This is a genomic window from Vreelandella aquamarina, assembly GCF_020075495.1.
GTDB lineage: Bacteria > Pseudomonadota > Gammaproteobacteria > Pseudomonadales > Halomonadaceae > Vreelandella > Vreelandella aquamarina_A.
This window is the reverse complement of sequence record NZ_JABYQT010000001.1, coordinates 286,980-344,650: the sequence shown is the minus strand read 5'-3', so window position 1 is coordinate 344,650 and position 57,671 is coordinate 286,980. Positions and strand designations below refer to the sequence as shown.

At 57.1% G+C, this 57,671-nt stretch carries 51 protein-coding genes and 1 tRNA gene (1 of these 52 only partly in view); 18 read left to right on the top strand and 34 right to left on the bottom strand.

The features are described from left to right. Window positions 1–1,486, bottom strand: partial view of an SLC13 family permease gene (locus HW452_RS01560; protein ID WP_224104346.1) — the 5' portion only. The gene continues 284 nt to the left of window position 1, outside the view; only the first 1,486 of its 1,770 coding nucleotides appear in the window; it begins with the start codon at window positions 1,484–1,486; its stop codon lies off the left edge, out of view. A gap of 193 nt (window positions 1,487–1,679) precedes the next feature. After that, entirely contained in the window at window positions 1,680–1,886 is a 207-nt protein-coding gene (locus HW452_RS01555) for a cold-shock protein (protein WP_224104345.1), read from the bottom strand. A 591-nt stretch (window positions 1,887–2,477) separates the two neighbouring features. Here HW452_RS01555 and HW452_RS01550 point away from each other — a divergent pair. Then, a complete protein-coding gene (locus tag HW452_RS01550; RefSeq protein ID WP_224104344.1) occupies window positions 2,478–3,860 on the top strand; it encodes an NAD-dependent succinate-semialdehyde dehydrogenase in 1,383 nt (460 codons plus the stop codon). A gap of 99 nt (window positions 3,861–3,959) precedes the next feature. Here the strand turns inward: HW452_RS01550 and HW452_RS01545 are convergent, their stop codons facing one another. From HW452_RS01545 to HW452_RS01525, 5 genes are all read right to left on the bottom strand, one after another. After that, window positions 3,960–7,028 carry an AAA family ATPase gene (locus HW452_RS01545; protein WP_224104343.1) on the bottom strand — a complete coding sequence of 1,023 codons (3,069 nt, stop codon included), beginning with the start codon at window positions 7,026–7,028 and terminating at the stop codon, window positions 3,960–3,962. Next, window positions 7,025–8,173 (bottom strand): exonuclease SbcCD subunit D, encoded by a 1,149-nt coding sequence (locus HW452_RS01540; RefSeq protein WP_224104342.1) that lies wholly within the window; start codon window positions 8,171–8,173, stop codon window positions 7,025–7,027. Before HW452_RS01540 ends, HW452_RS01545 begins: the two co-directional genes overlap by 4 nt. A 79-nt stretch (window positions 8,174–8,252) precedes the next feature. Beyond that, window positions 8,253–9,077: an ammonia-dependent NAD(+) synthetase gene (gene nadE / locus HW452_RS01535; RefSeq protein ID WP_224104341.1), complete on the bottom strand. Its 825-nt coding sequence runs from the start codon at window positions 9,075–9,077 to the stop codon at window positions 8,253–8,255. Window positions 9,078–9,158: 81 nt separating this feature from the next. Then, on the bottom strand, window positions 9,159–9,668 hold the full coding sequence (locus tag HW452_RS01530; RefSeq protein WP_224104340.1) for a CinA family protein: 510 nt from the start codon (window positions 9,666–9,668) through the stop codon (window positions 9,159–9,161). Between the two features lie 180 nt (window positions 9,669–9,848). Further along, window positions 9,849–11,492, bottom strand: a complete 1,644-nt coding sequence (locus tag HW452_RS01525; protein ID WP_224104339.1) for a DASS family sodium-coupled anion symporter — start codon at window positions 11,490–11,492, stop codon at window positions 9,849–9,851. An 858-nt stretch (window positions 11,493–12,350) separates the two neighbouring features. Here HW452_RS01525 and HW452_RS01520 point away from each other — a divergent pair. Then, the gene (locus HW452_RS01520) at window positions 12,351–12,665 is read left to right on the top strand and encodes a hypothetical protein (RefSeq protein ID WP_224104338.1); all 315 of its coding nucleotides are present in this window, start codon (window positions 12,351–12,353) and stop codon (window positions 12,663–12,665) included. 68 nt (window positions 12,666–12,733) lie between these two features. Here the strand turns inward: HW452_RS01520 and HW452_RS01515 are convergent, their stop codons facing one another. Then, on the bottom strand, window positions 12,734–13,063 hold the full coding sequence (locus tag HW452_RS01515; RefSeq protein ID WP_224104337.1) for a hypothetical protein: 330 nt from the start codon (window positions 13,061–13,063) through the stop codon (window positions 12,734–12,736). A gap of 240 nt (window positions 13,064–13,303) precedes the next feature. Between HW452_RS01515 and sstT the strand changes: the two genes are divergently transcribed. The 5 genes from sstT to HW452_RS01490 all read left to right on the top strand — a co-directional run bounded on the left by sstT (window position 13,304) and on the right by HW452_RS01490 (window position 17,584). Continuing rightward, on the top strand, window positions 13,304–14,524 hold the full coding sequence (gene sstT, locus HW452_RS01510; RefSeq protein ID WP_224104336.1) for a serine/threonine transporter SstT: 1,221 nt from the start codon (window positions 13,304–13,306) through the stop codon (window positions 14,522–14,524). A gap of 89 nt (window positions 14,525–14,613) precedes the next feature. Further along, window positions 14,614–15,144, top strand: a complete 531-nt coding sequence (locus HW452_RS01505) for a helix-turn-helix domain-containing protein (protein ID WP_224104335.1) — start codon at window positions 14,614–14,616, stop codon at window positions 15,142–15,144. After that, entirely contained in the window at window positions 15,141–15,881 is a 741-nt protein-coding gene (locus HW452_RS01500; RefSeq protein WP_224104334.1) for an AzlC family ABC transporter permease, read from the top strand. Before HW452_RS01505 ends, HW452_RS01500 begins: the two co-directional genes overlap by 4 nt. Continuing rightward, window positions 15,878–16,216: an AzlD domain-containing protein gene (locus tag HW452_RS01495; RefSeq protein WP_224104333.1), complete on the top strand. Its 339-nt coding sequence runs from the start codon at window positions 15,878–15,880 to the stop codon at window positions 16,214–16,216. The genes HW452_RS01500 and HW452_RS01495 overlap by 4 nt, the downstream gene beginning before the upstream one ends. A 258-nt stretch (window positions 16,217–16,474) precedes the next feature. Then, a complete protein-coding gene (locus HW452_RS01490) occupies window positions 16,475–17,584 on the top strand; it encodes an ABC transporter substrate-binding protein (RefSeq protein ID WP_224104332.1) in 1,110 nt (369 codons plus the stop codon). Window positions 17,585–18,196: 612 nt separating this feature from the next. Here HW452_RS01490 and HW452_RS01485 read toward each other — a convergent pair. The 15 genes from HW452_RS01485 to HW452_RS01415 form a co-directional block, all read right to left on the bottom strand. After that, entirely contained in the window at window positions 18,197–18,940 is a 744-nt protein-coding gene (locus HW452_RS01485) for a PaeR7I family type II restriction endonuclease (RefSeq protein WP_224104331.1), read from the bottom strand. After that, window positions 18,930–20,660 carry an Eco57I restriction-modification methylase domain-containing protein gene (locus HW452_RS01480; protein ID WP_224104330.1) on the bottom strand — a complete coding sequence of 577 codons (1,731 nt, stop codon included), beginning with the start codon at window positions 20,658–20,660 and terminating at the stop codon, window positions 18,930–18,932. The genes HW452_RS01485 and HW452_RS01480 overlap by 11 nt, the downstream gene beginning before the upstream one ends. Before the next feature lie 564 nt (window positions 20,661–21,224). Further along, window positions 21,225–21,494: a hypothetical protein gene (locus HW452_RS01475; protein ID WP_224104329.1), complete on the bottom strand. Its 270-nt coding sequence runs from the start codon at window positions 21,492–21,494 to the stop codon at window positions 21,225–21,227. Window positions 21,495–21,504: 10 nt separating this feature from the next. Then, window positions 21,505–23,001 (bottom strand): P-type conjugative transfer protein TrbL, encoded by a 1,497-nt coding sequence (gene trbL / locus HW452_RS01470; RefSeq protein ID WP_224104328.1) that lies wholly within the window; start codon window positions 22,999–23,001, stop codon window positions 21,505–21,507. A gap of 13 nt (window positions 23,002–23,014) precedes the next feature. Continuing rightward, entirely contained in the window at window positions 23,015–23,245 is a 231-nt protein-coding gene (gene trbK, locus HW452_RS01465; RefSeq protein ID WP_224104327.1) for an entry exclusion lipoprotein TrbK, read from the bottom strand. A 10-nt stretch (window positions 23,246–23,255) separates the two neighbouring features. Continuing rightward, window positions 23,256–24,023, bottom strand: a complete 768-nt coding sequence (gene trbJ / locus HW452_RS01460) for a P-type conjugative transfer protein TrbJ (RefSeq protein ID WP_224104326.1) — start codon at window positions 24,021–24,023, stop codon at window positions 23,256–23,258. A gap of 286 nt (window positions 24,024–24,309) precedes the next feature. Next, window positions 24,310–26,091 (bottom strand): TraI/MobA(P) family conjugative relaxase, encoded by a 1,782-nt coding sequence (gene traI, locus HW452_RS01455; protein ID WP_224104325.1) that lies wholly within the window; start codon window positions 26,089–26,091, stop codon window positions 24,310–24,312. A gap of 34 nt (window positions 26,092–26,125) precedes the next feature. Continuing rightward, a complete protein-coding gene (gene traJ / locus HW452_RS01450) occupies window positions 26,126–26,497 on the bottom strand; it encodes a conjugal transfer transcriptional regulator TraJ (RefSeq protein ID WP_224104324.1) in 372 nt (123 codons plus the stop codon). 607 nt (window positions 26,498–27,104) lie between these two features. Further along, window positions 27,105–27,482, bottom strand: a complete 378-nt coding sequence (locus HW452_RS01445) for a hypothetical protein (protein WP_224104323.1) — start codon at window positions 27,480–27,482, stop codon at window positions 27,105–27,107. A gap of 11 nt (window positions 27,483–27,493) precedes the next feature. Further along, the gene (locus HW452_RS01440; protein WP_016416860.1) at window positions 27,494–27,706 is read right to left on the bottom strand and encodes a hypothetical protein; all 213 of its coding nucleotides are present in this window, start codon (window positions 27,704–27,706) and stop codon (window positions 27,494–27,496) included. 608 nt (window positions 27,707–28,314) lie between these two features. Beyond that, window positions 28,315–28,914, bottom strand: coding sequence for a hypothetical protein (locus tag HW452_RS01435; RefSeq protein ID WP_224104322.1), 600 nt, complete (start codon window positions 28,912–28,914; stop codon window positions 28,315–28,317). A gap of 53 nt (window positions 28,915–28,967) precedes the next feature. After that, on the bottom strand, window positions 28,968–29,375 hold the full coding sequence (locus HW452_RS01430) for a hypothetical protein (RefSeq protein ID WP_224104321.1): 408 nt from the start codon (window positions 29,373–29,375) through the stop codon (window positions 28,968–28,970). Further along, window positions 29,368–30,216, bottom strand: a complete 849-nt coding sequence (locus tag HW452_RS01425) for a ParA family protein (RefSeq protein WP_224104320.1) — start codon at window positions 30,214–30,216, stop codon at window positions 29,368–29,370. The genes HW452_RS01430 and HW452_RS01425 overlap by 8 nt, the downstream gene beginning before the upstream one ends. Before the next feature lie 239 nt (window positions 30,217–30,455). Further along, window positions 30,456–31,517 carry a site-specific integrase gene (locus tag HW452_RS01420; RefSeq protein WP_224104319.1) on the bottom strand — a complete coding sequence of 354 codons (1,062 nt, stop codon included), beginning with the start codon at window positions 31,515–31,517 and terminating at the stop codon, window positions 30,456–30,458. 97 nt (window positions 31,518–31,614) lie between these two features. Next, window positions 31,615–31,691: transfer RNA gene (locus HW452_RS01415), tRNA-Ile, on the bottom strand. 128 nt (window positions 31,692–31,819) lie between these two features. Between HW452_RS01415 and HW452_RS01410 the strand changes: the two genes are divergently transcribed. Then, window positions 31,820–32,395, top strand: a complete 576-nt coding sequence (locus HW452_RS01410) for a hypothetical protein (RefSeq protein WP_224104318.1) — start codon at window positions 31,820–31,822, stop codon at window positions 32,393–32,395. Between the two features lie 42 nt (window positions 32,396–32,437). Here the strand turns inward: HW452_RS01410 and HW452_RS01405 are convergent, their stop codons facing one another. From HW452_RS01405 to HW452_RS01390, 4 genes are all read right to left on the bottom strand, one after another. Next, complete coding sequence (locus HW452_RS01405; protein WP_224104317.1) at window positions 32,438–33,247, bottom strand: ABC transporter ATP-binding protein; 810 nt, start codon at window positions 33,245–33,247, stop codon at window positions 32,438–32,440. Then, window positions 33,244–34,308 carry a FecCD family ABC transporter permease gene (locus HW452_RS01400; RefSeq protein WP_425348079.1) on the bottom strand — a complete coding sequence of 355 codons (1,065 nt, stop codon included), beginning with the start codon at window positions 34,306–34,308 and terminating at the stop codon, window positions 33,244–33,246. Before HW452_RS01400 ends, HW452_RS01405 begins: the two co-directional genes overlap by 4 nt. Before the next feature lie 77 nt (window positions 34,309–34,385). Further along, on the bottom strand, window positions 34,386–35,399 hold the full coding sequence (locus HW452_RS01395) for a FecCD family ABC transporter permease (protein WP_224104315.1): 1,014 nt from the start codon (window positions 35,397–35,399) through the stop codon (window positions 34,386–34,388). Between the two features lie 53 nt (window positions 35,400–35,452). Beyond that, a complete protein-coding gene (locus tag HW452_RS01390; protein WP_224104314.1) occupies window positions 35,453–36,376 on the bottom strand; it encodes an ABC transporter substrate-binding protein in 924 nt (307 codons plus the stop codon). Between the two features lie 365 nt (window positions 36,377–36,741). Here HW452_RS01390 and HW452_RS01385 point away from each other — a divergent pair, with 365 nt between their 5' ends. Continuing rightward, window positions 36,742–38,961, top strand: a complete 2,220-nt coding sequence (locus tag HW452_RS01385) for a TonB-dependent receptor domain-containing protein (RefSeq protein ID WP_224104313.1) — start codon at window positions 36,742–36,744, stop codon at window positions 38,959–38,961. A gap of 170 nt (window positions 38,962–39,131) precedes the next feature. On the opposite strand, the gene HW452_RS01380 is transcribed toward HW452_RS01385, so the two are convergent. Further along, the gene (locus HW452_RS01380) at window positions 39,132–41,090 is read right to left on the bottom strand and encodes a ligand-gated channel protein (protein WP_224104312.1); all 1,959 of its coding nucleotides are present in this window, start codon (window positions 41,088–41,090) and stop codon (window positions 39,132–39,134) included. Between the two features lie 181 nt (window positions 41,091–41,271). Between HW452_RS01380 and HW452_RS01375 the strand changes: the two genes are divergently transcribed. From HW452_RS01375 to HW452_RS01355, 5 genes are all read left to right on the top strand, one after another. Then, complete coding sequence (locus HW452_RS01375; protein WP_224104311.1) at window positions 41,272–42,207, top strand: LysR family transcriptional regulator; 936 nt, start codon at window positions 41,272–41,274, stop codon at window positions 42,205–42,207. A 97-nt stretch (window positions 42,208–42,304) separates the two neighbouring features. Beyond that, on the top strand, window positions 42,305–43,180 hold the full coding sequence (locus tag HW452_RS01370) for an AEC family transporter (RefSeq protein ID WP_224104310.1): 876 nt from the start codon (window positions 42,305–42,307) through the stop codon (window positions 43,178–43,180). Window positions 43,181–43,272: 92 nt separating this feature from the next. Continuing rightward, window positions 43,273–44,436 carry a PQQ-dependent sugar dehydrogenase gene (locus HW452_RS01365; RefSeq protein ID WP_224104309.1) on the top strand — a complete coding sequence of 388 codons (1,164 nt, stop codon included), beginning with the start codon at window positions 43,273–43,275 and terminating at the stop codon, window positions 44,434–44,436. Between the two features lie 60 nt (window positions 44,437–44,496). Then, complete coding sequence (locus tag HW452_RS01360) at window positions 44,497–45,942, top strand: sensor histidine kinase (RefSeq protein ID WP_224104308.1); 1,446 nt, start codon at window positions 44,497–44,499, stop codon at window positions 45,940–45,942. Between the two features lie 11 nt (window positions 45,943–45,953). Further along, on the top strand, window positions 45,954–47,354 hold the full coding sequence (locus HW452_RS01355) for a sigma-54-dependent transcriptional regulator (protein ID WP_224104307.1): 1,401 nt from the start codon (window positions 45,954–45,956) through the stop codon (window positions 47,352–47,354). Window positions 47,355–47,429: 75 nt separating this feature from the next. On the opposite strand, the gene HW452_RS01350 is transcribed toward HW452_RS01355, so the two are convergent. Then, window positions 47,430–47,624: a DUF3742 family protein gene (locus HW452_RS01350; RefSeq protein WP_224104306.1), complete on the bottom strand. Its 195-nt coding sequence runs from the start codon at window positions 47,622–47,624 to the stop codon at window positions 47,430–47,432. A gap of 267 nt (window positions 47,625–47,891) precedes the next feature. After that, entirely contained in the window at window positions 47,892–48,287 is a 396-nt protein-coding gene (locus HW452_RS01345) for a hypothetical protein (RefSeq protein WP_224104305.1), read from the bottom strand. A 360-nt stretch (window positions 48,288–48,647) separates the two neighbouring features. On the opposite strand from HW452_RS01345, the gene HW452_RS01340 reads away from it, so the two are divergent. The 4 genes from HW452_RS01340 to HW452_RS01325 all read left to right on the top strand — a co-directional run bounded on the left by HW452_RS01340 (window position 48,648) and on the right by HW452_RS01325 (window position 53,459). Further along, on the top strand, window positions 48,648–49,850 hold the full coding sequence (locus tag HW452_RS01340; RefSeq protein WP_224104304.1) for a quaternary amine ABC transporter ATP-binding protein: 1,203 nt from the start codon (window positions 48,648–48,650) through the stop codon (window positions 49,848–49,850). After that, window positions 49,850–50,680: an ABC transporter permease gene (locus tag HW452_RS01335; RefSeq protein ID WP_224104303.1), complete on the top strand. Its 831-nt coding sequence runs from the start codon at window positions 49,850–49,852 to the stop codon at window positions 50,678–50,680. The genes HW452_RS01340 and HW452_RS01335 overlap by 1 nt, the downstream gene beginning before the upstream one ends. A 94-nt stretch (window positions 50,681–50,774) precedes the next feature. Continuing rightward, on the top strand, window positions 50,775–51,644 hold the full coding sequence (locus HW452_RS01330) for a glycine betaine ABC transporter substrate-binding protein (protein ID WP_224104302.1): 870 nt from the start codon (window positions 50,775–50,777) through the stop codon (window positions 51,642–51,644). Window positions 51,645–51,818: 174 nt separating this feature from the next. Beyond that, window positions 51,819–53,459, top strand: coding sequence for a BCCT family transporter (locus tag HW452_RS01325; protein WP_224104301.1), 1,641 nt, complete (start codon window positions 51,819–51,821; stop codon window positions 53,457–53,459). Between the two features lie 91 nt (window positions 53,460–53,550). Here HW452_RS01325 and HW452_RS01320 read toward each other — a convergent pair whose 3' ends face one another. The 4 genes from HW452_RS01320 to mtgA form a co-directional block, all read right to left on the bottom strand. Then, window positions 53,551–54,276: a 3'-5' exonuclease gene (locus HW452_RS01320; RefSeq protein ID WP_224104300.1), complete on the bottom strand. Its 726-nt coding sequence runs from the start codon at window positions 54,274–54,276 to the stop codon at window positions 53,551–53,553. A gap of 1 nt (window position 54,277) precedes the next feature. After that, a complete protein-coding gene (locus tag HW452_RS01315) occupies window positions 54,278–56,188 on the bottom strand; it encodes a DUF294 nucleotidyltransferase-like domain-containing protein (protein WP_224104299.1) in 1,911 nt (636 codons plus the stop codon). Between the two features lie 187 nt (window positions 56,189–56,375). Next, window positions 56,376–56,768 (bottom strand): DUF4168 domain-containing protein, encoded by a 393-nt coding sequence (locus HW452_RS01310; protein ID WP_224104298.1) that lies wholly within the window; start codon window positions 56,766–56,768, stop codon window positions 56,376–56,378. 182 nt (window positions 56,769–56,950) lie between these two features. After that, window positions 56,951–57,667 (bottom strand): monofunctional biosynthetic peptidoglycan transglycosylase, encoded by a 717-nt coding sequence (gene mtgA / locus HW452_RS01305; RefSeq protein WP_224104297.1) that lies wholly within the window; start codon window positions 57,665–57,667, stop codon window positions 56,951–56,953. Window positions 57,668–57,671: the final 4 nt, after the last annotated feature.

Below are 57,671 nucleotides of genomic sequence, written 5' to 3'. Positions count from 1 at the left end.
CCACCACGCAGTAGGTGCCCAGCAGCAGTAGCCAGGGGCTACCGCCCACGATATTCAACACGCCCCCCGCAATGGCGTCCGCCGCACCAGAGCTTTGCAGCGCCGCCCCTACCCCGAAAGATGCCGCGATGGTCAGCAATACCTGGCTATCCAGTCCACGCTTGGCGGCTTCGACCGAACAGCAGCCTGTCAGAAGCGCCAACGCTGCCCCGAGCATGGCGGCATTGAGCATGCTGACCACGCCAAGGGCCGCCAGCAGCACCGCCCCCAGCAAGATGCCCCAGGCCAGCGGCGCCTTTTCATGCACCGGCCGGGCCGAGCCGTTAAGCTCGCTGATCAGCAGAAAATCCTTTGACTGGCGGTGGCGCTCGATGAACGGCGGCCGGGCCTCCAGCAGCAGCACATCCGCCGACTGCAAACGCACCTGCCCCAGGTTGCCCTTGACCCGCTCGCCTCCCCGGCACACTGCCAGCACGGCGGCACCGTAAAGCGTGCGAAAACGTCCATCGCGAATACGCTGGCCGATGAACTGGCACTGACTGGACACCACTGCCTCGACCAGACGGCGCTCCTTGAACTCCTTTTCCAGGCTGGAGGCGCTTTCACGGGACGGCACCAATCCGCGGATCTGCTGCAGCTCGACGGCGGCATCGCTGGTGCCGGCAAACACCAGGCGGTCGCCGCCTTTCAACTGCTCGCCGGGGCCAACCACGCTGACCACGTTGCCGTCGCGCTCGATCTCGACGAGAAACAGCTCTTGAAGATGGCGCAGCCCCGCCTCCTCCACCGTGCGATTGACCAGCACACCATCGCGATCCACTTCCATCTCGATGGTGAACTCGCGCGGATTGGCAAACACGTTGGCAAGCCCTTCACGGGCAGGCAGCAGGCGAGGGCCAAGCAGGACCAGGTAAGCAAGCCCGGCCACGGCAACCGGAAGCCCCACCCAGGCAAGGTCAAAAAGCCCCATGGTCAGATTCGGATAACGATCAACCAGCAACCCGTGAACGACCAGATTGGTACTGGTACCAAACAGGGTAACGGTGCCGCCCAGAATCGAGGCAAAGCTCAACGGCATCAAAAGCCGCTGGGGCGAGCGCCGTAGTCGCCGGCTCCAGCTCATTACAGCGGGGATATAGGTGGCCACGACCGGCGTATTGTTCAAGAACCCGCTCAAGGAGGCAACCGGCAGCAGCAGGCGCAGCATGGCCCCACGTTCGGTTTTTGGCCGCCCCAGCACGTAGCGGATGATCAGATCGATACCGCCGGTTTCACGGATACTGGCCACCAGCACATACATGAACGCGACGGTGAACAAGCCGCTGTTGGAGAATCCGCCAAGCGCCTCGGCGGGCGCCAGTACGCCCAGCGTCATCAGTACGATCACCGCGCCCAGCAATATGATATCCGGCCCCAGGCGGGACACGGCCATTAACGGAAAAATGATGACGACCACAGCCACCGCGATCCAGGCATCCAGCGACATAACGCAGTATCCTTAACAATAAAAGCCTGCGCTATTGTGAAGCCTGCGGCATATTCTAAAAAGTTATTTTTAGAAACATTTAAATATCAAAATAGAATATAAGTTTTTACATGCACAAAAAAACCCCGCCTGATGAGCGGGGTTTTCAGCACACTGACGTCAAGCGTCAGCGGCGGACATCAAGTAGCGTGAATTAGTTCACGACCTTGATGTTGGAAGCCTGAAGGCCTTTCTTGCCCTGAGTGACGTCGAAGGAAACCTTCTGGCCGTCCTGCAGGGTCTTGAAGCCTTCAGCTTGAATTTCGGAGAAGTGCGCGAACAGGTCGTCGCCATTGTCGTCCGGAGAAATGAAGCCGAAACCTTTAGTGTCGTTAAACCACTTAACGGTACCAGTTGCCATGATCGAAATCCTCGATATATCTCTATGTAAAGCCGGGCAATACCCGAATTGCAGTGGGTAGGACAAGAAACTTTCACCAGACTTACGCATGGGCGTTCGGTACTGCTGACAACGTTCGACTTGCTAACCAACTGCATGAAGCATGCGCTTAACAAAAGCGCACGTCAACACTATGCTTGAAAAAAAACTTAATGCAATGAATTTTCTTTTAAAACACCAATTAGCGGCCTTTCGGGGTCATCAGGGCAGCCAGCAGCGTCGTGGCCCTAGTGACACGATACAGCTGGCGAATCTTGTCGTTAACCTGCTGGTTGTCGCTCACGCCCGGCATCTTTCAAACCGCCGTCAGCTTGCTCAACGCCCCCTGCCAGCCTGCACTGGAAAGTCGAAGCAGCACCGACCGCCTTTGCAGAAGGAACGTTTTAAAAACACATTTGTTACAGGATTAGACAGACAGACGGATTGTCTACTAAGGTGGATAACGAGCTTGATTAGACCAGTCGGTTTAAGCCGACATGGATCTTGAAGCGTTGATGCAGATTCAGGCACTGATCTAACACTTGAAGCGTTGATCTAAAGATAGGAGATCTTATGAGCAACAGCATCACTACCGTTAACCCGGCCACCGGCGATACGCTGAATACCTACACGCTGATGGATTCCAGCCAGGCCAAGCAAGTGGTCGAGGCGAGCCACCAGGCCTTTCTCGACTGGCGCCTGCAGTCACTCGACCAGCGCGCCAAGGTCGTCAAGGCCATCGGCAAAGCGCTGGGTGAGCACAAGGAAGAATTGGCCGAGCTCATGGTCAAGGAGATGGGCAAACCACCACAGCAGGCGCGCCAGGAAGTCGACCTGTGCGTGGGCATCTGTGACTACACCGCAGAGCAGGGCCCGAAAAAACTGGCCGATGAAGAGCGCAAGCCCGGTAACGGCGAGCGCGGCTTCATTACCTACTCTCCCATGGGTGTCATCTACGGCATCCAGCCGTGGAACTTCCCGGCCTATCAGGTCGTGCGCTACTCCATCGCCAACATCATGGCGGGTAACAGCGTACTGCTGAAGCACGCCGAAAATGTCACGGGCAGCGGGCTGCTGCTGGAGAAGATTTACCGTGAAGCGGGCCTGCCGGAAAACGTCTTCCGTACTCTGGTCATCTCCCACGAGGTATCGGATGAAGTGATTGCCCACAAGGCCGTGCGTGGTGTCACGCTGACCGGCAGTGACGGTGCCGGGCGCAAGGTGGCTGCCAAAGCGGCTGAAAACCTCAAGAAGACCGTGCTGGAGCTGGGTTCCAACGATGCCTTTTTGGTACTCGATGACGCCGACCTCGACGTTGCGGTGAACACCTGCGTGCAGGGCCGGGTCTTCAACGGCGGCCAGACGTGCGTGGCGGCCAAGCGTTTCGTGGTTACCGAGGCCAACTATGACGCCTTCAAGGAGCGCTTCGTCGAGAAGATGAAGTCGTTGAAAGTCGGCGACCCGAATGACAGCGATACCGACCTTGGCCCCATGGCGCGTGTCGACTTGCGCGATGCGCTGCACGAGCAGGTGGAAGAGAGTGTCAAAAACGGTGCCAAGGTGCTGTGCGGCGGTGAAAAACCCGAAGGCAAAGGTGCATTCTACCCGGTTACCGTGCTGGACAACGTCACCCCCGGCCAGCCCGCGTACGATGACGAGCTGTTCGGCCCGGTCGCGGCGCTGATTCGTGCCAAGGATGATGAAGACGCCATGCGCATTGCCAACGACAGCCGCTATGGCCTGGGCGGCGGCATCATTTCCAAGGACGTGAAGCGCGCCACGGAGCTTGCCAGCAAGTACTTCGATACCGGCATGGTCTTCATCAACGGCTTTGGTGTGGCCACACCGGAGATGCCGTTCGGCGGCGTCAAGGACTCAGGCTATGGCCGCGAGCATGGCGGCTTCGGCATGCATGAGTTCGTCAACGCCAAGGCGGTCATCGTGGTCAGCGAGTAACATCGCCTGGATGTGACGCTATCTGCGTCAAGAAGTGCGCCGCACGCCTGGCCAGGCGTGCGGCGCTTTTGTGTACTCACCCTGCCCCACCGGTATCGTTCAAGAAGCCCGCACGCCCTGCACCTCTATTGTGCTTCCCTGGCGGCTGGCGCGCACGTCTATACGAACCGGCATCTGCTCCTTGAGTTCGCTGACGTGAGAAATGATCCCGATCATCCGTCCGCCCATCTGCAGTTCGCTGAGCATGCTGATCGCCTGGTCCAGCGCATCCTGGTCCAGGCTGCCAAAGCCTTCATCGATGAACAGCGTGTCCAGGTGTATCCCGCCGGCATAAGCCTGCACCACGTCGGAAAGCCCGAGTGCCAGCGCCAGCGCCGCCATGAACGACTCCCCCCCGGAGAGCGTGGCCACCGGCCGGTTCTTGCCGGTGTAGGTATCGGCCACATCCAGTTCCAGGCCCGAGGCCTTGTTGCCTTTTGACGGATCTTCCCGGCGTACCAGCTGATAGCGCCCCCGGCTCATGCGCACCAGGCGCTCGGAGGCCTGAATCAGCACGTCATCGAGCAGCACGCCAAGCACGAACCGCTGCAGGCTGATGCGATGGCCGGTGCGGCCGTTGGCGATCTCGCTCAGCGTGCCCCAGAGGCGGTATTGCGCTTCAAGTTCGGCCTGTGCCGCGTGGGCGTCGGCCAGCGTGCGCCGAATGTTTTCCAGCGTGCCACGTCGGCCATCCAGCGCTCGCCACTCATCCAGCCGGGCCTGCTCTTCGGCCTGGGCCGCGTCACTCAGTGCGCCCAGCGCTGGCATATCCGGCGGGGTCTGCTCGCCAAGCTGAGCGTGATAACTCTGCAGTGCGCCCTCGAGTTCCGCCAGACGGCGCTGATACGCGTCTATCTGCGCGGTGAGCCGCTGGCTTTCGGCGTCGTCCAGCCGGGCGGCATCAAACGCCGCTTCGTCTTCGAACGGACTCTGGGTGAGAGCTGCCTGCCATTCGGCCTGCGCCTTCTCCACGGCCTGCTCACTGCGTTCCAGGCGCTGGCTAGCACCACTTAGCTGCTCTTCGGCCCGGGCCAGCCGGGTCTGGTTATCGGCCAGCGCTTGCTGGGCCTGCTCCCACTGCTTTTCACGCGTGGTGATCTGCTGTTCCAGGTCCGTCAGGGTTCGGCGCAGGATTTCCGGGTCGCGGGCATCGTCAGGCAGGGCCTGGCTGAGCTGGTCGCGCTGGCTTTCAAGGCGTAGCGCCTCTTCACGCGCTGTCTCTACCGCTGGCCGCTGGGCCTTGAGAGCTTTATCGAGCGCGCCCCACTCGCGCCGCAACCCCTGGCGCGCGGCATGCTGCTCGGCAATCTCACGCTCGACGTCCAGACGCCGCCGGGCCTGCTCACGAAGGCGGGCGCAGGCGTTATCCAACGCCGCCAGCGGCTGTTCGGCCCAGGTGCCTAGCTGCTCGAGCAGCCGCTGGCGCTGTTCATGGTGATAGCTGGACTGCTGGGCAAGCTGCGCCTGCTGGCGCTGGGCTTTTTCCAGTGCCTGGCGGGCGCTCTCCTGGGCGGCGCGCGCCGTTTCTACCTGTGCCTGGGTCACCACCTCATCGCCCTGGGCCGCCGGGGCCGGGTGCTCAAGACTGCCGCAGACCGGGCAAGGCGCTTGATACGCCAAGGTAAGTGCCAGCGCCGCGGCCTGCCCCTGGTGCCAACGCATCTCCTGCTCGGTGGCGTAACGTTCGGCCCGGGTGGCTTCATCTTGGCGCTGACCTAGCGCCTCACTTGCCCGCTGCCGCTGGGCGGCCAGCTCCTGACCCTGGCGGTCAAGCGTCGCCAGCTCCTGGCGCTGAGCGTGCAACTGCTCATGGCGCTCAAGCGCCGAAGGGGCACTGGCCAAGCGCTGGAACTCTTCCTGCAGCTGTTCAAGGCGCGTGCCGGTGGCCTCGCCTTGTTGTCGAATGCTTTCCAGCCGGGCTTCATCGCGCTTGAGCGCGTCACCGGCCTTCTGCCAGGCGTCTTGCGCATTAGCAAGGCGTGCCTGCAGCTCGCTCAACTGCTGGCCTTTATGGATGAACTCGCCCAACTGGCGATGCCGCTCGCGCAGGGCGGGCAGCTCTTCGCTGCGCTGGCGGGCGGCTTCCAGTGCCTGTTGCGCATGCTGGGCATGGGCTTGCTGGGCCGCGAGGGCGGCCCGGGCCTGATGCTGCTCGGCTTGAGCGCTGGCCTGGGCCTCCTTTGCCTGCAACAGCGCTGTACGCTGGGGACGCAGGGCCTGGGCGCGCATTGCCCGCATCAGGCGGTGCTGGGCCTGGGTAATGCTCCCTTGCTGTTCGAGATGGCGGGCCTTGTCTGCGGCCAGCGCGTCACGCGCCTCGAACTGACGTTGCAGCGCCTGGGCATCGTCGCGCTGCTTGTCGGCTTGGCGCCGGCGCTGCTGCGCGGTTTCAAAGGCCTGTAGCGCACTTGCCACCTGCGGAATCAGTGCCTGCCACTCCTGCTCCAGCGCGCTTTCGCTTTCCAGCGCTCCACCGGTCAGAATGCCGCGAATGTGCTGGCGGTGGTCGTTCACCGCGCGTTCGATCTGATTGGCCTGAGTGCGCAGGCGCTCCTCGATACGCTGGAAAATGTGCGTCTGAAACAGCTGGGAGAAGATCTTTTCGCGGTCCTTGGATTCCGCCAGCAGCAGCTCACGAAACTTGCCCTGCGGCAGCACCATTACCTGGCGAAACTGGCTGGCATCCAGGCCCAGCAGCGCCTGAACCTGAGCGTTGGCATCGTTGACGCTTCTGGCGACCAGACATTCATCCTCTTCACCCGCGCGGGTCAGCTTCCACAGCTGGGCTTCCGCGCTCTGGGTCGTGGTGCCCTCTCCCCGCGCCTTGGGGCGCTCCTGCTGGGGTACCCGGCGCACCCGGTAGGCGGTGCCGCGCAGATAAAAGTCCAGCGAGACTTCGGTCAGCAGCGAGGCGCCTGCCTGATCGCAGCGCATCTGTGTACCCGAGCGCTCGTCGCCGGTGGTCTGGCCGTAGAGCGCGAAACAGATGGCGTCCAGAATCGAGCTCTTGCCTGCGCCCGTCGGCCCGTTGATCAGAAAAAGCGGGCTCTTGCCCAGCTGTGCAAAATCGATGGTCTCGATGGCCGCGAAAGGCCCGAAAGCCTGCATGGTCAGCGCCAGCGGGGTCATGGGCTCTGCTCCTCGTTACGCTTGAGCTCGTCGATCAGCCTGCCCATGGCGTTTGCCTGATCGGTACTCATGGGCTCGCCGCTGGTCTGCTCGAAAAAGTCGCTGAACATGTCCAGTGCATCGAAGCGCAGCCGCTCACGGTCAAGCTGCTGGCGCTGCTGGCTGCCCAGCATGCCGGGCTTTTCCAGATGCAGCACGTTGGGGTACACCGCGCGCAGCTTGCCCATGGGGTCCAGGATGGCATGGCGATCGGTCAGCCGTACCAGCAGGTAGTCATCCTTTTTGGCGTCATGCTCTCCCTGGGCGAGCAGCGCTTCGAGTTCACCTTCGAGTACGCGCACGTCGCGGCGCGGCATAAGCGGGACATGTTCGGTCTGAACGCGGCCTGCTTCGTCGATATCCACCAGCGTCACGCCCTTGCGCTGGGTCGCCTCGGAAAAACTGTACTTGAGCAGCGAGCCGCTGTAGCGAATATGCTCACCGCCACGGTACTGCGGGCCGTGCAGGTGGCCAAGGGCGACATAGTTGAAGTGCTGCATGGGCTCCCAGGCAACGCTTTCTGCCCCGCCCAGGGTGAGCGGCCGTTCGGAGTCCGAGGCGCTGGCGCCGTCCACGAAGCAGTGGCTCATCAACAGGGTCGGTCGGGTGGGATGGCGCTGCTCATCGATACGCTCGACCAGGTAGCGGTGGGCGCTGTCGAAATCGCGCACCTCGACGCCAAACTGGCTGCGCACGTATTCCGGATCGGCGTAGGGCACGCCAAAGATATCCACCTCGCAACCGCCAAGCGACAGGGTTACCGGGGAGAAGCAGTTAGCGAGATCCGAAAGAATATGCAGCCCGGCCTGACGCAGGTGGCGGGCACCAAAGCGCAGCCGCTCGGCGCCGTCGTGATTGCCTGAGATGATCACCACCGGCAGCCCGCGGGTCTGGCAGAGCTCGCCCAGCACCTCATCGAGCAGCGTTACTGCCGCGGCAGGCGGCACCGAGCGGTCGAAGACATCGCCCGCGACAAGCACCGCATCGACGGCTTCGCGATCGACGACCTCGATCAGTTGGGCGAGAACGTGGCGCTGGTCATCCAGCAGGGAGACGTTGTGAAACAGCCGCCCCAGATGCCAATCGGCGGTATGCAGTAAACGCATGACAGGCTCAACAGCAGGTTAGGTTGTCGCATCATAACAACCTAACCGTGCGGCGTTTAGCCCAATCTGAAACAGGCGTTTACGGGGTGATGGGCAGCTGGCGCTTGTGCTCGGTGCGCGTGTAGGTCTTGATGATGGTGTCGTAAGCGTCGTCGCTTACGGATTCGCCCATGAGGAAAGCATCAATCTCGGCATAGGTAACGCCCAGCGCCTCCTCGTCAGCCAGCTGTGGCTTTAGCGTTTCGAGGTCGGCCGTGGGCTGCTTTTCCACCAGCGCGGCAGGCGCCCCTAGCGCAGCACCCACTTCACGCACCTGGCTCTTGGTAAGCCCAGTGAGTGGTGCGACATCGCAGGCCCCATCACCATACTTGGTGAAAAAGCCCATCAGCGCTTCCGCTGCCTGGTCGGTACCCACGACCAGACTACCCCGTGCGCCGGCAGCAGCATACTGCGCCACCATGCGCTGGCGCGCCTTGATGTTGCCCAGCACGAAGTCGCGCTTGTTGGCGTCTTCAAACGTCAGCCCGCCCTCTTCGAGCGCATCCAGCAGTGCATCGCTTGCCGGCTTGACGTCCACGGTGAGTACATGGTCGGGCTTGATGAAACCAAGCGCCTGCTGGGCATCGTCTTCATCATGCTGAGTGCCGTAAGGCAGGCGCATGGCATAGAAGTAAGCGTTTACTCCCTGTTCACGGGCGCGCTCGACGGCCAACTGGGCCAGTCGCCCCCCCACGGTGGAATCCACGCCGCCACTGATGCCCAGTACCAGGCCGTGCTGCCCGCTTTCATGCATCTTCCTGCACAAGAAATCCACTCGGGTTTCCACTTCCTGTGCCGGGTCGATACGTGGCTTGACCTGCAATACCTGCTGTATATGCGACTGTGTTTCCGGGCGATCGGTCATCTTGGCCTCCTTGCGGGGTCGTACCTGTATGGGTAGAAAATGCGTCTGCCTATTCAGGCTAGGTCACAAATGCCCAGGGTTCTACTCGTCGATGGGCAGGTTGCCTTCCAGCATCTGGCGGTGAAGCACGGGAATATTCTCGAGCGCGTAGTGGGCAGCGGCCAGGCGCACGTCGTTGCGCTCACCGGGGAAGCGGCGCGTTTCGGTGGCCAGATACGTCTTCTGCTCATGCCGGAACGCCCAGGCGAAACACACCGTGCCGACGGGAATCTCATCTTGCGGCTCAGGGCCTGCTATGCCCGTATTGGCCACGCTTACATTGGCATCGCTGTGCTTGAGTGACCCCCTCGCCATCTCGCGTGACGTCTCTTCACTGGTAAGGCCGTACTGGTCGATCGTCTCGAAACTCACTGACAGGTAACGGTTCTTGGCCTCCGGCGAATAGACAGCCAGCCCGCTGTCGATGGACTGCCCGCTCCCGGGCACGCGGGCCAGTTCGGAAACGATCAGGCCGGCAGTGCATGACTCGGCAGTTATCAACTTGAGTTCTTGCTGCTGCAAATACTGGGTAATCCGTTCAAGCAGGTCCATGGCACTACTCCTTGAGCCATCGCATACGTTTTGATTCGTCTGTTCGATCATTAGAACGTAGCGCTTCTCGACAAGGATTAAAAACCTTGGGCCAACGTTCACCATTTGTTAATAAAAAAGCACAAAAAAGCCCCTGTCTTGCGACAGGGGCTTGAAGAGCGCGGCAGTTGCGCGGGTGTACTAGTTGCGGAAGGCGTCTGGGTAGCTGGTCAGATCGACACCCCAGAGCATGGGCAGCAAGAAGTAGACGGCAGCCACGATCAAGAGCATGGCAGCGATATTGAGCCAGAACCCGTTGCGTACCATTTCGATGATCTTGAGCTTGCCGGTCGCGAAGATGATCGCGTTGGGCGGCGTGCCCACCGGCAGCATGAAGGCGCAGTTGGCCGCCATGGCCGCCGGTACCATGAGTACGAAGGGGTGGATATCCAGCGCCAGCGCCAGCGACGCCAGTACGGGAAGGATCATGGTGGCCGTTGCGGTATTGGAGGTGATTTCGGTCAGGAAGAGCACCATGCCAGTTGCCAGCAGGATGACCAGCAGGAAGTTGACCCCTTCCAGCACGCTCATCTGCCCGCCGATCCATGACGCCAGGCCAGTGGAGCCGAAACCGGCGGCAATGGCAAGACCGCCCCCGAACAGCAGGAGAATCCCCCAAGGCACGTCTCTGGCCACATCCCAGCCCAGCAGGCAGCCGCCCTTGTTGGGCGAAGGCACCAGAAACAGCAAGATGGCGGCGACAATGGCAATCATGGTGTCGTTGATGCCAGGAATATTGATGATCTGGCCCTGCCACAAAAAGGAGCGGGTGATCCACATGAAAGCTGCGAACAGGAAGATGCCCAGGACCGCTTTCTCTTCGAACGAGATCTTGCCAAGGGCCGCCTTCTCCTTCTTGATCATGTCCTTGCCGCCCGGCAGCTTGTTGAAGTTGATCGGGTAGATGACCCGAGTCAACAGCAGCCAGCTGATCAAGAGCAGGGCCACCACGACCGGAAAGGCGAACATCAGCCAGCCGGCAAAGGAGATTTCCACGCCGAACAGCTCATTGACCACGGCAGCCAGAATGATGTTGGGGGGCGTGCCGATCAACGTACCCAGACCGCCAATGGTACCGCCATAACCAATACCGAAAATCAGCGCCTTGCTGAATTTATCGATTTCGGTGGTATGGTCCCCTTCACTCTTGTTCAGCTCCTGGGTGACCTGATAGACGATTGCCGTGCCAATCGGCAGCATCATCATGACCGCCGCGGTATTGGAGACCCACATCGACAAAAAGCCGGTAGCCGCCATGAAGCCAAACACGATGTTGTTGATGCTGGTACCCAGTACCGAAATGATGGTCAACGCAATACGTTTGTGCAGGTCCCATTTTTCCATGGCAAGGGCAATCATGAAGCCGCCCAGGAACAGGAAGATGATGGGGTTACCGTAAGCCGCCGTGACGGCCCCGCCTTCCAGCGCGCCGGTGATCGGCAGCAGCACGATAGGCAAAAGCGACGTGACCGGAATGGGGATCGCCTCGGTGATCCACCACACGGCGACCCATAGCGTGGTCGCCAGCACCATTCGGCCTTCGACGCTCAAATCGGCCGGATGGAAAAACATCAGCACAAAGGCAAACAACACCGGCCCCAACACCAGGCCGATCTTTTGCGGTGTGGTGTAGGCCGGTGGTTTTGGGCCTGGCTGGGAACCCGAGCCACCCTGATGGTCATCAGAAGCAGTGGGCGCACGTGGCGTGCCTGATGTCGGCAGCGCGCACATCAGCAGGTTTTTGACTTGGTCGTGGGAGTGCCAAAGCTGATCCCAGAGCGTCATTGTGGCAGTTCTGCGCATTGGAAAGATACCGCTCGTGTCAGGTAATGAAAAAGCGCGTTAGAAGGCTAGCGGGCAACTTGCCGTCGCTTGGCAAGGACGTTCTCTCAAGGGCCCAACCATTTCTTGGCGCCCTTTATTCACTGCCATAAGCCATTAGTCCAGCAATTCACCCGCAATTACAACCAAAGTCTAACAACTTTGGTTGCATGACAGCATCAACCTTTCCTGCTGACGACGTTTTCGCGCACGCGCTTTTATCGCTGTGCAATAGGCACCCAATTGAAAAATCGACAGTAATTTTTCCGAAGCGCTTTCAAGAGTGCTTCGTGACACGCTCGTGACGCAATTATTAACTTTTTGTATAGCTTTTAGTGAGCAAATTTCGTTCTCCGTGGTCTATGCTGAGACAACTAGCGTATTTCAACAAATGTGATGGAGTTACCCAAGGCATCGGGTTTTGGAAGGCGGGGACGAGGGGATTAACCAACCGCAACGCTCAAGGAGTCGAGATGATACGTCAACATCTTTACAATGGAGCAAAACCAGGCAGCCGCGAACATTTGGAAAATTACCTTATGGAACAGCGGCATAGACGCTCAAAAACTCAGGAAGCCGAGATGATCAAGCTCGCTTCACTGGCATTTTTGGCAGGCTGCGTGGTAACACTGCTTGCGACACTACCCCTGTAGTGGCAAGGACAAAGACCAGCGAAATCCCTCTACCCGGCGTAGAGGGATTTTTTTGCGCCTGAAAAGCACCATGCGACCATTTCGTGTTTGCTTCTGAGGAAAAGCTATATTACTCTCGAAGAGTACAAGATGCGTACAAATAAACCCAGCATTCACAAGGAGTAGTGGCATGCAACATATTCAACTAGCAGAGATTTCCAAGGCCGGTCTTCAGCTTGCTATTCAGGAAATCAAGGAAGAGATGTTCGATACCCCCGAGTGCGATTACACCATTGCCAAACTGCTGTGCCATTGCAGCCAGTTTGAAGCTGCAGAGCGCCAACTCGACGAAATGCTGCTGAAATGGGGTTCTTCACCCGATGTAATCGAACTGACTGAACAAGGTTATACCCTGGTAGCCACCATGAGCGCCAGCACGGTTGCCGATACGCTTCAAAACGTCGCCGCATCCAAGCCTGCTCGCGTTGAAACCGCCGCGGCATGATCTCTTCAGGCAGTACTTTCTTGATGCTTCCCTTGCCGCTTTAATCCAGCGGCAAGGGAAGCAGCCCCTCAGTCAAGATGATCCAGCGTTACTACAATGTCCTGGGTTTCCACGTCTACCGTCCAGTAGGTATAGCTGTCTCCATCCTCGTCCACCAGACGAATGTCAAAGTGCGGGTTGGTATACCCTGTCAGCGTGACACGCTGCGTAGCACCGTTTTGCAATACATCCTGCCCCAGTACATCCTCTTCCCAGGTCTTCGCGCTTGCCGGGCTGATATACATGTAATAGATGGTATAACCGGTTCGATTGGTAATATCGACATAGTAGTCGGCAGCACTTGCCACGGTTGATAGGCACACCAGCATCATGGCGGCCAAGGCTGTTATCCAGCGCATCTTACGGTTCCCTTTTGAATAGTTTATCGATGACGGTACAGACGCCCATCAAGCGCTGTACTCGGCGGCGATTATAAGGCGCTGAGCGGGAAAACAGCAGGTTTGCACGCTCCCGACGAGAGCTTCATGGGAGAAACTTGCCTGCAAGAGCCCGCAGCAGACCCACAGATGATAGAATGCGGCCCTTTTCGGGAGGCGTCCTTGACGCCGGTTCCTCTTCTACTACCTGAGTAATGCGCGATGTTTGCAACCGCTACCGGCTTGTTTCGGCCGCTTTTCAAGTTGGGCCTTATTCCTCAGATACTGATCGGCATCGTGGCGGGTACCTTGCTTGCCATCCTCGCCCCGGGCGTTGCCGCAGATGTAGCGCTGCTCGGCCAGCTGTTCATTGCCGCGCTTCAAGCCGTGGCGCCCATTCTGGTGTTCGTACTGGTTGCGGCCGCCATTGCCGCACACCGCCAGGGGCAGCCTACGCATATTCGCTCGGTGCTGGTGCTTTATATCGTGGGCACCCTGGTGGCGGCCTTGATTGCCGTGGCGGCAAGCTTTGCATTTCCCACCGAACTGACCCTGGACGCCCCTCGGGCAGACGGCAACCCGCCGGGAGATATTTTCCAGATTCTGCGCAACCTGCTGCTCAAAGCCGTTGCCAACCCGGTAAGCGCGCTGATGGAAGCCAACTTCATCGCCATTCTCGCCTGGGCAGTCGGGCTCGGCCTGATGCTGCGCCAGGCAAGCGAGACAACCCGAGTGGCCCTTGACGACCTTTCCAATGCGGTGTCGCGCATCGTGGCGCTGGTGATCCGCCTGGCACCGTTGGGTATCCTTGGCCTGGTGGCGGGCACTCTGGCCGAATCAGGCACCGATGCGCTGTTGAACTATGCACAGCTGCTCAGCATCATCGTTGGCTGCATGCTGTTCGTCGCACTGGTGAGCAACCCGCTGCTGGTGTACATCGCTACCCGCCAGAACCCTTATCCCCTGGTGCTGGCCTGCCTGCGCGGCAGCGCAATCACCGCCTTCTTTACCCGCAGCTCGGCGGCCAACATCCCGGTCAATCTGGAGCTGTGTCGCAAGCTTGATCTGGACCCGGACACCTACTCCATCTCGATTCCGCTGGGTGCCACCATCAACATGTGTGGCGCGGCCATCACCATTACCGTCATCACGCTGGCCATGACGCACACCCTGGGCATCAACGTCGACTTCCCCACGGCGCTGCTGCTGTGCGTGGTATCTGCCCTGGCCGCCTGCGGCGTTTCCGGTGTGGCGGGGGGCTCGCTCATGCTGATTCCCATGGCCGCCAACCTGTTCGGCATTCCGACAGAAGTGGCCATGCAGGCAGTGGCCATTGGTTTTGTGATCAGCGTGGTGCAGGACTCCACGGAAACTGCGCTCAACTCCTCCACCGACGTGCTGTTTACCGCCGCTGCCTGCCGGGCGCGCCGCACCACTTCCTGAGCCTGCCTCGCCGGCGCCATGGCGCGCCGGGTTGACGGCGCGGTGTTCTTTATATAGAACGTTCTATAAAAGGAACACCGGGCCGCCGCATGAATCAAGACGCACTGCTTACTCTGGGCAAGCACCTCCAGACCCTGCGCCAAGCGCGGGGCTTTTCACTTAGCCAGCTTGCTGGCGCTGCGGGCATTGCCAAATCCAACCTGTGCCGTCTCGAGCAGGGTAACGGCAACCCCACACTGGATACGATCTGGCGCCTGGCCGCTCAACTGAAGGTGCCTTTCGGCACGCTGGTCGCTCCGATCCAGGTGCCGCTTGACGACAATGACGTACAGGTACAGCTGATCGACCAGGGCCAGGATGCTCCCTCGGTAGATGCCTACTGGATGCACTGCGCGCCTCACACGGCCCGCCACGCCGAGGCGCATCCGCCGGGTACTCGTGAAACCCTGACACTGGTCAGCGGCCACCTGGAGGCAGGTCCAAAAGCCGACACCGTCCTCCTTTCTCCCGGTGAAACCATCACCTTCCCTGCGGACCGCCCCCACCTGTACCGCACCCAGGCCGAGAGCGCCACGCTGCTGGTCACCATCATTTACGGACACGAAGACGCCACCCCATGAACTCGCCTGTCGATCACCAGATACCTGACCACCACTCCCCGGTTCGCTCGGCGCTTCAAGGGGTGCGTGAAGCGATTCCCCTGCTGGGCGGCTACGTTCCCGTCGCACTCTCCTTTGGCCTGGTGGCGACCCAGGCCGGCTTTACCACCTGGGAGGCCGCGGCCATTTCGGCGCTGATCTACGCCGGGGCGTCGCAGTTTCTGTTCGTCGGCATGATTGCCGCCGGCTCGCCGCTGTGGCTGGTGGTGATCTTGACGCTGCTGATCAACATCCGCCATGTAGTGTATGGCCCCAACCTCGCGGCCCTGCTGCCGCGCAGCCGTCACTGGCCCTGGCTGATGCACGGGTTGACCGACCAGGTATTTGCCCTGGCATTGACACGCCTGCCGCAGTTGCCTGATGTAAAGCGTTTCAGCTGGTTTCTGGGTGCGTCGCTATTCGCCTGGGCGGCCTGGGTCGTGGGAACTATTGTGGGCGCCATGGCCGGTGAAGCGGTCACCGCCCGCTGGCCACTGCTGGGCGAGGTGATGCCGTTTGCCCTCCCTGCCCTGTTTCTGACCATGGTGGCCCCCCGCTTTACCGACAAGCGCTGGGCACTCGCCATGCTCGTGACGATCATGGCAGCGCTGGCGTTTACTCTATATGGCTTGAGCAACGTGGCCATTCCCCTGGCCGCTGCCTTGGGCGCGCTATGTTTCTATAGCATCACATTCACCCACAGGAGTCGCCGCTTATGAATAGTGCGCTATGGATCGCCGTGTTCGCCAGCGCCTTCGGTACGCTGCTGATACGCGTGGTGCCGTTTCTCTGGATGCAGCGGCGCCTGAACAGCGCCGCCGGCCTCAACGCCATGCCCCAGTGGCTCACGGTGCTTGGGCCCTTGATGATTGCGGCGGTGCTTGGCGTGTCGATCGTGCCGGTCAATCCCCACGCGGTTTCCTGGGTTGCTACCTTTCTTGGCCTGTGCGTTACGCTTGCAGTGTGGTGGCGGCTTCGCTCGCTCGGCTGGCCGGTAGCCGCCGGGGTGTTGACGTTTGGTACCGTGCAGGTAGGCGTGTTACTGGGCTCTTGAAACGCTGGCATGGCATGACAAGAAACGCGCGCCATTACCCAGCCTGACAGATGCATCTTGCACCTACTTGCAAGGTACATGGTTCTGTAACAGTGATCGGTTAGCCTGTTTTCTAAATAAATAACATTTTCAACTGCTTATTTAGAACACACGTCAGGGTTTCATGCAGGCGACGGTGCCGGCACGAAAGTTGACCGGCAGTCTCGCTCGCCTTTCTGCAAGCCCTGAAACCTGCACTCGCTGACTGAGACAGCCACCATGCCGCTGAACCGCACGCTTTGCGCTCTTACCATTGCCACCACCTGCTTCATGGCTTCGGCCTATGCAGATGACACGTTTGATTTGCAGACGCTGATCGATAACGCCCGCCAGGAAGCGCCCATCACGGTCTACGCCCCCACCGGCAAGATCGTTCAACAAGCCGAGGACTTCACCGAAAAATATGGCGTGAGCGCAGTGGGCGTCAAGGCGAAGGCCGCGCAGACGATTGAAATCGTCAGCCGCGGCGCGCGGGCCAATAACGTGCAGGCGGATGTGGTACTGATCGAAGACGCGCCCGGCACCACCGAGCTGCTACTCGAGCCGCACCATGTCAGCAGCTGGGCACCGGAGGACATGACCGACGACATCATCCGCGAGTATCAGGACCCGCTGGCCGTCATTCTGGCCCCTAACGTCTGGGCCTATAACACCGCCGAGTACGACAGTTGCCCGATCACGAATATCTGGCAGCTCACCGAAGACGAATGGCGCCACAAGGTCACCCTGCAGGACCCGGCCATCAAGCCGCTCTACATAGACTGGTTCAACCAGATGGCAACCCACCACGACCAGGAAATGGCCGAGGCGTTTCACGCCTTCAGCGGCAAACCGCTTGATACCGACGAGGCATCGGCCACCGCCGAGTTCGTGAAGCGCCTGGCGCAAAACGGCCCGCTGATGACACCTTCCGACAGCGAAGCCGCCGAGGCCATTGGCACACCGGATGCCGGTGACAGCTTCGTAGGCCTGATCAGCACCGCCGCGTTTCGCGACAACAACAACGGCCTGGCACTCGGCATCTGCCACGGTCTTGAGCCCTTCATCGGGATCAGCTACCCGACGTTTGGCCTGATGACCACCCAGACCCGGAGCCCCAACGCCGCCAAGCTCTTCCTCCACTACCTGATGACTGAAGAAGGCATCAAACTGCAGAGCATGGACGGCAAGATGTCGACGAACACCACCTTTGCCCTGCCCGCCGAGGAAGCCTCGGGCATCGAGCAGTTTCGTGATCAGCTGATGATGTATCGGACGGCTACGGCGGGTTCTGACTGGGAGAATCGGCAGGATTGGCTGGATCTTTGGGGGATGAATTATTCGCGGTGAGTTTGCTTGCGTATTACGGCAACAATAGTCTTTAAACAAATAGCTGCGCTCACCCTACATTACGCCGTGATCCGGATCAGCATAAGGCGTATAACCAATACTTGGTTGATGTTTTTTGGCAACGGCCACAACGAGAAAGGAATAAAGCGGGGGTAAATCATTGAAAATGGTGGGCCCAGTAGGACTTGAACCTACGACCAAGGGATTATGAGTTCGCTTATAAATCAATAAGCCACTGATATTCAAGGGAAAGCGACCGTAATAGAGCGAAAGGTACAGTTCTTTGGAATCAGTAGTTTAGCGAAGGTTGAGGATAGCATACGAAGCTGGCTTGTGTACCGCTGGTGTACTCATGTGGCAGAATCAAATGCTGTATAAGCAAACTCCGTTCAACAAGAAAGGCTGGATACATATTCAGCGAATTGAACACATGCTTTTAAGCTAGTTGTACGGGAAAATAAGGGGCAGCATGGGTAAGCCGCATCATACTAAAATCAAAACATCATGCAGACTGCAAGACATTTTGAAGGAGATATTCATTAACTCTGCCGGGAAGAACGCCCACAATAGCTGCGGGTCGCCCTTCTATAAATTATCTGGAATTTTCAGTAGCTATGAAAGACGGGCTGCAACAGATGAAACGTGACCAGCCAAGTTTGCAACGAAAGTTTTGATTCCAGTCATCTCACTTAGCTCGCTATAATCACCAGTATCTACAGCTTCTCGAGAGGCTGAAATTATTGTAGCTACAGTATACAACTGCTCTTGAGCAAGCTTTTTACATAGAATGTTGTATCGCTCCAAGTAAGAAGCACCGTGAAACTCTTTAAAGACAGGAAAATGAAGAGTTTTGGGAGCAGAAACGGGAGCTCTAGACTTCGGTGCATCTTCTATCATCATTAGCCAACCTGTGAAAGGTTTAGGTTGGTCTCCAAAAGCTCCTTCGCGATAAGCTGTCCAGAAGTCATGCGCAGTACCTATAGCTTCTTCAGTACGATTATTGAAATTATTACCAAAAGAAGGCCCACATTGACTCTTCAGCTCGATAGCCGCTACAAGCTCTCCTTCGTGCATAACAAGCACATCCCAGAGCTTTGTAGGGCGAAAATAACCCGGCAATGTAAGGACACCCTTTTTTATATGAATGTCGCTGCCAGATAACCCATTAGCTTCAACAATGTCGATAATAAGCTGGAGAAATCCATCCATATTGTTGCCGGACGTAACACCACCGCGCTCACCTTGATCTACTTTGCCCAACTCAATTTGCTTCTCAATCGCCGCAGCCCTGTTGCCCCAAAAATACTTTACGGCTTCACGCGCTTTATCCTGATAATTAACCATGTCAAGAGTCACTTGCACCACCTCTTACTGTTTTTTTCTCTTTTTCAGTTAAGCCGTATAGCTCATATGCTGCTTCATTACATGCAACAGTATCGCCATTTTTTGCAGCCGCTATTAAATTTTTCTTTAGCACATCGGAAACCTCATCCCAACTAGGCAATCGGATGCGACGTAAATATTGTGCTTGGAATCGAATAAAGCCACCTCTCATTTGTGTTGAGTACGTAGCAACAAACAGCTTGGCCACTTCAGAAAGAAGGACTGCCTGAAGGGCTCGAAGATCCCAAGATGTGGATGTTATATAATAGAGATTGTGGTGAGGGTAAAGCTCACCTTTTTCGTAGACAACGTTTGACTGTCCATTAATATCAGGAATTAATAGCTTAGGACTTTCAGCAAGCTTTGGAAAAATTCGATCAATAGTTCGATACCAGTTTTTCGGTGTTTTTTTAGCAACATGGCGACCAGCTATCTGTTCTCTGTGTTTTTCAAGATAAGCAGCTAGCCTAGGGTAATCACTTAGATCGACTAAGCCTCCTTCATCTTTAAAAGGATTGATTACACCAAGCCCAGTCCAATTAACTACTCCGCTATTAATATCTTTGCGTTTTGCAAGCTTCAATTTCCGATCTGGCTCAACATCTAACGACTCGAAGTCAGCAATAAAAGCCTTGTCGGCACCTGTTGCTACTCCAATACCGACTTTGCACCCAACTTCTTCTAGCTTTGGGTAAAGTGATTCCATACGTCTAACTATTGAAAGCTCATCGGCATTATCCAAAAGCCAAGGCTCTGAGCCATTAGTAACGCCTGTCACCTCCCTTACGGACTTGTCCGCCTTATGAAGCTCTCTTTGCTTAAACTCTACTGCCAGATTTGAAAGGACTTGGCGATCAACTGCAGGCCGATACGCTACTCTCGTCGAGCCAGGTGCTTCTCGGCTAATTACTGTTATAGCAGGATATGCCATCACCTCGGCATGAAACGCTGGTGTGTTAACCATATCCACATAATACTTTAGCCAGAAATCTTTAGACACAAGCTCCCTAAGAGGTCCACCGTACTTATTTTTCATCCAACGGTCAGCACAAATAAACCCAAGGTGCCCGCCGTTATTTAACAAACTCAGAGAACGCTCCATGAAAGGAACATAAATATCAGCACGATCATATAGAGTTTTATAACGACGTCGATACTCCTGCAGTAGAGGTGCAGGAATCCTCTCCTGCCGAACGTAAGGCGGATTACCTACGACAAAATCAAACTGGCTATTGTCAGGTAAAAGGAGGAAGTCATCTTGGAGAAGCCAGGTATTTACCAATATCTGAGAGCTCTCTGCATCAAGCCCTAATTCTACGAGACGAGTACAGAGCTTTTGCTTTGTGATTTCAAAAGTAGGTCTATGCAACTCGACTCCGCGCAATGAGCCTTTCAATGCTTCCACAACTGAAATACTGCTTTTTTGCGCTAGCCAAGCCGCTACAAGACGCTCTGCAACTGGTATAAGAAAGTCGCCCTCGCCGAAAGCCGGCTCTAATATACATCGGTCAGCAAGGGGCTGATCAGTCGTATAACCGACCAAGTTCAGGATACACTCTACTACCTCAATTCGTGTGTAGATTGCACCCCTGGCCTCTAACTCGCCTTGAGTGGCAAGCAACTCTGATGCTTCTGAAATTGGACAATTAAGTGTGTCACCATTGGCGGGAGCCAAGTCTAGCTGGAGCGTCATCAAGGTCATCCTTTCTTCGAAGCTCGCATGGTAAAGCCTGTTGGGTGGCATGATACCCTATCAAAGGCAGGAATTCGGCACCATCGGCACCGTGTCGGCATCTTCTCTGCACCTAATGAGCCTTGTAGCCCTATCAAAACCTAGCAGCCGAATGCTCCGACACCATCCATGCTTGGCCCCGCTCTGTCACCTTCTTGATGGCTTCGTTCTTGAATTCTTCAGTGTATCGTTGACGGCTCATGAAACCTCCTCATGCCTTCAGTATAAGGCTTGGGGGGCCTACGAAACCAGGGACGATTCATCATGGTCGGCGCCGCTTTAGCTCAGCCCGAGCCCAAGCGGATGCTTCTTTCATATCCCGCCGCAATTCGTCTATCTCCTCGTGAGTCAGCCACCGAACCGCCGGCTCCCTGCTTTCTGGATGCGTATCGCCGATCTGCTCGACGGCCTTGTCTTCCAGCTTTTTCCATCGTTGTCGGCGTGTCTGTTTGCCCATATTCCCCTCCTAGTAGAAAGGCGGCCATTAGCCGCCTGAGCTACCGCTGGTCAATGGCTCCCATAATGTCAGAAGCCAGTATCGGAAAATCCCGCCGCCTCTGAAAACGGGGTTCTTCCGGTTCCAGCTCCTACATCGTTGCTAGTGTGCGTGCTGCGTGGTGCCTCCTCGCGGCCCGAGTGGGCCGGACGGTTCACGAAAGCGGCAATCTCTGTCCCAAGGTTCCTCTCTCCCTCGACCGATAGCTGGACAGCCGGTACAAAAGCGGCTTCTGTGTAGGCCTCCCGCCCTTCGTCGAGCATATCCAGGGCTACCATAAAATGGCGTTGTTTCATCATAGGGGTTTCCTTAGGTGTCCTGCTGGCCACGGTTCACAAAGCGAGTGATCTCGTCGCTACGGTCCTGCTGGTGTTCACTACCGCCCAAGCTGTCACTGTCGAACGATGGGGCAGAATCGTCCGCTTCTGCGACCTCACTATCCCCTTCCGGCTCCATGCTCGCACGGATGGAAGACGCCATGCGGCCACCCGCGGTTTGATCGACCTTGCCCTGGAACTTTCCAGCCATCTTCGACCCAACCCCTTTAGCTAGCTCGCCAGCCGTTCCCGCTCCCAAGGATGCTGCTCGCCTGAATCCGCTACCGCCACCAGGTCGGGTGCCAGAGCCAGAGAAACCAGCCGCCTGCGCAAATGGGGTGTCACCGGTGCCAGCTTCATCTCCGGTGGAACTGCTGCCACTCCCACCACCGCTGCTGTCTCCTCCAGTGCCAAAGCTAGGCATGTCAGCTCCAAACCCCGACATATTGGACTGGGCCTTCTCGAAGGCAGCCTTGATGGCTGACCCGCCACCTACTGCATTCGCCGCACCGCCCAACATCGCGCTCCCAGCCATCTTGCCCGCCGTGAGAGCCATACCTGCCGCTGTCATGGCTGCTCCTACCGCAGCACCGGCACCGAATGACCCGATGCCCATTGCTCCCACGCTGCCACCCGACACCAGGCCGGAAATCATCGGTGGAATCTTGTTAACCAGGAACAGCAGGATCACCGAAACGACCAGCATCACGACCAACTCCTGAGACGCCATGTTCTCACTCATCTGCGAGTAGTAGTGAGTAATAAACTCCCTACCGATGGCGACCAAGAGCACCATTGCCATCAACTGAGCCGCTATGCCGAGAATAGCCTTGTAATAGTTGATCGCCATGTCTGATGTCCAACGGGAGCCGCCAAACCCCAGGAAAAACACTCCCGCATAAAGCAGTATCCAACTGGCGGCTAGCAGCAGGAGCAGGTTGACGGAAATGATCGCCAACACCAGTAATACGGCCAAGGCCATACCTTCCATCACCAACGCAGTGGCAAACTGTTTCCAGCTCAACTCTGACGTAGCCTTCACCGTCTGGTCGTACAGTTCAAAACCGATATCGAGGATGCTGGAAGGCCCCAAGTTGCCGTTGGAGAGACCACCGGCTTGTGCCCCAAGGGTTTGCAATGACTGTACGATGGTTCCCGCGATGTTCATGCCCTGAGTCGCATTCGTCAGCAACCACCAGAAAAAGCCTGTAAAGATGGTGAATCGAACAAGCTCGGCAAAGAACTCACCAATGTCGGCCTTGCGCAGCGCCATCATGCCGAACGTCCAGACCATCGAGATCACTACCAAGGACCAGAACAACCGACTGGCGGCTGCTTCTATGGCAGGCCCCCACGTTGATGCCGCGGAGTGAAAGCGATCCAACACATCATCCATTATGTTGTTGCTGGATAGCTCCTGAGCCGTTGCGGTATCGGACAGAATAACGACGGCCATCACGCCCAAACCACCAAAAACGAGTCGTTTCATGCGACGCCCTCCCTCAATATCTGTCGGGGGAGCTGGGTTCGAACTCCCATTCCCGCATGCGTTGGGCCTTCTCGAACGACCGGCAGGCTTCGGTAAAGGCTTTACGGTTCGATTCTCGGCTCAGCTCGCGGATAGTCTGCTGAAACGCAACTGGCGCACACGTGATCGCACTCGCCTCTGGTACCGTTTCCTGTTCACAACCTACCAAGGCAACAGCTGCCACAAGTGGGATGATCTTCTTCATCGCAGCCTCCTTAATAGCGACCTGCTGCGCTAGGTTGGTAATTCCAGGTACGCATCTGCCTTTCCCGCGCTTCCCCTCTGGCGTTAGCATCCAGTTCGGCAGCGAGACGGGCGGCTTCAGCGTTCTGCTGAGCAATCAGCAAGCTGCGGATTTGCAGGAGTTGATTGGCTTGGTTACTGGCGAGCTGGTTGGCGTAACCAATGGCGGCAAGCTGGCCATCCGCGCCCTGGGCGGCGGATTGCAAACGCTCAAGCTGTCGAGCATCAGACGCCAGGTTATCCTGTTGCTGATCCAGCCCTCGGAAGAGCGCATCGTTGGCCGCTTTTTGCGATTCAGACGCCAGGCGACGGTTTTCATCCATCGCTGCACGTTCGGCATCCGTGCAACCGCCGCCATTGAAGCAGGGGGAACTCCGGTAATACGCTACGTCCTGGAACTTGCCCAGGTAGGCATCGAGGCTGCCGAGCTGGTTCTGGTAATGCTGAAGCGTATTGGTGGCTTGGATCAGATCATTAATCGTGGATTGTGCCCTGTCCCAGATATAGGCCGCTGGAGCCATGGTGTTTTGCAACTGGTTTTCATACTGCTGCAACTGCGTCTGGTACTGCTCGATCTGCTTGAGAGTCTGAGAGACGGACTCCATCGCCGTCATAACATTTTGCTGCAGGTTGGTACCGTCGACGACAGGGATGCCCGCTTGGGCAGGCATGGAAGCGGTTAACGCCAAGGACATGACCGCGACAGGAATTTTAGCCGCTAAAATTCGTTCTCTTCTCATGATTGAGTGCTCTTAGCTTCATCGTGACTAAGTTGCACTCACCAACCTGTAGCGGCTCGCTCATGAAGATTGCGAGCCACTATCCCTGCTGGAGAACCCAGCGGTGAAGTGTGGACCTCTACAGGGATAGCTCGTCACTTACTATCCCGGCGTCCGGCCTGCGCGACACCGTCAGAACGCGCGGCCAATGGTCGTTGAACATCGGTGTCATTGTCCTGGGGAACGGTTAGGCTACCCAAGGGTTAATCGCATCTACTGTTTGTTGCCGCCTTCCAAAGGGAAAGCACTATATTGAACGCCCCTTTTGCTGTCTTTTTGCCCTCTTGGCGTCCATCTCTGCCCGTAACTTGGCTTTGCGGCGCTCTTGCTCGCTCGGCCCCCGTGGGGGCGGTGTCGGAGTCTTGCCCGCTTGTCCCTCAAGGTGAAGCACATCGGCCTGGGACAGCGATTGCAGCCGGTTCCGGCGCACCGGGGGTGGCGGCTGACCGGTGGGCGGCACTCCCGCCCGTTTGCTTCGGGTCTTGGCCGAGGCGGTGTTCTCGCCGTTCGCCAAGGCTTGTCGGCGACGTTCCAGCCCGGCGTCCGCAAACCGTATAGGCAACTGCCCATCCGCTGCCGCCTTGATCACACGCGCTTTGAACTCCGGCGAACCGTTCACGGTGATGCGCTCGCCGTAGCGTTCCATCGCCATCCTTAGCGCGTTCTGGATGCCTGCCTGGTCGGACTCCCTGGACACCTGTAGCCGGTCGCCATCGTCGCGCACGGCGCTGGCTCCGGCCCGGTAGATGATGGTGCCCTTCTTGGTGATGTTGTCGATCACCGGCGCATGGCCGGGTTTCGCCTGTCCCTCACCCTTCAAGGTGTTGCCCTTGAGGCCCTGGGCGACCTCTCTGGCTCGCAACGCGGCCAGGGCCCCGGTATCGCCCTGCAAGGCTTCCCGTTTGAGCCAGTCGGCCCAGGAGCGGCGTCCGTGGGCCTCATGGATCGCCTGGCGTTCCTCCCGGTACTGCTTCTGGATCGCATCAATGTCGGCTTTCAGGGCGCTGCTGGCCTGCGCATACAGCACCTTTTTGGTCAGCCTGCCGCTGGTGAGCTTAATGGCCGCCCGCCGGGCCTTGCCTTTCTTCTTGGCGCTCTCAATCCGGCGATCTTTCTGCCGCCGGGCTTTGTCCAGGGCCGCCGTCTTGTTGGCTGCGGCGCTCTGCTGTTCTGATTTGAAGCGGGCGTAAAGCTCAGTAGTGTTCACGCGCAGCCGTGCCGGGTCTTTGCGGTACTGACGACGGGGCTTGCCCTGTTGCTTCTGGTCAGGCTCAAACGGGCCGAAACGGGCCTCCAGCTTCGGCTTGGAGAAATCCCGCCCCAAGGTGCTAGCCTTGACCACCGCGTCATCACCGGCCACGACAACCAGCCCATTCCCCCGCGCTCGGAGTTCCAGGTCATTGTCACGCATGACTTGGTGCAGCTCACCCCAAGACTGCGCAGCTTTAATGTCGTCCAGGCACTCGCGCTTGATCCAGCCGATCAGACTTTCAATACCGGCATGACGCTCCATGTCGGCCGCTCGGGCCTCGGCTCCGCGTCGGCGCGGCATGTGGTTGTCCTGCTGCAACCCGTAGTCCCGTTCCATGACCTCGCATAACTCGGCCAGGGTCTGGTGTGGGTAGTAGGGTTCGTGGATGATGTTGCGCGTGGGGTGGATCTTGTTCACGGCGATATGGATGTGCAGGTTGTCGGTATCGTTGTGAACGGCACTAATGCGCTGATGCTCTCCAAAACCCAACCCCTTGCAAATACGGTCCTCGATGGCCACCAGGGTATCGGCCTCAACCTGTTCCCCGGCCCGGAAGCTGACAATCAAGTGATAGGTCTTGTCGCTCTTCGCTCGGGTATTGGCGAACTGGGTCGCTAGTACCTCGCTGATGGCATCCTGGACCGAATACGCCTCGCAGTTGGTCAGCCGTACCGCGCCAAGACGGTGCTCTTTGCTTTGCTCGTCGGTGATGTAGTTCACCAGACCAGCAAAGTCTGACTTGCCCAGGGAGCGCATGGGGACGTGTTTGGCGATCATCAGTGCCAGCCCCACATTTTAGCGGCTAAAAAAATCACGACCTGGCCCTTGGCTGTACCACGAATTTCAACACCTGACTCATTTCCTCCTGAGTGGCTTCGATCCTTCCGAGCAAGCTTAGGATGGTAGCCGCCCCGAAGTGAGCCGTTCTCACGTCATCTGTCAGCCAGAGCTTCAGTAATCCTCCCAAACGACCCAAGTCTCCATTTACACGAACCAACTCGCGGACATACTCGTAGTCCATAACGCCACTGACCTGATAGCCCTGTCCCACTTCCCGCAGATAACAGGCAACGCTTAGCCCTGCCTGCCTGGCGTTGGATTCAATCAGTTCCCTCTCTTCCGGAAGGCAGTACACCTTGAGCGGAGTGCTGTTCTTCCGTGTCACTCTTTGTTTCTCACTCATGTCAGCTCCTATCTCAAATACCATGCCTTGCCGAGCAGGATTTCCGTTGAGCACCTCAGGTGCGAATAAGGGCCAGTGAAGAGGAACACCACGCTTGCGGGGTGGGACTACTTCACACATCCTGCCCGCACTTCAGCGTTGATTTTTGTAGGTACGCCATGTGTAAAGCATCGCTATCTCTTTGCATTTCGTTGCACGGATCTGTTTTTTCCTGTGCATCCGTGACAAACGGTCTCGCCCCCTGATGAAGTCGACACTTACGGCGATAATGCTGCGCTCTAGAAGCGGTAAAGCACCGATCTAACAGCGATTTCCTCATAGCGACATCCTTGCGCTTTCCACATTGAAATACACAGCTTTCCTCGCGGTTTCCGCAATGCCCCTCAAATGTCAATGAACCCGAAGTGCTGCCCCTCAAGTGTCAACACAGCTACCGAGCGAACCAGCTACTCAATCTCATTAGTTCACCATGGGGCATTTGATGTAACTGGCCTTTTCCTTCTTGGCGTAGAAACACGGCGAATGCCGATCATATATTTATTGAAATAGGTATTTACTAAGCTCATTACTTACTAGCTTCTTTATTTAGTAGCATCGGATCCTCCTCTTACGATTTTCCCGAAGACGGGTCGACCGTATTCGGAAAATCCGAACCTGGTGGATCAACGTCAAAGTCACCTGGCCGGTCAGTGACTAACCATGAGGTGCGTACGAACTTTCCGCATTCACCACGCTCCCGTTGAATGCACAGATATCCCGCCTGCCCTAGTTCCCTCAGCCCCGCTCTCGTAGCATCTCGACCAGAACCGACCTCCTTTTCTTTTGAAAGATGCGATAACCTGAGCTTCCAGTTATCCGGCAGAGAGAGCACAAACACCAGAATGCCCAAGGCTTTCCAGGAGATTCGCCGATCTCGAATCAACTCATTGTTGAGCGTCGTGAAGTTAGATCGCACTCGGCGTCGAATGATTGCAGTATCGTCCACGGCCCTGCTCCTCAAGCCTCGTCAATCAGTCCAGCAACATCAGTTGCACGAAAATAGACACGTCTTCCAACCTTCCTCTTGGCGGCATTCCATTTCACGGCAAACTCTGACTGGCTTTGCAACGATATGCGTAGCCCATCAGGACTGCGCTTCAATAATTCCGATAAATCGGTTAAAGATAGCAAAGGACCATAGCGTTCCAGCAACTGCTCTTCGGTTGTCATAAACATCCCCAGATAACGTAATCAAAGGCTTCGCTTTAAATATTTACGTTATCTTTTAAAAACTTTCAATACTTTATTATTATTTTTAAAAGCATAACTAAACACCAAACCAAAAGTTTACCTATACTTTATTAAAGTATCTTATTTAATAAACAAAAAAGACCATTTTTATCAAGCATTAACAAACGGCTTGAGCGAGTTTTCTTAAGCACAAGATTTAGTCACTGCAATTTCATTGACACTTGAGGGGCGCTTTTTACAACCGCAATATTTCAATAACATGAGCACTTGAAAGTATGACTAGCATGAGAACTGCCATGAGAGTGAGGATAGCATTGAGTATGCGTACCATTGAGTTCACACCAGAAAAGCAGAGGAAACTTTAGCCGCTAAAGCTTCCCTATTTGTTGCTGAAGGAATGATCGCCTCTCAACCGATGTAGTATGTTGTATACTACTACAACATACTACACGCTACATAACGTCCATAACTATAAGCTCTAGTAGCGGCCATTTTGGTAAATCTGAGCTAGCTAGAAAACAACCGATAGTTTTGATACCGTAAAAAATAAAAAAGCAATTTATATACTTAAGCACAAAAAAATCTTGCTAAGAAAAGTGCTTGTGATACATATTTCGACTTAAAAGAAACTTTAGTTCCGCTTTGGTCCTGAAAAAAGAGTTTTCTATATCACTAAGGTAATAAGTCAAGAATATTACAGTGATATGATTAACAAGCTTGTGCAAATTTTTAACGGTATTTGAGTGATTGAATTTAGTGTCGCCGTGCTCAAGTTCGTTGTATGAAGAAAATATTTTCAATTTTGCCTTTGGAGAAGAATGCACGAAATAACAGGCGTGGATATATACATTATGCAAGTAACTCCAAACCTCTTTATTCTTGTTTTCTTTTAAAAAGCTGAAATCTTTACGGCGTACTGTCTCGTCAAACTCTCCTCCCTGATATTCCTTATTAAGAGCAATTCTTGCTATATGCTCTACGGATGACCTTATGTTAAGCTGAACGTATCTTTCTCGCCTATCTGTAATGGCGATAATTGCATTCATCACATCATAAACTATACTTTTAAGAAAATTTCGGTGGTATAATCCATCGTTAAATGATACAAGCGCATTGTACAAACATGCTTGCTTGAATATACTAACTAGCAAATTCAAGTCATTTTCAGAAAAGGGATATTGAGCCATCTTACTCCTAAATAACTCAACGTCTTTTCTAAAGCCGAAGGGGTCAGATGTTATCATGGCTTTTCATCTTTCAGTATGCCATCAATCCATTTATCCATATTAGATAACGCACTTCCTCGCTTTCCTTTGACAATGCTCAAGTTTATCATTTCGGAATTTTCCTCTTGGCTTAGGCGCTGTATTATGTAGTTATAAGTCAATAAAGAATGTTTTCTGACATCCTTTTTGTCGAATAAAATAATATGCCTAGTCAACCGAGCTGACATAAGCGTTCGTGAGCGTACCAAATAGGGAAGGTAAGATACGCCAAAAACCTCATTTATATAGTCAAAGACTTGAGTATTGTTGGCAAAAACATCTTTAGACAAAATTAAAGATATAATTGCACCTAAGAATGCCTCTTTCGCTATAGCTTCACCGTTATAAAAAAGTTTTATGAGTCTCAAAGCGTTGCTATTCATCTTCTCCCCCACTTAATTCCTCAACCTTAGCCATGAATTCTTCGCAAATCTTTTCTATGTCAGATCTAGATTTTTGGTAACTTGAGGGAATGTTACCTTGAACCCCTACAGTCAGATCTCTAACCCGTGTCAGCTTGCTTTCAAAAAAATATAACTGATTAAAAGGAACAGTGGATTCAAATTGCTCTTTTATTCTTCCTGTTTTAGCAGTAAGCTGCTCATCAGTATTTGTGTAAATAAAGCCAAGGTGAGCAATATCTGAGCTATGATTATACTTAAGGTTGTTTACCACTCTAAGAAGGCTAGTTGCGCCTAATACTGAATAATGATCTATCTTTACTGGGACTAGATAGTAATCTGATGCTATAAGGGCCGCATCTGTAAACAAAGATATTGTTGGCGGACTATCTATAAGAATATAGTCATACTTATTAGGTATATTGTTTTCGTTTATAAACTTCTTTAGCTTTAGTATGCGTACAGCCTCTTGCGAATTATCGAATATAATGTTTATATCGCCAAGTATAATATGAAGCTTATCTGACAGCTCTGTTATTACATCAACTTCAGGCACAGGCTTAGCAGATTCTAGAATAGATGCCGGAGTTTCGAAAATTCTACGTATTGTTTTCTTTTCTCGCTGCCAAGAGTTTAAATATTCGTCTACTTTTTCATATTTGTTAAGAAGGGACTGCGTTGCATTGAACTGGGGATCAATATCAATAACTAACACTTTCTTGTTCAAGTAGTTAGAAAGAAATTCGCCGATGCCAACACACAATGTTGTTTTTCCAACACCCCCTTTCATATTGATAAAACTAATCACTGGCGCTATCTTCATAACAATCCTCTATTTTTTTAAATTCATCGCATTTTTTAACGCATATATCTTTGGACTCAAATCTCAATCTATCAAATCTAACAATAGATTAATGAGAGCTGCCACTGACCAATCATTAATCGGCTCAGCCTGATTAGGATCTGTATGCTATGACGAACAAGCCAGTATGTCCTTTCTTGTCCCCTTTGGGCCGGAAGCCGCCTGATCGTTCTACCTAGTTTTTTCAAGCTATTAATGTATTAGATCTCCCTCAGTCTATCCAGCTTCACAACCAAATCCTCGGCTCTTAAGTGCGTATATCGCCTCAACATTTGCATAGACTTATGCCCACTAATCGCAGCGACCTCTTGGTCAGACAACCCCGCTTCCACCAGCCGGCTTACGGCCTCATGGCGTAAATCATGAAAGCGAAAGTCATTAAGCCCGACCTTGTTCTTCGCCTGGTTCCAGAGCTTGGTGTAGGCGTAGGGGCCGCGCTTGCCATCCTTTCCAGGCTCGCCAAAGAACACCAGATCACAATCGAGCGGGCGCACCGGGTTGTTCATCGCATGCTTGAACACCTCGGTAGCCGCCTGGGTCAGCGGTACTAGGCGAGCTTCGTTGTTCTTGGTGTCTGGGAGGCGCACCACACGGCGTTTCACATCGACCTGGGATCGTGTAAGGGTAAGGATCTCGGACGAGCGCATTCCCGTCTCCAGGGCGATTCTGGCGATCCAGGCCAGCATGGGGTTGCTGTGCTGCCCTAACACGGCAAACAGACGTTTCTCCTCGTCGAGACTCAGGCGTCGATCTCGTCCCTCCCCAGGGCTGGGTTTGCGGATATTCTGAACGGGGTTGTAAGTCAAACCCAGGCCCCATTCCTGAATAGCCACGGTATAGAGGTGTCCAAGTAGAGCAAGCTCCAGGCGCACGGTACTGGGACTGATTAACTCCCCTCGGCGTCCCAAAGTGTTTAAACGCTTATCACGGTAGTTAGCGACTAGCTCCGGCGTCAGGGCTGCGAGGGAGTATTTGCCCAAGTGCTCAATCAGCGTGTTTGCCTTGTGGCGTTCGCTCTTTTGGGTGCTGGGCTTCTTGGTAGGAGTAATATCGGCTAAGTAACGCTTTAGCGCTGCTTCAAGCGTCATTCGTTCTGAGGCGCTACGCTGGATGTAAACGCCGCGCACCATTTCGTCTTCAGTGCGGCGTGCCCAATCTTGGGCGTCACGTTTAGTGCGGAAGGTCTTTGCAGTGGTGGGCCAACCCGACTTGCGGATGACGGCTTTCCAAGTTGCAGAAGGGGTCTTGACGATGGTGGCCACAAAAAATCTCCAGGGTCTGAAAGATCGGCACTGTACCGAAACTGTACCCTTGGACTAGGGGACTCACCAGAGATAATTGCTAACTTACTGATTTAATTGGTGGGCCCAGTAGGACTTGAACCTACGACCAAGGGATTATGAGTCCCCTGCTCTAACCAACTGAGCTATAGGCCCGCAAAGCGTGCATATAATAGCGAATGTGTCCGGGCGAGGCTACCCCTTCGGGGCGTATCTTCGCGCACGGGCGGCACTTTTTGGCGGTTTGCGGGTCTTGAGAAGAGTCCTTTATGCGGAGACGCGCTGTGAAAGCTTTGTTTGCGGTTATTCCACTTTTGTTGACGCTGCCGGTTCAGGCGGATTGGCAGCTCGACCCCGGTCAGTCACGCGTGCAGGCCACCATTACCCAGCTCGATGGGGCAAGCCCTCAAACCCACCACCATGAAGTGCGCGATCTTCAGGGGGATATCTCGCCGGACGGTACGCTGCGCCTGCCGCTCAAGCTGAGCCAGACCGATCTGCTGTCGCGCTTCAGTGACCTGCCGCCCTGGGCGGGCCTGCTGGCCAATACCACGCTGGTCACGCTGACCGCGCAGATGCCGCCGGAGCGGCTGGATGCGCTGGATATTGGCGAGTCGCTGGTGGAAACCCTGACGTTCCGGGTGCAGGCGGATGCGGTGAACCAGCAGGAGGCGGTGCCGCTGCGTTTTACGCGGGAAGGCGTCAACCAGGTGCGGGTTACCCACGCCGAGCCGCTGGCGATGGATGGCAAGGCCTTGATGGCCAATAGCACGGTGCGCACCGTGCTTTCCATGCTGGGCTACCAGCAGATCGATGAGCATGTGCCGGTCACGCTGAACGCGCTGCTGATCAACCGCTAGCCCTTCCCTCTTGTTACCGATAATGCTGTTGCCACCTGCCGTTCAGGCAGGCTGGCGGGTGCGGCGCACGTTGGCAAGCAAGGGGCTGCCGGTATCCGGGTCGGTGAGCAGCGTGCACTCTACCTGGTAGAGCTTGCGCACCAGTTGCGGCGTTACCACATCCGCCGGCGCGCCCTGATCCACGATCTTGCCATCGCACATGGCGATCAGGTGATCGGCGTAGCGGCAGGCGCTGGCCAGGTCGTGCAGCACCATGACCACGGTGCGCCCGTGTCCGGCCAGGTGGCGTACCAGTTCGAACACTTCGATCTGATGGCCAAGGTCCAGTGCCGAGGTGGGCTCATCGAGCAGCAGCAGCGGCGTCTGCTGGGCGATGGTCATGGCGATCCAGGCGCGCTGGCGCTGGCCGCCGGAGAGAGAATCGATGGGCCGGTCCGCCAGATCCTCGAGCCCGGCAGCCAGAAGCGCGTGCTGCACAACGCGCTGATCTTCCGCCGACCACTGGCGCAGCCACCCTTGGTGGGGCTGGCGGCCAAAGCGAATCAGCTCGGTCACGGTGAGCCCTTCCGGGGCCATGGCTTCCTGCGGCAGCAGCGCCAGCTGGGTGGCCAGCTTGCGTGAAGGCAGGCGCTGAATATCCTCGCCGCTTAAAAGCACGCAGCCGTCATCGGGCTTGTGCAGCCGGGCAAGCCCCGAAAGCAGAGTCGATTTACCGCAGCCGTTGGGGCCAACGATGGCGGTTACCTTGGCAGCCGGCAGGCTGACGTCGAGCCCCTCGATGATCCGCCGCGGGCCGTAGCCCATGCAGAGTGCATCAGTTGCAAGGCTTGGCGGGGTGCGAAAATCGTTCATGCGTGGCTCCGTTGCGGCCGCATCAAAATCCATAAAAGCCAGGGGCCACCGATGATGGCGGTCACGATACCCACCGGAAGCTCGATGGGCGCCAGCAGCGTGCGCCCGGCAAGATCCGCCAGCACCATCACCAGCGCTCCGGAAAGCGTGGCGGCCACCACCGGCACGTGGCGCGGCGTGGAAAACGCCCGTGCGATTTCCGGGCCGATAAGCCCGACCATGCCCACCGGCCCGGCAACGGCCACGGCAAGTGCCGTGAGTACGACCGAGAGCAGCAGGACCTGCATCCGCCGGGCCTTGGCGTTCACTCCCAGGCCGTTGGCCGTAGCCTCGGAAAACCGCAGGATGGTCAGCGAGCGGGCCAGCGCCAGTGCGGCGATTAATCCAAGCGCAAGGCCAACGGCCAGCAGTTGCACCGAGCCACCGGCCCGGGCGTTGAGCGAACCCACCGTCCAGGGGTAGGCGGCATTGGCGGTATCAATGGCCACACGCGCCAGCAGCAATTGGGTGATGGCGCCGAACACGGCCCCCACGCCAATGCCCGCCACGATAAAGCGATACCCCTGGGTGCCGCTGCCGGCGGCCAACCCGAACGTGAGTACGGCGGCGGTGACCGCCCCGGTGAGCGCCATGCCAGACGGCGCGATCGATACGCTCATGCCCACCACCGAAGCCACCGCAAAGGCGGTGGCGCCGTTATCGATACCGATGATTCCCGGCGTGGCCAGGCGGTTACGCGCCAGGGTCTGCATCAGGATACCTGCCAGGGCGAAGGCGCCGCCGGTCAGGCAGGCGGCCACCAGGCGCGGCAGGCGTAGCTCCTGAACCATGAAGGCGGTCATCATGCTGCCCTGCCCGGCCAGCGCGCCGATCACTTCACGCGGGTCAAGGGTCAGGCTGCCCAGGCATAGGTAAGCGATGCTTGCGATCAGCAACGCCAGCACGAGCCCGGCGTTGACCCACACGGCGCGCTGCTCTATCAGCACGCTGGCGCCGCCCCCGCCCCACCGCCAATAGCCGGTGGGTGGCGTTACCGGCGTTTCATCGGCGGTACTTGCCATGGGCGCGCTGGAAAGCAGTGCGGCCGCGCCCTGTTTTCTGAATTCAGGTTTCAACCAGCGAGGGGTCATAGACAGGCTCATAACATGGGTAACCGGCGGGCACGTACAGCGGCGATCAGCACGGGCGCTCCGCACAAGGCAGTCAGCACGCCAAGCGGCAGCTCGGAAGGCGCCACCACTACCCGCGAAATGATATCGGCGGCCAGGATGATCAAGGGGCCGATCGGCAAACAGAACCATAGTGTGCGCCGAATGTCAGGCCCGGCAAAGGCGCGGGCGATAAAGGGCACCACCAGGCCGACAAAGATGATGGGGCCGGCGATGGCGGTGGCCGCCCCTACCAGCAGCGCCACGCAGAGTACCACCAGAGCGCGGATCAACTGGGGATGATGCCCCAGCCCCGAGGCCATGCGCTCGCCGAGCGCCAGCGCCGAAAGCGGCCGGGCAATCAGGGCAATCAGCAGGGTACACAGCGCCATGGAGGGCAACACCGCCCAGAGATCGTCAAGACGGCGCCCGGCCAGGCTGCCGATCACCCAGAAGCGCACTTCGTCGGCGGAGCGCTGATCGAACAGCAGCATCAGCGATGTCAGCGCCCCCAGCAGCGCTGAAAAGGCAGCACCGGCAAGCACCAGACGTATGGGGTCGTTACCCACCCCGCGCCAGCGGGCAACGCCCAGCACGCACAAGCAGCCCGCCAGTGCGCCCACCTGGGCCACGGAAATGCGCAGCGAGGCGGCGCTGGCGCCAAGCACCAGCGCCAGCGCCACGGCAAAGGCAGCCCCTGCGCTTACGCCCAGCAAACCGGGCTCGGCTAGCGGGTTGCGCGCCACGGCTTGCAACAGCGCGCCGGAAACGCCCAGCGCCATGCCCACCACAATACCGATCAATGTGCGGGGCGCGCGAAGCTCCCACACTACAAAGTGCGCCTCGCTGTCCTCACCACCCAACAGCATGGCGAGCGCCTGAAGAGGCGAAACGCTGCCTGCGCCGACCAGCAGGCTAACGACACTCACCGCCACGAGGGCGGTGAGCAGGCAGAGCAGCAACATGCGCTGATCAAGACACTTGGCTCGTGCGAGCACGTTCATGGACACTCCTTCACGAGCAGACCCTTTTCTTCATTATTACTATCGCAAGCGGCTCAGGGCAAAAGGGCGTTTTCGATATCGTTCAGGATGACCTCGGCCGCCAACGGGCCGGAGGCACTGCTCCAGACCTGACCATTGACCGGCACCACGTGGTCTTCTTTCACCACGTTCAGGCGCGTGAAGGCGCTGCTCTGTTCGGCGGCGTCCAGCGCCTGCTGGCCCTCTTCGTTGAGCGTGGCAAGGAACAGCCAGTCACCGTCGATCATGGAGAGGTTTTCAAGGCTCAGGACATCGCTGTGCGCGCTGCCTTCGCTAACCAGCCCCGCGTCGTCTACCTCGAGACCTGTGGCGGCGAGCACACCGGTGGCAAACAGCTCGGATGACATGACCATGGGGCCGGCGGGCATCCAGCGGGCCAGATAGGCGGTGCCGCTCATGCCTGCCTCGCTCAAGCGTTCGTTGAGTTCGGCGGCGCGCTGTTCGATGCGCTCGAGCGCTTCTTCGATGTCGTCTTCCTTGCCAAGCGCCTGGCCATAAAGACGCGACTCGGCTTTCCAGCCATCGCGTGAAATGCCGTTGGTGTCCGGCACGACGGTGGGGGCCAGGCGAGAAAGCAGCCGATACTGCTCTTCGGCAAGCTGCGGGGGAGCCAGAATCAGGTCGGGCTCCAGGCGCAGTATCGCTTCGATATTGGTTTCACGGGCAACACCCACCATGTCAAGCTGGCTGGTATCGATATGCTCACCGATATACGCGGCCACTTCATTGCCACCCCGCGTGGCAATGGCGCCAACCGGCGTGACCCCCACGGCCACCGAGGCATCCAGCGCCCCTTCGTACAGCGTCACGATGCGTTCCGGCGAGTCAGGCACGTCAACGCTTCCATAGGCAGTATCGAGCTCGCGCGCTTGAGCATGGGTGATAAGGCTACCAAGTAGCACACCGGTTAAACCGTGACGCAGTACCGTACGCAGCATGTGATTCCCTATCCAGATAGTCGTGTCGAGTTTATGAAGCGGGCCATTGGTTGGCGAACAATTGGGTGGCGAACATTAGTACACGTGAATCGATGCACTTGAGCAGCCCAGTCACCTGCCCATCAATTAACCATTGCATGAATAGTAACGATTCTCAAAATCAACCGCATCCTATTTTTTTTCGAACCTCTCGTTCCAATTCTTGCAACCCTGCAGGCTTCCTAAGGTTTTCTTAGTGTTGCGTACAAAGCAACGCCTTGTTCCATTGGTAAATGATCGAAATCTGGAACTTTTCAAAATAGAATCTCGATTGTTTTTGATAATCAATATCATTAGAAAAAACCTATCATTACCGAGGATCTGCAATGTACCGTCTTTCTCGCCGCTCACTGGCCAGTGCAGTGGCGCTTGCCACCGCCGCTACAACGTCCGTGCAAGCGCAGGAAAATACCGCGCTTGACAACCTGGTGGTCACCGCGGCGGGTTACGAACAAGCGCTGAACGACGCACCGGCCAGCATTTCGGTCGTTACTCGCGAAGAACTCGAGCAGCGCCAGTTCTCGAGCATTGCCGACGCCATCGCCGATGTACCCGGGGTGGATGTACGCGCCGGTACCGGCAAGACCGGGGGCTACAACATCTCCATTCGCGGCATGCCGAGCGCCTATACGCTGATTCTGGTCGATGGCCGCCGCCAGAATACTTCCGGCGATGTCACGCCTAACGGCTTTGGCGAAACCTCCACAAGCTTCATGCCGCCGCTTTCGGCCATCGAGCGCATCGAGGTGATTCGTGGCCCGATGTCCACGCTTTATGGGTCGGATGCCATGGGCGGGGTGATCAACATCATTACCCGCCGCGTGGGAGCGGAGTGGGCAGGCTCGGTCACGGTCGAGAATACCGTCAAGCAGAATCGTGACGAGAGCAACAGCTCGGCGATCAACCTGTACACGTCCGGCCCGCTGGTAGAAGACACGCTGGGGCTGCAGCTTCGCGGCCGCCTGTTCGACCGCGGAAGCTCCGAGCGCATCATAGAGAACAGCGTAGGTCGCGACCCGCGCGCGCCCGAGGCGCGTAACTACTCCATTGGCGGGCGCTTGAACTTGACGCCGGATGATACCAACGAGCTGTGGGTGGACGCCGAGCGCTCTCGCCAGGTCTATAACAACGACGACTGCCGCCTGGGCAGCCTGGACGGCCTGAGACGCAACGACTGCGCAACGCCCCAGCCAGGCGCTGCCTTCGGCTATGAAGATGAGCTGCGCTTCAACCGCGACCAGATTGCCATTGGCCACACCGGCCGCTATGCCGCGGGCACCCTGGAAAGCAGCGTTACACGCAACTTCACAGAATCGCTTGGTCGCACGCTGCCCGCGGGCAACGCGCCGGATTATGGTTATATCGCCCAGGGTGGCGAGCCGCGTCTTCTGGAGAACCGCGATATCGTGGTCGACAGCAAGTTTACCGCGCCCCTCGATGAGCACATGGTGACCCTGGGCGGGCAGTACATCGACGCCGAGCTCAAGGACGGCACCGCGGGCAACGAGACGTTCTCCCAGTCAAGCTGGGCACTGTTTGCCGAGGACGAATGGCTGCTGCGCGATGATCTGGCGCTGACGCTGGGCGGGCGCTATGAAAGGCACAATGCATTTGGCGGCCACTTCAGCCCGCGGGGCTACCTGGTCTGGAACACGACCGACGAGTGGACCCTGAAAGGTGGTATCAGCCAGGGATACAAGACCCCTACGCTTAACCAGCTGCACGATGGTGTCGTCGGCTTCGGCAACCAGGGGCAGTCGGTTACGCTCGGCTCGCCAGGCCTTGAGCCGGAAAAGAGCACCAACTACGAAATCGGCGCCATCTACGACAACCTGGCAGGTTTTTCTGCCGGGGCGACCGTTTTCTATACCCAGTTCCGTGACCGGATCGCCGATGGTGATGACCTGCTCAACTGCCAGTTTGTCGACGGCAACGGCAACCGCCCTTACGCCAATACGGCCAACTGCCTGAGTGTGGGTGGCTTTACTCAGCAGGAGAGCTTCAGTCAGGCCGTCAACATCGACCGCGCCGAAACCCGTGGCGTTGAATTGACCAGCAGCTATCAGTTTACCCCGGCCTGGGCCATCAGCGGTGGCTACACCTATACCGACACCGAGATCACCTCCGGCGAGAATGAAGGCCAGGTACTGACCAACGTTCCCAAGCACAAGTTGACCGCCGATCTTAGCTGGGCGATCAACGACCGCTGGAGCACGACCCTCGAGGGTGAGTACTACTCTTCCCGCGAGCGCTTCTCGGCGGGCCTGCCCACCGCGGGTGAAAACCTTGCCCTGTACGAGCAGTTGGGCAACAAGCTAAATGGCTATGAACTCTTCAACCTGCGCAGCACCTACCGCTTCTCCAACGACATCCGCCTGACCGGCGCGATCAACAACCTGCTGGACAAGGATTTCACCACCTACGACACCTTTGAACACAATGGCGATACCTACGCCGCCTTCCGCTACACACAAACCGGCCGCTCGACGGACGGCGTTGCGCTGGATGGCCGCAGTTTCTGGATCTCCGCCACCTACGATTTCTAACCACTCCTCGCTCGCTACTGCTTCGATACACCTTGTTGGCCCTGGTATTTACCAGGGCTTTTTTGTATCGCTGATTTGACAGCAAGAAACGGCCACCCAAAGTGGCCGTTACATCGCGATCATGTGAGCTGAGACGCCCAGGATAAAGACCCCAGGACAGCACGTGCGGGTCAGAAATCGACGCTCAAGCCCAGCCACACGCGGCGGCCATCTTCGACATAGCCGTACTCATCGTAGGTAATCTCTTCATCCAGCAGGTTATAGATACCGGCCTTAAGCTGCGTATTGTCATTGAGCTGATAGCCAAGCCCCGTGTCTACAAAGGTATAAGATGGTGCGGTAATAGAGTTGGCGGATGGCCCCGTGACCGGCTGGCTCTCCTTGCCCCGGTACGTCACCTTGGTCCACTGGCTTAGCCGATTAGAGACCTGCCAATCAAGCGATGCCGACACCTGATGGCGCGGCAATTGTGTCAATGGGCTGCCTGCATACTCGCCGCTTTTCTGCTCGGAATCGGTGAAGGTGTAGCTGCCGGTCAAGTCAAGCGAGGCATTGAGCGGCGCAGACAGACTGACCTCGACACCCCGGGTAACGGCTTCATCGACGTTGATACGGTATGTCGGGTCGCTGCCGTACTCGTTGGCTCCGGCATCACAAATGGCGATCGGGCAGGCAACACGAGTGATCTTGTCGTCGAAATCGTTGTGGAAGACCGTCAGGCTGCCGTTAACACCATCCTCGTTACCATAATAGAGGGCCAATTCCTTGTTGAGCGAGGTTTCCGGCTTTAGGTCCGGGTTGCCGTACACGTTGCCCCCTCGGCTGATCTGCCCCCAGTCCGGTGCCGTTTCACGGATATTGGGCGAGCGATACCCGGTCGATACACCGCCCTTCAATGTCCAGTCCGGCGTCAAGTTCCACACGCTGTAGAGCCGGGGGCTGACGTGGCTGCTGTACTTGTCCGATTCATCCAGTCGAATACCGCCGGTAAGCGTCCAGGTGTCGGTCAGCATCCACTCATCTTCGACGAACAGCGCCCACTGATTCTGATCAAGCGTCTTGCGATCTGAAATCTGGTTGGTGGTATTGTCCTCGAGCGATTGTCTTTCATAGCTGCCGCCCAGGGTCAGCATGTGCATGCCAAGCGGCATGACCAGGCTGGTTTTGGCTGTGGTATTGGTGATCTCGATATCACGCGAGCGGTTTTCACTGTTCTCACGCTGCACGAAGGTTTCCGTGGTACCGATATCGAAGCGCCCGCTGTGGGTCAGGGCCATATGCCGGTTAGTAAACTCGTCAAAACTATCGACACACCCGCCCCTGCAGCCCTCGGCAGGGGCCGAACGGCCTACCAGCGACTGGCGCTCCTGTTCGGTAATACCCGCCTCGAAAGTAACGTCGTGGTTATCCGCCGCCGCCAGACTCAGGCGCGCCGTCAGGCTTTGCAGCTGCTTGTCTTCATACCCGTTGATGATATCGTCTTCATCGCGCCGGGAGGCCCGGCCATACAGTTGAAGGCCAAGGGTATCGCTTACCAGCGGGCCGCTCAGGTAGAAGTTGGCCTGGCGGCTATCTCCGGCATCGCTGCTTTGCTGCAGCACCGTATCGAGCTGAACGTTACCGTGCCACTGCTGGGCCACCTTGCGGGTAATCACATTGATAACACCACCGATGGCATCCGAGCCGTACAGGGTCGACATGGGGCCACGCACGACTTCGATTCGTTCGATGGCCTGCAGTGGCGGTAACCAGTCCTGCTCGAAGCCCGCGCTGCCGTTGGGGCGCGATTCGCGCGAGTTCTGCGGGCGGCCATCGACAAGAATCAGCGTGTACTGGGCAGGCATGCCGCGAATGGAAATGTCGTGACCGTTGTCGCCTGCCCCGCCGCCGGTAACCGTGACTCCTGGAACATCACGCAGTGCATCCGTTACGTTCTGGTAATGCCCCCGCTCAAGCTGCTCGCGGGAAAGCACGCTAATGGAAGCAGGCGCATCGTTGACCTGCTGCTCGAACCCCGAGGCAGTGACGACCATATTGCTCAATGCTTCGGTTTCCTGGGCCAAGGCAGAGCTTGCGGCGAATGAGCCAACGGCAGTAGCCAGTAGTGTTCGTTTGAATGAGCCAGGCATGACGCTTCCTTTGTCCAAAATATCGTCAAATGAATGATAATTATTAGCATTGTCATCTTAACGACTTAGTTCATGTCTTGGGTGGGACAGGCCGTTCGCCAACCTGCAACTCAAATGCCAATTATTTTCATTAGCAATGTTGGCTGGCATAATGTGGTCATTACCTCCTCGGCGGTTGCTTATGTACGACTTTGACGAACTCAATGCTTTTGCCAATGTAATGGCGACAGGCAGCCTTACGCGCAGTGCTCAGGCGATGGGGCTTGCCAAGTCGACGCTCAGCCGCCGTATCAGTCAGTTGGAAAACCGCCTCAACCAGCCCCTGCTGCGTCGTCAGGCCAATCGCCTGATCCCAACCGAAGCAGGGCTTCTGTTTCATACCTACTGCAAGGAGCTTCTGGCGCTGGCCGCCAACAGCCAGGAGGCGCTGGCCGAGTTGAAGGAGGATATCTGCGGGCAGCTGACGCTCAAGGTACATACCTCGCTGACCCGCGGCTGGGCGAGCGCACTGATCAATGAGTTCGTCGACCGCTATCCCAACATCGAGCTGACCCTGCAGACGCTGGATGCCCTGCCCACCACCCCGGATAGCCACTGCGTGCACGTCTGGATTGGCGAGCTGGGCGATTGCGGGCTCAATCAGGAGGTAATCGGCGAGCTTTCGCGCGGCCTTTACACCAGCCCGCGCTATGGCGAAACCACGCCGCTGCCGGCTCATCCCAGCGAGCTTTGCCACCACGCCTGGGTGGATTTGCTGAGCACTACGCAGGAGGAACTCTCACTGCGCCACCGCCAAGGTGAAGCCTACGATTTCCATCCCCCACGCTCGCGCTTGCGGGTCGACCTATCGCTGCTGCACATGGATGCCATTGCTCGCGGCCAGGGTATCGGCGTGCTGCCGCACTGGCTGGTTCAACAGCGCGAACAGTACCATCCCGGTGAGCTGATCGTCTGTTTGCCCGAATGGGCGCCGCCGCCGCTTCCCGTTACGCTGCTTTACGCCTACGGCCATCAGCCGCGTCGCGTTCATGCACTGCTGGATTTTCTGCGCGCCAGCACACCGGCGCAGTGGCAACCTGGTGTTAACCCCTATCTGGATCAACCACTTGCCAGTTAGCTAGCCAATTAACGACAATAGCCCGGCTTTTCTGCCCAGGCCTATGCCTTTTAAGGGCTATGTCTACCACCAAGGGCTATGTCTACAAGGGCTATGCATGCTTGCTGAACTGTTTGCCGTGATGGCGCCGGTGCTGGCCGGGGCGGGGTTGGGTTTTTTCTGGGTACGCCTGGGCCATCCGTTTCCTGTCGAGTTCGTGACCCGGCTGGTCTTCAATATTGGCACGCCCTCGCTGGTACTGGCCTCGCTCGCCGGTGCCGATATCGATGCCGCCACGTTTGGCCAGACCATGCTGGCCGCCGCCCTGGTCATTCTGACCATGGGCGCCTGCACCTTTCTGATTGCGCGAGTGCTGCGCCAGAACTGGCGGGTACTGTTGGCGCCCATGATGTATCCCAATACCGGCAACATGGGCTTGCCGGTGGTGCTCTATGCGTTTGGCAGCGCGGGGTTCGCCTACGGTATCACGGTCATGGTGACCGTCTCTCTGTTCCAGTTCACGCTCGGGGCCGCGCTCAGCAGCAAGGGTAACCCGCTGAAAACCCTGGCTAGAACGCCCACGGTCTACGCCATCGCGATGGCCATGGTGCTGCTGTTGACCGACACCTCGCTGCCGGCGTGGCTTGCCAATACCGTGCACCTGATGTCCGGCTTCACGGTTCCCTTGATGCTGATCACGCTTGGCGTCTCGCTTGCCAGCATTCAGGTAAAAAGCCTGCGCTCGGGGCTTGGGTTCAGCCTGGTACGTGTTCCGCTTGCTGCCACGGCTGCCTGGCTGATTGCCGGCTGGGTCGGGCTTCCTCCACTGGCGCAAAGCATTCTGGTCGTACAGATGTGCATGCCGGTGGCGGTGTTCAACTACCTGTTTGCTCAGCGTGCCCAGCGCGAACCCGCCTATGTGGCAAGCCTGGTGTTCTGCTCGACGCTGCTGGCGCTTGCATACCTTCCGGCGCTTCTGGCGCTGCTCATGTAGCGTTAAAAGTGAACCTGCCCCGAGGCCAAGAGTCACTGCTAGACTGATGAGTTGGGCACGTCATGTGCAGCCACCTCACTAGAGGGCTCTTTATGCAAGATGCAGATAGAAAAAACCCGTTTTCTCGGCGGCTAATGCCGGGCGCGGCCGCCTTGTGCCTGATCATTGGCACGGCCAGCGCCCAAGGCGAAGTGATCGAAACCGAACACCTGGCCATCAGCCTCGAGCGCGTGGCCGAAGGTTTTGAACATCCCTGGGCGGTGGCCTTTCTGCCCGATGGCCGCTATCTGGTCAGCGAGCGCAACGGCCAGTTGAACGTGGTGGATGGACAGGGCCAGTCACGGGCTCTACAGGGCCTGCCCCAGGTCAATCATCACGGCCAGGGCGGCCTCCTGGATGTCGTGCTGCACCCCGATTTTGGAGATGCCAGCGGCGAACATGACTGGATCTACTTCACCTGGAGCAAGCCGGATGCCAACGGCAGCCGCAGTGCGCTTTCCCGAGTGAAATGGGAAAATGATGCGCTGGGTGACGTGGAGCATCTGTTCGAGCAGGACCGCGCCTCCGGACCGGGGCGTCATTACGGCTCACGCCTTGCCTGGCTTGGCGATGGCACCCTGCTGATGAGTATCGGCGATCGCGGATCGGACCCCACTCGCGCCCAGGCAAGCGACGACCATGCGGGTTCTACCGTACGGCTGACCGACACCGGCGGCGTGCCAGACGATAACCCCTTCGTGGATGATGCCGATACCCTCGATGAGATCTACACCTTGGGCAATCGCAACATCCAGGGCCTGGTAGTCCGCCGCAACGGCGATGTCTGGGCCTCGGAACACGGACCCTTGGCCGGCGATGAACTGAACCTGATCGAAGCCGGCAATAATTACGGCTGGCCGGAGGTAACGCTGGGTAACGATTACGCGACCAACGAGCCACTCGGTGCCGACTCGCTGCCTGGCATGATCGATCCGCATTACGATTTCGAAATTCGCTTTGCGCCTTCGGGGCTTGCCGATGTCAGCGGCGAGCTTTTCAGCGCCTGGGAAGGTAACCTGCTGGCAGGCGGGCTGAGCAGCGAACAGCTTCTGCGCGTCGTGCTCGATGGCGACCGGGTTATCGACACCGAGCGCTTGCTGGAAGGAAAGATAGGCCGTATCCGCGATGTCCGCCAAGGCCCGGACGGGGCCATTTACTTGCTTACTGACGCAAGTCAGGGCAGCCTTTACCGCCTGCTTCCCGCAGACCACCCCTGAATACAGACTAGATAACGGCTTTTTCATTGATGAAATGCTTAACACCACCATGGATGCAGCATGCGACTTCGTAACTTAATCATTCTTACCGTGATCGTGCCGCTGTTTGTGGTGTTGGTGGTGTTCAGCCTGGTGGCCATCAAGTCGCTGGAGGACAACGTCCGCTCCAAACTGCAGACCGAAGTCGAGATCATCACCCGAGCGCTGAGTACGTCATTGAGCTACGCAGTTACCCGGGAAAGCCCGGCCCCGCTTGAAGAAGCGCTGCAGTCGGCCTTTTCGTTTCACCGTATCTATGGCGCTTACGTATTCGACCTGCAGGGCCGTGAAGTCTACGGCCTGGGCCTTGGCAAGGACCTCTTCAGCGCCGAGGAGATCCGCCAGGTGATCGAGCGCGATGACCTGTACAGCAATTACCGTCAGCAGGAAGGCTGGACCTACTATTCGGCGCTGACGCCGCTGCGCACCCAGGATGGCACCGTTCACGGCGTGCTTCAGGTCAACCGGCTCAATACCGGCATCGAGAACTACACCGGTTTTATCAGCGTGGTGGCGGTACTGGTGTTCGTGATTGGTGCTGCGGGCATCGTGTTCAGCATCTGGTGGGGGTTCAGGCGCTATATCGAGCGCCCGCTCAACCGCTTGCTGCACGTGATGCTGCTGGTCGAGGATGGCGACCGCAGCCAGCGTGCCACTGTAGAAGGGCCTGCTGAATACCGCCGTCTCGCTTCGGGGCTGAACGGCATGCTGGATGCCATGGCGGAGAAGGATCGCGATATCGAGGCGCGCCAGAGCCGGGAAATCGAGCTGGAAAAGCGCCTGCGCAAATCCAAGAAACTGGCCGAACTTGGCGTTCTGGCCGCCGGGGTTGCTCACGAGATCGGCGCCCCGCTGACGGTCATCAACGGCCAGGCTCAGCGTCTGGCGCGCCGTGATGTCATCGGCGATGACGAGCGGGCCAAGCTTGGCCGCATTCGCGGTGAGGTCGAGCGTATCGTCGAGATCGTGCGGCAATTGATGGAATTGGGCCGACAGCACAATGTCGAAAAGGGCGAACTGGCGCTGGATCAACTGGTCAAGAGTGCAAGCGATCTGGTGGAAGAGGAGCTCGAGCCACGAAATATCCAGCTGGATGTTGATCTTCCCTCGCCTACCCCCCATTTAATGGCTAATGGGCAGCAGATCGTTCAGGTATTGACCAACTTGCTGCGTAACGCAGCACAAGCGCCCAATGTCAGCCACGTTCGCGTAAGAGCGCGCAAGAACCAGCATGAACTGACGCTTTGGGTAGAAGACAACGGCCCGGGCATTCCTGCTGCCAACCACCAGCACGTATTCGATCCGTTCTTCACGACGAAACCGGTGGGCCAAGGCAGTGGCCTGGGGCTTTCCATGGTACATCGAATTATCAATGACCACGGCGGTACGATTGGCGTATTCAACAGCGCACTGGGTGGCGCTGGGTTCGAGATTACGCTTCCCCTTAGTGAAACCGCATCCGCTTGAGGACAACATTTGTGACCCATCAGGAAAACCTCTTACCTTTACTGGTAGTGGAAGACGACCCAGCGATACGCGAATTGCTGGAAGAAGAGCTCCATGATGCGGGCTATCAAACGCTAGGCGTCCCCAGTGCCGAAGAAGCCATTGCCTTATTGAGCCATACGCCCGTTGCGATGATGATTACCGATGTTCGCTTGCCGGGGATGACCGGTATTCAGCTGCTGCAACAGCTGCGCCAGAGTGGCAGTGAGCTGGGAATTATCGTCATTACAGCGTTTGGTACCATCGACCAGGCGGTAGAAGCGCTGAAGCTGGGCGCTGACGACTTCCTGACCAAACCGCTTGATCTCGATGCCATCCGCGAGGCTGTGTTCCGCGTTCTGGAACGCCAGCGCCTGTCGCTCTCGCACGATACCGAGCTTAGTCATTTTCACGGCATCGTGGGCAAAAGTGATGCCATGCAATCGCTCTTTCACGATGCTTCGCGCCTGGCCAAGAGCAATGCGCCCATTCTGATTCTGGGCGAGAGCGGCACCGGCAAGGAGCTTCTGGCACGCGCCATTCACCAGGAGAGCCCGCGCCACGAGGCACCCTTTATCCCCGTCAACTGCGCCAGCATTCCGGCGGACTTGATGGAGAGCGAATTTTTTGGCCATGTGAAAGGCGCTTTCACCGGTGCCAACGAAGCGCGCAAGGGGCTTTTTCAAACCGCCCAGGGCGGCAGCCTGTTTCTGGACGAGATTGGCGAAATGCCGATCAATCTTCAGGCCAAGCTGCTGCGCGCGCTTCAGGAGAAGACCATCCGCCCGGTGGGGGGCGAGCGCGAAGAGCCTGTCGATGTGCGCATCATCGCCGCCACGCACCGTAATCTGGACAAGGAGATCGAACAGGAAAGCTTCAGAAGCGACTTGTTTTATCGCCTGGAAACCTTTTCGCTACGCATTCCTCCACTGCGTGAGCGGGGCAGCGATATCGAACATCTGATTTTCGCGCTCATCGACAAGCACGCCGAGGCGCAGGACAAGCAGATCGAGCAGATAGAACCGGATGCGCTCAACAGCCTGCTTCACTACACCTACCCCGGCAACGTTCGTGAGCTGGAAAATGCCATCATGCGGGCGGTTACGTTGAGCGAACAGGGGGTTTTACAGCATCAGGACCTTCCCGAGCGGCTACGTGAACACTCGCACCAGGAGCCGGGCATAGAAATGACGCCCGCGATGAGTGGAGAAATACTGCCAGGCTCCCACCTTCCAGCTCCAGCGCCCACGCGCTGGCCCAGCCTTGAAGAGGTAGAGAAGCGCTATATACGCAAAGTGCTGGAAGCAACTGGCGGAAACAAGCGCCGTACAGCGGAGCTTCTCGGCATAGCACGGCGCACGCTCTATCGCCGACTTGAAGACAGCGAAGAGTAGGCAATCAGCCACAGGAAAAAGGCCAAACCAGCAAGCGCTGATTTGGCCTTTTTATATGCGAACCTTTACAGGAGATCAGGTGCCATCTTCAGTGGGCGGCACGCCGTTGTTGTCATCATTGGCCATCGGCCCCGTGTTCAGTGGCTCCTCGGGTTCGGGCTGGGCATTTTCGTTGGGAGCATCATCACCACCACAGCCGGTTAGCGCTACCACGCTGAACGCAAGGATCATGGCCAGAAACAGCGCTTTCATACGATATTTATTCAGCATCACTATGTCGCTCTCCTTTGCATTTCATAGGGCTTGATAAACGCATTAACTCGTTTCCAACTATCGCTATAGTCAACTATCACCATAGCCAACTACCTGAGCGTTGCAAGGCCTTTGCCCTTTATCTCTCTATCAGCCAAGCCAGGGAGCAATAACGGCCCATAAAAAAACCCCCGCGGGCGCGGGGGGAAGGATGATAAACCGTGTGGAGCAGCCGCAGGGAACGAACAGCTGAAGCGGCTTATCATCGTAGGGAGCGGTACAGAATTACTGATTACGGGTCATTTCGTCATCGTTTGCATCGGTGTCGCCTGGCATGGGGTCAGTACCCTCGCCAAAGCCTGGTTCGTCATCGACCGTATTGTCACGTGCGGCCTCTTCAGACTGGATGGACTCCTGGGGTACGGGAGCATCGTCGTTAGCCGTGTTATCCATGGCAGGATCAGCAGATTGATCGATCGGAGACGAACCAGCAGGTTCCTGTGTCAAGGTGCCTTCCTGCTCGGGCCCCTGCTCCATGGATTCAGGCTGTTGCGCGGGCGGCATGTCATCGTCGTTATTGTCGCCACAACCAGCAAGCATCAGCACGCTTGCTGCAGTCGCTACCATGCACAGTGAAAGTAGACGTGGCCGTTTCGAACTGGCGGTTACCTGCTTATCCATAAAAGTGATCTCCATTGCTACCGTGCAAATATCTTGAATTGATGCCATGGCACTGCAGATTTTGAACCACCCCGCCTCAATAATTCATTAAATTAAATATTTTCAAATACTTATGCAACTAAAACCAACATTCACGCGCACTTCTAGGCGGGTGCAAAATGACACATGTGGCAATTGTTGGCAGCGTTTAAAGGAGCGATGTGGCACAAACGGCACAGTTATGTATAATAATTTTTAATAATTAACCTGTTAAATTCTTTTTTTTCCTTATGGATGCTTTGTGTGGCTGCTTTGACGGTACGTCGAAAGGCCTGGAGAGTAACGACACAAAGCGCCTCATACCTGTAAAAGGCATGGCCGATGGATGAACAGCGCCCGATCAAAATAAAAGTACGTGGTGTAAGCAAAGTATTTGGTAAACAGCCCAGCAAAGCCCTGGCACTTCGCGACCAGGGACTCAAGCGCTCCGAGATTCTCGAGAAAACGGGCCAGACGCTAGGGCTTTCGAATATTTCATTCGATGTCCACGAAGGCGAGCTGCTGGTGATCATGGGACTTTCCGGCTCTGGCAAGTCCACCTTGATTCGCTGTCTCAATCGCCTGATCGATACCACCGAAGGCGACATCATCATCGAGGGTGAAAATATCCCCACGCTGGGCGAAAAGGCACTGCTGGCCTGTCGGCGCCGCCACTTTTCGATGGTGTTTCAAAATTTTGCCCTGTTTCCTCACCGCACGGTCCAGCAGAACACCGAGTTCGGGCTGGAAATACGTGGTGTCGATAAAAAGGAGCGCCAGAAGATCGCCCACACGGCACTTCAACAGGTAGGGCTTGAAGGCTGGGAGAATGCTTACCCCCACCAGCTTTCTGGAGGAATGCAGCAGCGCGTTGGTCTGGCCCGGGCACTGGCCAACGATGCCAGCGTACTGCTGATGGATGAGGCGTTTTCAGCGCTCGACCCGCTGATCCGCAAAGATATGCAGCAGGAGCTGTTGCAGCTGCAGACCCGAATGCAGAAAACCACCGTCTTCATTACTCACGACCTGGACGAGGCGCTCAATATTGGTGATCGCATCGTGCTGCTCAAGGACGGGGAAGTGGTTCAGATAGGCACGCCGGAGCAGATTCTCACCCAGCCCGCCGACGACTACGTGCGCCGTTTCATCGAAGGAGTGGACCGCTCGCGAGTGTTGACGGCAGCGAGCGCCATGCGTCCACTGCGTACCACGGCGCGAGAAAGCGATGGCCCGCGTACCGCCCTGCATCGCATGCGCGAGCACGCGATCGACTCCATCTATGTCACCGACCGTGACCGCACGCTTTTGGGTCTGCTCGAGGCGGAAACGGCTATCGCGGCCACGCAGGAAGGTGCCGACAGCATCACGCGCTACCTGACCCAGGATTTTCGCAAGGTCTCTCCAGAGGAGCCCCTTCAACACCTGTTTGCGATGTTCAGCGAAAAGAGCTTCCCCATTGCCGTGGTGGATGAACAGCAGCGCCTGCTTGGGGTGGTGGTAAAAGGCGCGGTCCTGGATGAACTGGCCAGAGCAGGAGAGCAGTAATGGATATTCCTCGTCTTCCTTTGGGTCGTTGGATCGAAAGCGGCCTTGACTGGTTAACAAGCGAGTACTCGATGGTGACGCGGGCTATTTCACGCGTCACCCAGACAGGCATCGACAGTTTGAACGATGGGTTGATGTGGCTGCCCGAGTGGGCGCTTCTCCTGATCATCGCGCTGGCCTGCTGGAAGCTTGCCAGCCCCCGTTTGGCAATAGGCGCAGCGGCGGGCCTGGCATTGATCTGGAATCTGGGGCTCTGGAATCCGATGATCGAGACCTTGACCCTGGTGGTGATTGCCACCTTGGTCGCCGTGGTGATCGCCCTGCCCGTCGGCATTGCCGCAGCGCTTTCCGAGCGGCTCTACCGGGTCATCATGCCGGTTCTGGACTTCATGCAGACCATGCCGGCATTCGTTTATCTGATTCCCGCCATTCCGTTTTTTGGCATCGGCTCGGTATCGGCCATTTTTGCCACGGTGATCTTCTCCATGCCCCCGGCCATCCGCTTCACGACGCTGGGCATCCGTCAGGTCCCGGTCGAGCTGATCGAAGCCGCCGATGCCTACGGCGCCACCCGCTACCAGAAGCTGTTCAAGGTACAGCTGCCGCTTTCACTGCCCACGGTAATGGCGGGTATCAACCAGACCATCATGCTGGCACTCTCCATGGTGGTGATTGCCGCCATGATCGGCGCCGATGGCCTGGGCAGTGAAGTATGGCGTGCCATCCAGCGCCTACGCCCCGGTGATGGGTTTGAAGCCGGCATCGCCGTGGTGATTCTGGCCATGCTGCTGGACCGTTTGACCCAGTCGCTGCGCAAAGCGTCTAGATAAAACCGGCCTACTTGATGAACCGACGTTTCACGACCATGCTGAAAACGCCAATTTAACCTTGGTTAAAACGCCAACTACAAAAGGGAGAAAGCAAATGAAAACGCATCTGTTAAGCCACCGCACGACTCGCCTGGCCTCGGCCGTGCTGATCGCCAGTACAGGCCTGGCGGCAGGCTCTGCCCAGGCACAAGAACAGACCATCAACCTGGCTTATGTGGAGTGGTCCTCCGAGGTGGCATCCACCAACGTGATGGCTGCCGTGCTCGAGCAGGCAGGCTATGACGTCCAGCTGACCTCGCTGTCGGCGGCGGCCATGTTTCAGGCGCTCTCGACCGGCGACGCCGATGCCATCGTGGCAGCCTGGCTACCGACCACCCACGCCGATTACATGGAGCGGATCGGCGACAAGGTGGAGGACCTGGGGCCCAACCTGGATGGTACCAAGCTCGGCCTTGTCGTTCCCTCCTATACAGAGGTCGATTCGATCGAGGAGCTCAATGACAATGCGGATATATTCAATAGCGAGATCATCGGTATAGATCCTGGCGCAGGCCTGATGGGCCTGGCCGAAGACGTTGTCGATACCTATGACCTCGGCCTTCGTCTGCGTAGTGGCAGCGACGCGACCATGGTGGCCGCGCTCGGCAACGCCATCAGCAACGAAGAAGATATCGTTGTTACCAGCTGGACACCGCACTGGATGTTTGCGCGCTGGGATCTAAAGTACCTGGAAGACCCAGAGAATGTCTTCGGTGGTGCCGAACAGATCCACACCGTGGTACGTGCCGGTCTGGAAGACGACATGCCAGAAGCCTATGCCATTCTGGATGCGTTCGAGTGGACACCGGAGCAGATGGGCGATGTCATGCTGATGAATCAGGAAGAGGGCAGCGATCCGTATGAAAACGCCAAGCAGTGGGTAGAAGATAATCAGGACGTTGTAGAACAGTGGCTGAATGGCTAGCTGATCAGACTAGTCGGCGAGCGCCAGCCATTAGAGGCTGGCGCTTTTTTCCGCTCGATTGTTTTACAAAAAATAATCTGCAAAAACCATCAATACAACGCTTGTTAATATATAGTGAAGCAAACACGACACGGCGCTCGGCACGTGTTTTTCAATCAAAACGGAGAGGCACCCGTGGATAAGCAAGAACCAAATCACTCCCCGGATGAACCGGGCTCAGAAGGTATTCCTGCCCCCGAAGGGGCAGCGAACCTGATCGATACGGATTACGTTGTCGGTCAGGATAACTTCACGACCAATAAAATGGGCCTTAGCTTTGACCTGCATGGCAAGGTATTCAGCATTTCAGCGATCGTTGTACTGCTGTTCGTGGTATTGACGCTGGCGCTGCAAGACACGATTTCGCCGGTATACGATTACATTTTCAACTTCCTGACCGGCAACCTGTCCTGGTTTTTCATCACCGCGGCCAATATCTTCGTCATTTTATGTATTGGATTGATCTTCTCTCCGCTGGGCAAAATACGCCTGGGTGGCACCAACGCCAAGCCCGACTACACCTATACCGGCTGGTTTTCGATGCTGTTTGCCGCCGGCATGGGCATCGGGCTGATGTTCTTTGCCGTCAATGAACCCCTCACCCACTTCGGAACCGCGTTCGATGGTGATAGCTGGGCGCCACTGGGGGGTGCCGAAGGTGACTCTGCGGCGGCTACGTCACTTGCCATGGCGGCCACCATTTATCACTGGGGCCTGCACCCTTGGGCGATCTATGCCATCGTGGCGCTTTCGCTGGCCTTGTTCTCGTTCAACAAGGGTTTGCCGCTCTCGATGCGTTCGGTGTTCTATCCCATTCTTGGTGAGCGCGTCTGGGGGTGGCCTGGGCATGTGATCGACATTCTGGCGGTATTTGCTTCGCTGTTTGGTCTGGCCACGTCTCTGGGTCTAGGCGCCAGCCAGGCAGCCGCCGGGCTTTCGTATCTGTTTGGCGCGCCTGAAAGCGACGTCACCATGATCCTCTTGATCATCGGCATCACGATGCTGGCCATCGGCTCTCTGGTTGCCGGTGTCGACAAGGGCATGCAGTTGCTCTCCAAGATCAATATCGTCATGGCGGCGGCACTGCTGTTCTTCGTGATTGCAGTCGGCCCGACACTGTTCATCATGACCGGCTTCTTCGAAAACCTGTGGAGCTACGCTACTCACTTCACCGCGCTTTCGAATCCCTTTGGCCGTGAGGATGCCAACTTCAGCCAGGGCTGGACAACCTTCTACTGGGCATGGTGGATCTCCTGGTCCCCGTACGTCGGCATGTTCATCGCCCGCGTATCACGTGGCCGCACGGTTCGAGAGTTCCTGATTTCTGTACTGATCATACCGTCGGTCGTATCCGTACTCTGGATGACCACCTTCGGTGGCACCGCCATTGACCAGTTTGTCAGCCAGGGTATCAGTGCCGTACTCGATGCGGGCGTTGACCTTCAGCTGTTCATCATGCTCGAACAACTGCCACTGGCGCAAATTACCTCCTTCGTCGCGATCTTGCTGGTCATCTTCTTCTTTGTGACCTCCTCCGACTCGGGCTCTCTGGTGGTTGACTCGATCACTGCGGGCGGCAAGATGGATGCCCCGACATCGCAGCGGGTGTTCTGGGCGATTATCGAAGGCGCCATTGCCATCGCCCTGCTTCTGGGTGGTGGTCTGACCGCGCTGCAGACCATGGCCGTATCAACGGGCTTCCCGTTCGCGATCATTCTTCTGGTGGCGTGCTATGCCATCATCAAGGGTCTGATGAGCGAACCCAAGGCGGTTTGAACCTGCGCTGAATCAGCGTAAATCGAAGTAACACGAAAACGGGCAGCCCCAGGGCTGCCCGTTTTTTGTGCGCTGGCAAGAAGCCCGGCGACTAGCACCAAAGATCTTTCAAGGGGGTATCCGGCCGGTAGTGAGTCGCAACCTGCGCCTGGAAAAGCTCGGCGGTTGCCAGAGCATCCAACAGCGCGTGGTGGCCTTGATAGGCGGGCAAACCATAGCGCTCCCGGCTGGCGTTCAAGCGTATGGATACCGGCGGACGCCCCAGCCAGCGGCGAAAGCGAGCCCATAGGGTCTGGCGATGCAGCCGGGCTTCGAGCGACATGGTATCGATCATGGGAAACATCACCCCTTCCCCACGCCGGGCCTTGATCGCCGCCTCCAGAAAAGGCCGCTCGATATTGCGAAAATGCACCACGACCAGATGCCCGGCCAGACGCTGCAGCAGTTCATCCAGAATGGTATCCATGTCCGGTGCGGCAGCCACTTCCGAGTGGGTGATGTGATGGAAGGTAATCGAGGTATCCGACAGCGGCCGGGTAGGCTTGACTACCCAGTATCGGCGCTCGGCGAGTTTGATGCGGTCAAGCGTAAAAGGCACAAGGCCAATGCTGACAATCGCATGGTGGTGCTCATCAAGGCCGGTCGTTTCCATATCCAGCGCGATCATGGGAACATCGGCAATCGGCGTATCCTCGGCGGGCAAGGGAGTGGCGAAAAACTGCTTGATCGCCGTATCCTTCGCCTGCCGTTCCCGCCTTGCCATGTATTCGGCCCAGTTGGCCTGGGTGACTCGTTGACGTGGACGAATGCCTAGCATATCACTGCCTCGGCCGCTGAGACGGCATGGGGTAGCGGAACTTCAGGAACTTCTGAGCGTTGCTGAGTACCTGAAATGCATCTTTCAGCGTATGGCGTTCGCTATCTTCCACGTTTTCAGGTTCGATATTGTTATCCGGTGCCCGCTCTTCCTGAATGTCGATCATCTGGTGACGCAGCCGCGACATGCAGAGAAACTCGAACGCGTAGCTTAGCTTGTCGCTGACCCCGGTCGCCAGCAGTTGCGTATCGCTGATATCGCTGAGGCGCTGGAAGGTATTCTGGGCCTTGGAGCCGGACGCCAGCGCGTGGATACGCACCAGATCCGCCATGGGGGCCGTTCCGCGGCGTTTCAGGTTGATGGAGTTATTGTGCTTGCCATCCTTTTCCATGACGAAGGTGCGAAAGAACCCCAGCGGTGGCGTGCGGTTGAGGGCGTTACGCGCCATGGCCGCGAGAAACAGCGGCGACTGAGGCGCCTTCTGGGCAATCAGGTCCTGCAGAGTTTCAACGAAGTGATCTTCGCCGTAGATGCTGTCCAGATCGAAAAAGATGGAGCTATGCAGCAGGCGCTCGGGCGTCGGGTTTTCCATCCAGTCCTGGAAGTAGCGCTTCCACACGCTCAGCGGCTGGCGCCACTGGTCGTTGGTGGCCATCACGTTGCCCTTGCAATAGGTATAGCCACAGGCATCCAGACCATCACTCACGAACTTGGCAAGCGCGAAGAAGTATTCGTCGTGCTCTTCGGCGACAAAGTCATCGGACAACACCAGCGCGTTGTCCTGGTCGGTCACGATGCTCTGCTCGTTACGCGCCATCGAGCCGTTCACCATGAAGCAGTAAGGCACCGGCGGCGGGCCGAGTTCGGTCTCGGCAAGCTCCAGCAGGCGGCGGGTGAAGCTTCGCCCGATCGTGGAGAGCGCGCTACCCACCATCTGCGAATTGGCGCCCTCCTGCACCATCCGCACAAATGCGGCCCTTACGTCTGGAGCCAGCTTGGCGAGGCCCTGCGCGCTGGACTGGTTAAAGATGTTACTGACCAGATAAAGCCCGCTGTGAGTTTCATAGCGAATAATATCGGAAAGGTGCACCACGCCTACCGGGCGCTGGCGGTAGACGACCGGCAGGTGGTGGACGTTATTGCGCAGCATGGTCAGCATGGCTTCGTATACTGACGCATCCGACTGAATGGTGATCAGGTGCGAGGAGGCCACATCACCAATGGCCGCCTGCGGTGAAAGCCCTTCCGCCACCACGCGGGTACGAAAATCGCTGTCGGTAAAGATCCCTTCCATGCGCCAGGTCTGGCCTTCGCTATCCTGAAAGCTGTAGCGCGGGTTGCCGGTACACTGGTTGATCACGATGGCCGCCGACGCCTGTGCTTCACTGATCTGCTGGGCTACCTGCTGGAGCGTCGTGCTGGCTTCCACCATGACCGGGTAACGCGTCACGAGCTTGCGGATACGCGTGACCATCATGTCGTTGGACTTCTTCTGCTGCTCGGCGGCGGTTTCAAGCCTTGGACGCTCGAGCTCCACGAAGTCGGCGAAATCGTCGTCCTCTTCGCAAAGCCTTTGAAAGACGTCATTGGGAATGAAGTAGATCAGCGTGTCCTCGATCGCCTGCGCGGGAAAACGCACCTTGTGATTGCGCAGCAGGCTGAAGTGACCAAAGATGTCCCCTTCACCCAGACGGTTGTAAAGCTCACCCTGGCGGCGGTATACCTCGACGGCCCCACTTCGAATGAAGCACAGCTCGTCCAGCGTGTCGTTGAGCACCAGGATATCGCTGCCGGTCTTGAAATAGCTGACCTCTACCCGTTCGGCAATGGCATCGAGCAGCTCATCGGAGAGCCCGTCGAAGGGGGGAAACTGACCCATGAATTGGCGGATTTCGAGAAGCTCAACGTCCATACACTCTCCTATGACGAACCCGGCAGACAAATCAGTAGTTTGGATGGGTTAGGCAGCATCGTAAACCCTGCGCCCAACAAAAAAGCCCGGCATATGAATGCCGGGCTTTCGTGATGTTCAACGAGCGAGTAAAGGACGATTTCTGGCGTCGTTGAAACTCGAAGCGTCGTTGAAACTCAAAGATAGCTTATGACTGGCTAGCCATCTCTTGAACGCGCTGCATCATCTCAGGATCCTGCTGAATGGATTGGCCGATCGCGTTGAAGGTATCGACATCAAGGCCGCTGTCTTCAACCACTTCGATCATGCGGTCGTTGGCTTCGGTACGGACTTCCTGTTGTGCAGCCTCGTCTTCTGCTTCCTGCAGACGCTGTGTGTACTCTTGTGAGATCACGGCGATTTCTTGAGAAGCATCGGCGAACTGCTGTAGCTCTTGATCAGAAAAATCCTGAGCAGGCGCCGCTTGCTGAGTAGTCATTGGATCCTGAGCCGGATCCTGTGCTTCTTGAGCGTTGGCGGTGGTTGCCATCAAACCGGTAGCAAGCAGTGCAGCAGAGAACAGAGCAGTTATACGTTGCATAGTAAGAAACCTCATTGGCGCGTTGTGAGTGTGCAAGGTGTGACGCGGCGAATCAGGGCAGGTTCATTTTTTTGCGTAACAAAATGTAAATCCAGCTGAACAGATCATGACAACAAGATCGAACGGCCTTGCTGCAATACAACTAAGGCATTGAATTTATTTAAATATTTGCTTTTACGATTTTAAAGTCTTTGCAGATAGCCAGTACCACCGAGATTGCGCATCTGCCGAACGATCCATTGGCTGCGCCTTTCCACCTGGGCATCCGGGCGCGAGGCACTGCGGGTACGCGGGCTTGGCAAGATAGCGGCCAGCAGGCTGGCCTGTCGCTCAGAAAGCGCGCTGGCGGATACGCCGAAATAGTGCCGGGAGGCGGCCTCGAGGCCAAATACGCCGGCATCCCACTCCGCCACGTTGAGATACACCTCCAGAATGCGCTGCTTGCTCCAGAAGGTTTCAATCAGCAGAGTGAACCAGGCCTCGAGTCCCTTGCGGGTCCAGCTGCGCCCGCTCCACAAGAAGACGTTCTTGGCGGTTTGCTGGCTCAGCGTGCTCGCCCCGCGCAGGCGCCCGCCGTCCTGATTTGCCTGCCAGGCACGACGCAACTCCACAAGATCAAACCCGCGATGCACGGGAAAGCGCTGATCTTCAGCGGCAATCACGGCGAGCTTGGCATTGCTTGAAAGCTCGTCCCAGCTGCGCCACTGGCGCTGTAGGCTGATAGGTTCGCTGTGAATCCAGCTCTGTATCTTGCGCTCCACCATGACCATGGAACCCGGCGGGGGGACAACCCGAAACAGCAGCACCAGTGCTACCGAAAGGAGAACAAAAAGCAGCACGCCGCGCCACACAAGACGCCATAGCTGACGAAGAAAGCGGCCCAGCGTACGTTTGAGCATTATT

Coding starts and splice junctions, on each gene's coding strand:
- HW452_RS01555 (WP_224104345.1), bottom strand. CDS start 1,886: ATGGCAACTGGTACCGTTAAGTGGTTTAACGACACTAAAGGTTTCGGC.
- HW452_RS01550 (WP_224104344.1), top strand. CDS start 2,478: ATGAGCAACAGCATCACTACCGTTAACCCGGCCACCGGCGATACGCTG.
- HW452_RS01545 (WP_224104343.1), bottom strand. CDS start 7,028: ATGACCCCGCTGGCGCTGACCATGCAGGCTTTCGGGCCTTTCGCGGCC.
- HW452_RS01540 (WP_224104342.1), bottom strand. CDS start 8,173: ATGCGTTTACTGCATACCGCCGATTGGCATCTGGGGCGGCTGTTTCAC.
- nadE (WP_224104341.1), bottom strand. CDS start 9,077: ATGACCGATCGCCCGGAAACACAGTCGCATATACAGCAGGTATTGCAG.
- HW452_RS01530 (WP_224104340.1), bottom strand. CDS start 9,668: ATGGACCTGCTTGAACGGATTACCCAGTATTTGCAGCAGCAAGAACTC.
- HW452_RS01525 (WP_224104339.1), bottom strand. CDS start 11,492: ATGACGCTCTGGGATCAGCTTTGGCACTCCCACGACCAAGTCAAAAAC.
- HW452_RS01520 (WP_224104338.1), top strand. CDS start 12,351: ATGCAACATATTCAACTAGCAGAGATTTCCAAGGCCGGTCTTCAGCTT.
- HW452_RS01515 (WP_224104337.1), bottom strand. CDS start 13,063: ATGCGCTGGATAACAGCCTTGGCCGCCATGATGCTGGTGTGCCTATCA.
- sstT (WP_224104336.1), top strand. CDS start 13,304: ATGTTTGCAACCGCTACCGGCTTGTTTCGGCCGCTTTTCAAGTTGGGC.
- HW452_RS01505 (WP_224104335.1), top strand. CDS start 14,614: ATGAATCAAGACGCACTGCTTACTCTGGGCAAGCACCTCCAGACCCTG.
- HW452_RS01500 (WP_224104334.1), top strand. CDS start 15,141: ATGAACTCGCCTGTCGATCACCAGATACCTGACCACCACTCCCCGGTT.
- HW452_RS01495 (WP_224104333.1), top strand. CDS start 15,878: ATGAATAGTGCGCTATGGATCGCCGTGTTCGCCAGCGCCTTCGGTACG.
- HW452_RS01490 (WP_224104332.1), top strand. CDS start 16,475: ATGCCGCTGAACCGCACGCTTTGCGCTCTTACCATTGCCACCACCTGC.
- HW452_RS01480 (WP_224104330.1), bottom strand. CDS start 20,660: ATGACGCTCCAGCTAGACTTGGCTCCCGCCAATGGTGACACACTTAAT.
- HW452_RS01475 (WP_224104329.1), bottom strand. CDS start 21,494: ATGATGAAACAACGCCATTTTATGGTAGCCCTGGATATGCTCGACGAA.
- trbL (WP_224104328.1), bottom strand. CDS start 23,001: ATGAAACGACTCGTTTTTGGTGGTTTGGGCGTGATGGCCGTCGTTATT.
- trbK (WP_224104327.1), bottom strand. CDS start 23,245: ATGAAGAAGATCATCCCACTTGTGGCAGCTGTTGCCTTGGTAGGTTGT.
- trbJ (WP_224104326.1), bottom strand. CDS start 24,023: ATGAGAAGAGAACGAATTTTAGCGGCTAAAATTCCTGTCGCGGTCATG.
- traI (WP_224104325.1), bottom strand. CDS start 26,091: ATGATCGCCAAACACGTCCCCATGCGCTCCCTGGGCAAGTCAGACTTT.
- traJ (WP_224104324.1), bottom strand. CDS start 26,497: ATGAGTGAGAAACAAAGAGTGACACGGAAGAACAGCACTCCGCTCAAG.
- HW452_RS01440 (WP_016416860.1), bottom strand. CDS start 27,706: ATGACAACCGAAGAGCAGTTGCTGGAACGCTATGGTCCTTTGCTATCT.
- HW452_RS01435 (WP_224104322.1), bottom strand. CDS start 28,914: ATGGCTCAATATCCCTTTTCTGAAAATGACTTGAATTTGCTAGTTAGT.
- HW452_RS01430 (WP_224104321.1), bottom strand. CDS start 29,375: ATGAATAGCAACGCTTTGAGACTCATAAAACTTTTTTATAACGGTGAA.
- HW452_RS01425 (WP_224104320.1), bottom strand. CDS start 30,216: ATGAAGATAGCGCCAGTGATTAGTTTTATCAATATGAAAGGGGGTGTT.
- HW452_RS01405 (WP_224104317.1), bottom strand. CDS start 33,247: ATGAACGATTTTCGCACCCCGCCAAGCCTTGCAACTGATGCACTCTGC.
- HW452_RS01400 (WP_425348079.1), bottom strand. CDS start 34,308: ATGGCAAGTACCGCCGATGAAACGCCGGTAACGCCACCCACCGGCTAT.
- HW452_RS01395 (WP_224104315.1), bottom strand. CDS start 35,399: ATGAACGTGCTCGCACGAGCCAAGTGTCTTGATCAGCGCATGTTGCTG.
- HW452_RS01390 (WP_224104314.1), bottom strand. CDS start 36,376: ATGCTGCGTACGGTACTGCGTCACGGTTTAACCGGTGTGCTACTTGGT.
- HW452_RS01385 (WP_224104313.1), top strand. CDS start 36,742: ATGTACCGTCTTTCTCGCCGCTCACTGGCCAGTGCAGTGGCGCTTGCC.
- HW452_RS01380 (WP_224104312.1), bottom strand. CDS start 41,090: ATGCCTGGCTCATTCAAACGAACACTACTGGCTACTGCCGTTGGCTCA.
- HW452_RS01375 (WP_224104311.1), top strand. CDS start 41,272: ATGTACGACTTTGACGAACTCAATGCTTTTGCCAATGTAATGGCGACA.
- HW452_RS01370 (WP_224104310.1), top strand. CDS start 42,305: ATGCTTGCTGAACTGTTTGCCGTGATGGCGCCGGTGCTGGCCGGGGCG.
- HW452_RS01365 (WP_224104309.1), top strand. CDS start 43,273: ATGCAAGATGCAGATAGAAAAAACCCGTTTTCTCGGCGGCTAATGCCG.
- HW452_RS01360 (WP_224104308.1), top strand. CDS start 44,497: ATGCGACTTCGTAACTTAATCATTCTTACCGTGATCGTGCCGCTGTTT.
- HW452_RS01350 (WP_224104306.1), bottom strand. CDS start 47,624: ATGCTGAATAAATATCGTATGAAAGCGCTGTTTCTGGCCATGATCCTT.
- HW452_RS01345 (WP_224104305.1), bottom strand. CDS start 48,287: ATGGATAAGCAGGTAACCGCCAGTTCGAAACGGCCACGTCTACTTTCA.
- HW452_RS01340 (WP_224104304.1), top strand. CDS start 48,648: ATGGATGAACAGCGCCCGATCAAAATAAAAGTACGTGGTGTAAGCAAA.
- HW452_RS01335 (WP_224104303.1), top strand. CDS start 49,850: ATGGATATTCCTCGTCTTCCTTTGGGTCGTTGGATCGAAAGCGGCCTT.
- HW452_RS01330 (WP_224104302.1), top strand. CDS start 50,775: ATGAAAACGCATCTGTTAAGCCACCGCACGACTCGCCTGGCCTCGGCC.
- HW452_RS01320 (WP_224104300.1), bottom strand. CDS start 54,276: ATGCTAGGCATTCGTCCACGTCAACGAGTCACCCAGGCCAACTGGGCC.
- HW452_RS01315 (WP_224104299.1), bottom strand. CDS start 56,188: ATGGACGTTGAGCTTCTCGAAATCCGCCAATTCATGGGTCAGTTTCCC.
- HW452_RS01310 (WP_224104298.1), bottom strand. CDS start 56,768: ATGCAACGTATAACTGCTCTGTTCTCTGCTGCACTGCTTGCTACCGGT.
- mtgA (WP_224104297.1), bottom strand. CDS start 57,667: ATGCTCAAACGTACGCTGGGCCGCTTTCTTCGTCAGCTATGGCGTCTT.